The 42,186-nt window shown below is 39.5% G+C and carries 37 protein-coding genes and 1 pseudogene; 15 read left to right on the top strand and 23 right to left on the bottom strand.

The features are described 5' to 3' along the window. Positions 1-707: 707 nt before the first annotated feature. Entirely contained in the window at positions 708-1,565 is an 858-nt protein-coding gene (locus I6F10_RS07010) for a tetratricopeptide repeat protein (protein ID WP_165744058.1), read from the bottom strand. Positions 1,566-1,676: 111 nt separating this feature from the next. Here I6F10_RS07010 and I6F10_RS07005 point away from each other — a divergent pair. Beyond that, positions 1,677-2,987: pseudogene (locus I6F10_RS07005) on the top strand (M20 metallopeptidase family protein). A gap of 67 nt (positions 2,988-3,054) precedes the next feature. On the opposite strand, the gene I6F10_RS07000 reads toward I6F10_RS07005, so the two are convergent. From I6F10_RS07000 to pomA, 4 genes are all read right to left on the bottom strand, one after another. Further along, positions 3,055-4,995 (bottom strand): DNA topoisomerase III, encoded by a 1,941-nt coding sequence (locus tag I6F10_RS07000; protein ID WP_165744059.1) that lies wholly within the window; start codon positions 4,993-4,995, stop codon positions 3,055-3,057. Between the two features lie 42 nt (positions 4,996-5,037). After that, positions 5,038-5,553, bottom strand: a complete 516-nt coding sequence (locus tag I6F10_RS06995; protein WP_024603830.1) for a hypothetical protein — start codon at positions 5,551-5,553, stop codon at positions 5,038-5,040. A 204-nt stretch (positions 5,554-5,757) separates the two neighbouring features. Next, complete coding sequence (locus I6F10_RS06990; protein ID WP_165744060.1) at positions 5,758-6,678, bottom strand: flagellar motor protein MotB; 921 nt, start codon at positions 6,676-6,678, stop codon at positions 5,758-5,760. Positions 6,679-6,680: 2 nt separating this feature from the next. Further along, the gene (gene pomA, locus I6F10_RS06985) at positions 6,681-7,448 is read right to left on the bottom strand and encodes a flagellar motor protein PomA (RefSeq protein WP_024597197.1); all 768 of its coding nucleotides are present in this window, start codon (positions 7,446-7,448) and stop codon (positions 6,681-6,683) included. Between the two features lie 320 nt (positions 7,449-7,768). Here pomA and I6F10_RS06980 point away from each other — a divergent pair, with 320 nt between their 5' ends. The 3 genes from I6F10_RS06980 (at position 7,769) to dxs (ending at position 10,869) form a co-directional block, all read left to right on the top strand. After that, complete coding sequence (locus I6F10_RS06980; protein ID WP_002961738.1) at positions 7,769-8,011, top strand: exodeoxyribonuclease VII small subunit; 243 nt, start codon at positions 7,769-7,771, stop codon at positions 8,009-8,011. A 2-nt stretch (positions 8,012-8,013) separates the two neighbouring features. Beyond that, positions 8,014-8,901: a (2E,6E)-farnesyl diphosphate synthase gene (gene ispA, locus I6F10_RS06975; RefSeq protein WP_039490432.1), complete on the top strand. Its 888-nt coding sequence runs from the start codon at positions 8,014-8,016 to the stop codon at positions 8,899-8,901. Between the two features lie 105 nt (positions 8,902-9,006). Further along, positions 9,007-10,869 carry a 1-deoxy-D-xylulose-5-phosphate synthase gene (gene dxs / locus I6F10_RS06970; RefSeq protein ID WP_165744061.1) on the top strand — a complete coding sequence of 621 codons (1,863 nt, stop codon included), beginning with the start codon at positions 9,007-9,009 and terminating at the stop codon, positions 10,867-10,869. A gap of 73 nt (positions 10,870-10,942) precedes the next feature. Here the strand turns inward: dxs and I6F10_RS06965 are convergent, their stop codons facing one another. From I6F10_RS06965 to I6F10_RS06900, 14 genes are all read right to left on the bottom strand, one after another. After that, complete coding sequence (locus tag I6F10_RS06965) at positions 10,943-14,029, bottom strand: ligand-binding sensor domain-containing diguanylate cyclase (RefSeq protein WP_165744062.1); 3,087 nt, start codon at positions 14,027-14,029, stop codon at positions 10,943-10,945. A 43-nt stretch (positions 14,030-14,072) separates the two neighbouring features. Beyond that, positions 14,073-14,558 carry a phosphatidylglycerophosphatase A family protein gene (locus I6F10_RS06960; protein ID WP_165744063.1) on the bottom strand — a complete coding sequence of 162 codons (486 nt, stop codon included), beginning with the start codon at positions 14,556-14,558 and terminating at the stop codon, positions 14,073-14,075. Next, positions 14,555-15,529: a thiamine-phosphate kinase gene (thiL, locus tag I6F10_RS06955; protein WP_165744064.1), complete on the bottom strand. Its 975-nt coding sequence runs from the start codon at positions 15,527-15,529 to the stop codon at positions 14,555-14,557. The genes I6F10_RS06960 and thiL overlap by 4 nt, the downstream gene beginning before the upstream one ends. Positions 15,530-15,575: 46 nt before the next feature. Continuing rightward, a complete protein-coding gene (gene nusB / locus I6F10_RS06950) occupies positions 15,576-15,986 on the bottom strand; it encodes a transcription antitermination factor NusB (RefSeq protein ID WP_002961751.1) in 411 nt (136 codons plus the stop codon). Positions 15,987-16,001: 15 nt separating this feature from the next. Then, entirely contained in the window at positions 16,002-16,466 is a 465-nt protein-coding gene (gene ribH, locus I6F10_RS06945; protein ID WP_002961753.1) for a 6,7-dimethyl-8-ribityllumazine synthase, read from the bottom strand. A 100-nt stretch (positions 16,467-16,566) separates the two neighbouring features. After that, the gene (gene ribBA / locus I6F10_RS06940; RefSeq protein WP_024603846.1) at positions 16,567-17,679 is read right to left on the bottom strand and encodes a bifunctional 3,4-dihydroxy-2-butanone-4-phosphate synthase/GTP cyclohydrolase II; all 1,113 of its coding nucleotides are present in this window, start codon (positions 17,677-17,679) and stop codon (positions 16,567-16,569) included. A gap of 29 nt (positions 17,680-17,708) precedes the next feature. Then, positions 17,709-18,362 (bottom strand): riboflavin synthase, encoded by a 654-nt coding sequence (locus tag I6F10_RS06935; RefSeq protein ID WP_002961757.1) that lies wholly within the window; start codon positions 18,360-18,362, stop codon positions 17,709-17,711. Positions 18,363-18,378: 16 nt separating this feature from the next. Next, positions 18,379-19,512 carry a bifunctional diaminohydroxyphosphoribosylaminopyrimidine deaminase/5-amino-6-(5-phosphoribosylamino)uracil reductase RibD gene (gene ribD, locus I6F10_RS06930; protein ID WP_165744065.1) on the bottom strand — a complete coding sequence of 378 codons (1,134 nt, stop codon included), beginning with the start codon at positions 19,510-19,512 and terminating at the stop codon, positions 18,379-18,381. Positions 19,513-19,678: 166 nt separating this feature from the next. Beyond that, a complete protein-coding gene (gene nrdR / locus I6F10_RS06925; RefSeq protein ID WP_002961761.1) occupies positions 19,679-20,128 on the bottom strand; it encodes a transcriptional regulator NrdR in 450 nt (149 codons plus the stop codon). A 275-nt stretch (positions 20,129-20,403) separates the two neighbouring features. Then, entirely contained in the window at positions 20,404-21,660 is a 1,257-nt protein-coding gene (glyA, locus tag I6F10_RS06920) for a serine hydroxymethyltransferase (protein WP_002961763.1), read from the bottom strand. A 269-nt stretch (positions 21,661-21,929) separates the two neighbouring features. Then, positions 21,930-23,213, bottom strand: a complete 1,284-nt coding sequence (gene thrC / locus I6F10_RS06915; RefSeq protein ID WP_165744066.1) for a threonine synthase — start codon at positions 23,211-23,213, stop codon at positions 21,930-21,932. A gap of 11 nt (positions 23,214-23,224) precedes the next feature. Beyond that, on the bottom strand, positions 23,225-24,160 hold the full coding sequence (thrB, locus tag I6F10_RS06910; protein ID WP_165744067.1) for a homoserine kinase: 936 nt from the start codon (positions 24,158-24,160) through the stop codon (positions 23,225-23,227). Between the two features lie 9 nt (positions 24,161-24,169). Then, positions 24,170-26,587 carry a bifunctional aspartate kinase/homoserine dehydrogenase I gene (gene thrA / locus I6F10_RS06905; protein WP_165744068.1) on the bottom strand — a complete coding sequence of 806 codons (2,418 nt, stop codon included), beginning with the start codon at positions 26,585-26,587 and terminating at the stop codon, positions 24,170-24,172. A gap of 228 nt (positions 26,588-26,815) precedes the next feature. Then, positions 26,816-27,184: a response regulator gene (locus tag I6F10_RS06900; protein ID WP_165744069.1), complete on the bottom strand. Its 369-nt coding sequence runs from the start codon at positions 27,182-27,184 to the stop codon at positions 26,816-26,818. Positions 27,185-27,539: 355 nt separating this feature from the next. On the opposite strand from I6F10_RS06900, the gene I6F10_RS06895 reads away from it, so the two are divergent. Both I6F10_RS06895 and rdgC read left to right on the top strand, forming a co-directional pair. Beyond that, the gene (locus I6F10_RS06895; protein WP_197098666.1) at positions 27,540-29,309 is read left to right on the top strand and encodes a sensor histidine kinase; all 1,770 of its coding nucleotides are present in this window, start codon (positions 27,540-27,542) and stop codon (positions 29,307-29,309) included. A 463-nt stretch (positions 29,310-29,772) separates the two neighbouring features. Continuing rightward, positions 29,773-30,690, top strand: a complete 918-nt coding sequence (gene rdgC, locus I6F10_RS06890; protein ID WP_002962662.1) for a recombination-associated protein RdgC — start codon at positions 29,773-29,775, stop codon at positions 30,688-30,690. Positions 30,691-31,046: 356 nt separating this feature from the next. Here rdgC and I6F10_RS06885 read toward each other — a convergent pair whose 3' ends face one another. Further along, positions 31,047-31,283, bottom strand: a complete 237-nt coding sequence (locus tag I6F10_RS06885; protein ID WP_165744071.1) for a YgjV family protein — start codon at positions 31,281-31,283, stop codon at positions 31,047-31,049. 287 nt (positions 31,284-31,570) lie between these two features. On the opposite strand from I6F10_RS06885, the gene I6F10_RS06880 reads away from it, so the two are divergent. Continuing rightward, a complete protein-coding gene (locus I6F10_RS06880) occupies positions 31,571-32,227 on the top strand; it encodes a Crp/Fnr family transcriptional regulator (RefSeq protein ID WP_002962665.1) in 657 nt (218 codons plus the stop codon). 65 nt (positions 32,228-32,292) lie between these two features. Here I6F10_RS06880 and I6F10_RS06875 read toward each other — a convergent pair whose 3' ends face one another. Beyond that, on the bottom strand, positions 32,293-32,859 hold the full coding sequence (locus I6F10_RS06875) for a phosphoribosyltransferase (protein ID WP_002962666.1): 567 nt from the start codon (positions 32,857-32,859) through the stop codon (positions 32,293-32,295). A 183-nt stretch (positions 32,860-33,042) separates the two neighbouring features. Continuing rightward, positions 33,043-34,338 (bottom strand): aminopeptidase PepB, encoded by a 1,296-nt coding sequence (gene pepB, locus I6F10_RS06870; protein WP_002962668.1) that lies wholly within the window; start codon positions 34,336-34,338, stop codon positions 33,043-33,045. Between the two features lie 123 nt (positions 34,339-34,461). On the opposite strand from pepB, the gene sfsA reads away from it, so the two are divergent. From sfsA to I6F10_RS06830, 8 genes are all read left to right on the top strand, one after another. After that, the gene (gene sfsA, locus I6F10_RS06865; RefSeq protein WP_165744072.1) at positions 34,462-35,181 is read left to right on the top strand and encodes a DNA/RNA nuclease SfsA; all 720 of its coding nucleotides are present in this window, start codon (positions 34,462-34,464) and stop codon (positions 35,179-35,181) included. Between the two features lie 307 nt (positions 35,182-35,488). Further along, positions 35,489-35,932, top strand: a complete 444-nt coding sequence (gene dksA, locus I6F10_RS06860; RefSeq protein ID WP_002962671.1) for an RNA polymerase-binding protein DksA — start codon at positions 35,489-35,491, stop codon at positions 35,930-35,932. 20 nt (positions 35,933-35,952) lie between these two features. Further along, complete coding sequence (gene gluQRS / locus I6F10_RS06855; RefSeq protein ID WP_138489569.1) at positions 35,953-36,897, top strand: tRNA glutamyl-Q(34) synthetase GluQRS; 945 nt, start codon at positions 35,953-35,955, stop codon at positions 36,895-36,897. A gap of 78 nt (positions 36,898-36,975) precedes the next feature. Continuing rightward, on the top strand, positions 36,976-38,457 hold the full coding sequence (pcnB, locus tag I6F10_RS06850; RefSeq protein ID WP_206013271.1) for a polynucleotide adenylyltransferase PcnB: 1,482 nt from the start codon (positions 36,976-36,978) through the stop codon (positions 38,455-38,457). 4 nt (positions 38,458-38,461) lie between these two features. Continuing rightward, positions 38,462-38,947: a 2-amino-4-hydroxy-6-hydroxymethyldihydropteridine diphosphokinase gene (gene folK / locus I6F10_RS06845; protein ID WP_002962677.1), complete on the top strand. Its 486-nt coding sequence runs from the start codon at positions 38,462-38,464 to the stop codon at positions 38,945-38,947. Between the two features lie 30 nt (positions 38,948-38,977). Further along, the gene (panB, locus tag I6F10_RS06840) at positions 38,978-39,772 is read left to right on the top strand and encodes a 3-methyl-2-oxobutanoate hydroxymethyltransferase (protein WP_002962679.1); all 795 of its coding nucleotides are present in this window, start codon (positions 38,978-38,980) and stop codon (positions 39,770-39,772) included. Continuing rightward, entirely contained in the window at positions 39,772-40,620 is an 849-nt protein-coding gene (gene panC, locus I6F10_RS06835) for a pantoate--beta-alanine ligase (RefSeq protein ID WP_138489570.1), read from the top strand. Before panB ends, panC begins: the two co-directional genes overlap by 1 nt. A 33-nt stretch (positions 40,621-40,653) precedes the next feature. Beyond that, entirely contained in the window at positions 40,654-40,890 is a 237-nt protein-coding gene (locus I6F10_RS06830) for a hypothetical protein (protein ID WP_165744073.1), read from the top strand. Between the two features lie 233 nt (positions 40,891-41,123). Here the strand turns inward: I6F10_RS06830 and I6F10_RS06825 are convergent, their stop codons facing one another. Beyond that, positions 41,124-42,092 (bottom strand): PstS family phosphate ABC transporter substrate-binding protein, encoded by a 969-nt coding sequence (locus I6F10_RS06825; protein ID WP_039490403.1) that lies wholly within the window; start codon positions 42,090-42,092, stop codon positions 41,124-41,126. Positions 42,093-42,186: the final 94 nt, after the last annotated feature.

Raw genomic sequence — 42,186 nt, 5'->3', positions numbered from 1 at the left:
GCCCACACAGATGATTGCTTTATATTGTTAAAGAACGTTTTGAGTCGCTTTAGCGTCTCAAGGGATGCGAATAATACACCCTTTATTTTTCGAGTCAACACTTTGTTTTAAACTTTCTTTTGGAAGATTTAAAACCGAAGTTTTATTTAACTCTCTGAGCAGTTCGTGCCTCGCTATGCGTTGTCCGCTGCGCGTCGCCATATCCCGTCTCAGTGGGGTCGCATTATAGGGAGCGGCGGATTTTACGCAAGCGTTATTTGCATAAAATAGTAATTAAAATTAAGCCCCAAGCAAGCGCACACGATAAACACAAGTTACCCACAAAACCCTGTTGATAACTCTTGTTTTTACATAGATAAACCATACTAAAGCTATTAATTAAAACCTTAAAAATGCAAAAAGCACCTTATGTAGGTGCTTCTCAAAAGTAATAGTTATTAGAATCTAGGGTCTGTTTATCTTTCAAGGTTAAATTTGCAGCAGCCTGTTTGGTATTCAGGCAAGGCAGAGCCTATGTAGTGTGGTTACCCCATAAATAGGCGATAACGTAGCATTAATGCCAAACAGGCGCTGCCTAAAGGGTTCTTCCTAGGGGCTATTTACTCTTTGTTACTCGGTTTTTACTTAGCCCACTAGGTTACAAATCTCGCGCCGCGATTACCCCCCCCTAGTTTGAACAAATTTTAATCCGCAAAGAGCAACAGACCCTAGTATAAAATACTATATAACTTGCGGCGATACTTAGCTGCGAGTGCGTCGCCATCAGGTAAAGAGGCAATAATGGCTAAAAAGCTTGGTTTTGCTTCGTTGAAGTTCAGATCTTTTTGTAGAACTGTAAACAGTACATCCAATGCCTCTTCTTTTCTGCCTGCTTCATTAAGTAAAATACTGAGCTCTTCTTTTAGTTCTAAGTCATTTGGATACTTTTCTACTTGTTGTTGCTTTTCTTTAATCTCTGGTGAGTCTTTTGCTTCAAGCGCGGCTTCGCATTTTGCTTTAATATTATTAAAGTAAGCATCTTGCTCTTGTGCACCTATTGTATTTATAAGCGCTTGCGCTTCATCTACCTTGTGAATTTGAATACATATGTCTGCTAGCACTAACTTGATACGTGCATTACCGCTGTCTATTTCATAAGCTTGCTTTGCATAATTAAATGCAGCATTTAAATCTGACTTTAATAACGCTTGCTTTGCTTGTTCTAACAGTAAGTCTTGTTGCGCAGGTAAATGCTTTGCTAGGGCTTCGCGTATTTGTGCTTCGCTTTGAACACCTGCAAGTAAATCTACTGGTGCGGAGTCTTTTAATAATACAAGCGTAGGCAGTGTTTGCAGACCAACTTGTTGCGCAAGTTGAGAAGCGAGTGCTTGTTCTGCATCGCAATCTAGGTTTGCTACTACTATATAGCTTGCATATTCTGCTGCTACTTTATCTAAAATTGCAGCCTGTCCGATGCAGTCAGGACTTTGAGGAGAGAAAAAGTTAAGCAACACCAATTTTTGTTGTGATGTTTCACCGAGTACTTGTTGAAGGTTTTGCGCATTAATACTAACTATGTTGCTCATTGAATTGATTGCCATATTCGTCTATTTAGGTTTTTATATGGTGGTGAACATAATAATTACAAGTCATATACCTAAATCACTCGGTATACATATTCAACAATAAGGGAAAATATGAAATTAACTTACCTAAGTGCAATACTTTTATTAGCAAGCCCATTAGTACAAGCAAATGGACTCGATTTGAATTTAAGCAAAGCCATGCCAGCTATTGAAAAGTTTTACCTCGACTTACACCAATCCCCAGAGCTCTCTTATCACGAACAAAAAACAGGTAAAAAATTAGCAGATAGATTAACTCAGCTGGGTTTTAAAGTAACAAGTAATGTAGGTGGGTTTGGTGTTGTCGGCATTTACAAAAACGGAAACGGTCCAACCGTGATGATCCGCACTGATACTGATGGCTTACCTATTATTGAGTAAACAGGAAAATCCTATGCCTCAAAAGTCAAAGTAATAGACGAGCACGGTGCAAAAGTAGGTGTAATGCACGGCTGTGGCCACGATATCCACATGAGCTCTTTTATTGGAACTGCAGAGCAGTTAATTGCTCATAAAAAACAGTGGCAAGGTACATTAATGATGGTTGCACAGCCTGCAGAAGAAGTAGGTGGGGGTGCTAAAGCGATGTTAAGCGAAGGACTATTTAGTAAATATGCAAAACCTGATCATATAATTGCTTTACATGTAAGCGCTAGCGTCCCCGCTGGTAAGGTATCAATGAAAAATGAATACACGATGGCAAGTGTAGATTCTGTCGATATTACAATTAAAGGTAAAGGTGGTCATGGTGCTTATCCGCATACAACTATAGACCCAGTGGTTATAGCTGCACGCACTGTACTTGCTTTGCAAACAATCACAAGCCGAGAGCTTTCACCGCTTGAGCCTTCTGTTATTACTGTGGGGTCTATTCATGGTGGTTCAAAACATAATGTGATTTCGGATGAAGTAAAACTACAACTCACTCTTAGAAGCTATAACCCCGATGTAAGAAGCGCTCAAATAGCAGCAATAAAACGAATCACCGCAGGTATTGCACAAAGTGCTGGCTTAAATGAATCTAACTACCCTGTAATATATGTACATGAAGATGAATCTATTCCATCTACTTATAATAACCCTGCACAAACAGACATTGTTAGAAACCCTATTGCCAGCGCAATTGGCGATACTAATGTACTTGAAACACAGGCTGTAATGGCGGGTGAAGATTTTGGCCTATACGGACGCACCGATGAAAATATCCCTATTACCCTCTTTTGGCTAGAAGGCGTAAACCAAGCACAATATGCAGATTCAATAAAAACAGGTGAGGTACTCCCTTCTCTACACTCTAGTAAATTTGCACCAGATTATAAAGTTGCTATTCCTACTGGAATAAAAGCAATGAGTAACGCTGCTGTTGCCTTATTTAATAAGTAACCTGAGTTTAGGTTAAGTAATACCAATTCAACATTAAGCAATATGGTTTAATAAAATGGCTCTGTTGCTAACTAGCAACAGAGTTTTTTTTATAACTCGACTTTTTAAAGGTCGCTTTTCCACCTCGTTTAGCAAAACGTTTTTTAGGTGAGGTTTTTGGTAACTTCGCAAATGCATTACTATCGCAGTTTGCTGCTAATTGAACAAACCCATTTAGGTCAGCAAGTAAAGGCTGTAAAAATTGCTGATAACTCATTGCCTGCTGTGCAATATCACCTAAGCTCGACTCCCATTTTGCGGTTAAATCAGGACTCGCTAAACCTTGTGGTAATACGCTAATAAGAGCAAGTCCCGTTTCGGTCGCTCTAATTGACTTACCTTCACGTTTTAAAAAACGCCGCTTAAATAGCAACTCGATTATTCCCGCACGTGTTGCCTCCGTACCTAAACCATCAGTGTCTTTTAATACCTTTTTAATTTGTGGATCTTTAACATAACGGCTAATGCCCGTCATCGCAGCCAATAATGTGGCATCGGTAAAATAAGCAGGGGGTGATGTATGCTTTTCGACTACTTCGCCTTTATCGCAAAAAAGAGGCATACCTTTTGTTAAAGGAGGTAGCGAGGCTTCATCTTTTAATTCAGATTTACCCATTAACACCTTAAAACCCAAGCTTACATCTTGCTTTGCATTTGCCTTAAAAAGCCCACCAGCAATAATTACCTCAGCTTTAGTTTCGTTATATATATAGTCGGGATAAAACTGAATTAAGTAATGACGGCTTATTAATTGATATACCTTTGCTTCGTCACCGCTCAAACTCGCTGACTTTAACTGCTTAGCCGTAGGTACAATGGCATGATGGGCAGCTACTTTTGAATCGTTAAAACATTTACTACGCTTTTTTTCATCAGCCCCGTTTACTAATTCACTGCCTTGCCCCCCATTTGCACTTATTGCCTTTAAAATAGCAGATGCTTCTTGATGGTGATCTTTGGGTAAATAACGATTATCTGAGCGTGGGTAAGTAATTAGTTTATGACGTTCGTAAAGTATTTGGCAAATATCCAATACTTTTTGAGCTGGCATACCAAATGCTTTAGCGGCATCTATTTGCAGAGCAGATAAATTATAAGGTAATGGAGCACTTTGCTTTTTTTGTTTTTGGTCGAGTGAAGTAAGCTCAGCACTTTGCTTTGTAATGCGTGAAGCAACATTTTCTGCAAGAGCTTTGTTAAGTATTCGCCCTTCTTCATCTTGATGTGGCTCACATGCTTTGCTTGGAACCCACTTAGCTATGAATGGTTGATTATCTGGAGTAAGCAAATGCGCCAATACATCGTAAAAAGGCTTAGATACAAAGTTCGCTACTTCGTTATCTCTATTAACAACAAGACCTAAAATAGGGGTTTGTACTCGCCCTACCGAAAGCACATTACCAAACCCTGCTTTTTGCCCAGCTAGTGTGTATGCACGTGTTAAATTCATACCAAATAGCCAATCAGCACGAGAGCGCGCTAAAGCAGATACACTTAGCGGAATAAAATCTCGATTAGAACGCATTGTGCCCAATGATTTCTTTACCGCCGATAAGTTTAAATCACTAATGAGTAAACGTTGCGTACTTTGCTTTTTAGCCTGACTTATTTTAGCTTCTTCTATTACTTGGTCGACCAGAAGCTGGCCTTCACGGTCTGGATCGCCAGCGTGAATAAGTTGCGAGGCTTGTTTAATTAATTTTTTTAAAACAGTGAGCTGTTTGCGAGTTTTGGTTTTGGCTTTTAACTTCCACTGCTCAGGTATTATAGGCAAGTGATCAAACTGCCACTTTTTAAAGCGCTCATCGTAATCATCGGGCTCTGCTTGTTCTAGTAAATGCCCTATACACCACGAGACACAATCTCCGTTAGCGACTTCTATATAGCCATCGTGTTTTTTATGTGGTTTTGGTAACGCATCAGCAATAGCGCGTCCTAGTGAAGGTTTTTCTGCAATGTAGAGTTTCATAGCTTGCTCACCACTGTTCATATAAACAGTAGTTTAGCACAGCTATTTTAAAGGAGGGGCTTTTTTATGATTATTACCAGTTACTGTCTTATTATTTTTAATTACAATATAAATTAGCGGAAGATAACACACCACTACGGTGAGCGTATTAATTAAAGGTAAAAGCGTTTTATACATTAACGTGCTATAAGATAAATCCCAAAGGTGGCGATCAACAACGCGAAAAAGTTGTAAAATTGGTGCCATTATAACAACCAACTGACCTAACACACATTGCCATAAATAAACTTTATCTTTTATCCCAAGATAGGCAATTAAAGCCATCCAAGCTATGTCATTAAACGCCCAGACAAGATATCTATATATATAAATATCTTTATCAAACTCTTTTAAAGAATCGTATATAAGTGCACCAAATAAGAAAAATACACCTGTGACACATACAAATCGTAATGCTAAAAAATCTTTACGCAAATAGAAAACAACAATAGCTGGGATTAAAAATAAAACCCAGCTAAGTTCAAGAAATGTAATTACCTTATCAACCCATAAAGGCATTGTTATTCTTTCGTCTTATCGTCATCTCCGCCAGTACCATTTCCAGGCATATCGCTATACTTATATTTTTTATTCACGGGCATTCCATTACATATGTTAAGGAAATGTACTGTAAGCTAAAATGATGAAATTGCCAAGATGCTTAGGCAATTAAGTACCCTAAATTAAAACAAAAAGTAGTGAGATATAATACCAAGCAATAGCTTAACGTACATCAATAGGCGCTGACTCTTTTGCTTTACCTTGTAATATAGATATTTCTACTCGGCGATTCCTGCGGCGATCTTCATTTGAATCGTTTGGAACAAGTGGACGGGTATCAGCCCGACCCACTACCATCATGCGGTTTTTATCAAACCCTTGCACCGTTTGCAGCTCGCTTGCTACTGCTACAGCACGCTTTGACGATAAGTCCCAGTTGTTAATATATAACTCATTCGATACCTGAAAATCGTCGGTATGGCCAGATACAGTAATTTCGCCAGGTACATCTTTTAACAGCACACCAATACCTTGAATTATGGGTTTAAACTTAGGTTGTAAAAATGCACTACCCGAAGGAAATGAACCATTCTCTCTAATACGAATAATTATTTGCTGCCCTAAAGATTCAAGCTCAATTGCACCATCTATTATTTGCTTTTCAAGCTGCTGCGCGATTTTTTTAACGAGCTCGTTAGTTTGTTCCTGATCGGCCGCTGAAGTTGCTTGCTCTGACGATTGCTCTTGAGAAGTACTACGAGATTCGCCACCACGTTTGTCCCCGCGTTGTTCTTGTCTGCCGCCAGCTGAGCTTTCATCTCCAGCCTGAAACTCTAACATTTGTTGAGTCATTTCTACTGTTTGTTGTTGAATAGTTTCTATTGGAGTGGGTTCTGGTTTGCCTGGGGTAAACTCCATAGCAATAACAGAGGTACCTTTAGGGATATCTTTTACTTCAATTTTATTCTGCACACCAAAAGCAAACTTCATAGAGCCCGCAATTTGTTTAAACTTAAGTACATCCATTTCTGAAAACGCAAGCAAGAGTACAAAAAAGCACATTAAAAGTGACATTAAATCGGCAAACGTTCCCATCCATGCTGGTAGGCCTGGTGGTGGGCATTTGCACTCTTGATCAGACATAATTACTCCTCGGTATCTACTTTGCGTTTAGATTCAGCTAAGTAATTTTTCAAAATACCTTCGATTACTTTTGGATTTTGGCCATCTTGTATACCTAAAATAGCATCTAAAATTAAACGCTGATTCATAGCTTCTTCGTCTTTACGCAGTTCAAGTTTTACCTGAATAGGAATTGCCACAACATTGGCTAAAAACGCACCATATAAAGTTGTTAAAAGCGCTACCGCCATTGCCGGGCCAATTGCTTTTGGGTCATCCATGTTAGATAACATTGCAACTAAGCCAATTAGAGTACCAATCATTCCCATTGCTGGTGCAATATCGGCTAATGACTTAAATAAGCCTGCGCCCATTTCATGTCGAGTAGTGGTTAAAGAGATGTCTTTTTGAAGTGTGGCGCGAACAACATCTGCGTCATGGCCATCAACAAGCATGTCGACGCCTTTGCGCATAAATGGATTTGGGATTTCAGCTTCTTCGAGTGCTAAAAACCCCCCTTTACGAGCTGAATCAGCAAGTTCTACTGCTTTTTCAATAAGTTCTTCTGGCGTTTCAATTTTAAACATAAACGCTTTAGCAACAACTTTACCTATACCCAAAAACTGCGACATGGTGAAATTTGATAAAACAATGAAAAGTGAACCACCAAATACAATTACACTAGAAGGAGCATCGGCAAACATAGCCATTTCACCGCTACTACTCATAAACATAGACATGACAATTAAGCCAATTGCGCCTAGGATCCCGATTATGGTTGCTAAATCCACATTTCCTCCAGAAGTTTCATGCTTAATGGCCTTATCATAAACTTTTATTATTAACTGCTTATCGGCAACATATTGAATTGCTTAAGCCATTTTTATAAATAAACATAAAAAGCAGCCTTTAGCACTATTTTAGATCAAGTTATAAGGGCTACCTAATTATCAATTGATTTATTAAACTAACAGACCGCTATTAAGGCTTTATTAATACACTTGAAATATAATTTAACGTTATAAAGGTAAAAAACCAATATCATCCTTTGACCTAGTTTAGCATTCCCCCTAAAATTAACCCTAAATTTATTATGTAAGCTGAAATAAAGATGGCGACTAAAAAACCTGAAAACTTAAGTTTCGAACAAGCACTAGAAGAATTATCTACAATCGTTAGTGACATGGAACAAGGTGACTTATCGCTTGAGCAATCGTTAAAGCAATTTGAGCGTGGAATTGCATTAGCAAGTGCTTCATCAGGTAAATTACAGCAAGCAGAACAAAAAGTATCAATTTTGATGGGTAATGGCGAAAAGTCAGTTCTTACGAATTTTGATAATGATATGGAATAGCTGTGAGCATAAATAATTATATCGAACGTGCTCAAAAAGATGTAGTAGCGACCTTACAGCAGCATTTTAAACAGCCTCTCGATACTGAAGAAACGGTAAAGAACGCCACCCAGTATGGATTATTTAATGGCGGTAAAAGATTACGTCCATTTTTAGTTTATGCCACAGGTAAAATGCTCGGTGCAAACCAGCAAGACTTACATGTACTTGCTGCTGCAATTGAGTGTATCCATAGCTATTCGCTAGTTCATGATGATTTGCCTGCTATGGACGATGACGACTTACGCCGTGGCCGCCCTACTTGCCATATAGAATTTGGCGAGGCAAATGCAATTTTAGCTGGTGATGCCCTACAAACACTCGCCTTTGAGCTTATTGCGAATCACAAATTTACATGCTCGTCGCAAACACAAGTAAAAATGATTGCTACGCTTGCCCACGCATCAGGCCTTGAGGGCATGGTAGGCGGACAAGGTCTTGATATAGCAGCAACAGATAAAGTAATTACCGTACAAGAGCTTGAGCGAATACATAAGCTAAAAACCGGAGCTTTAATTAATTGTGCAATTACACTTGGTGCACTGTGCAGTGAAAAGGCAGATCAACAAACCTTAGAAAATTTAAGCATTTTTGGGTATGCTATAGGGCTGGCGTTTCAAGTACACGACGACATTTTAGATGTTGAAGGCGATACGGTTACTTTAGGTAAACCACAAGGCTCCGATATTGCCGCGAATAAAGCGACATATCCGGCGTTATTAGGTATGCTAGGCGCTAAAGAAAAGGCGCAAAATTTAATACAACAAGCCCATGAAGCGTTGGCAAATATAGATGCTGACACAACACTTCTTGCGTCGCTAGCAAATTACCTAATTGAGCGTGACCACTAATTTTTGCTCATACGTATTGCAATTAGCACTGACATTATTACTCAACATTAATTATTCGTAAAAGCTTTGAATGAATTAATGTTAGCGAAGGATATATATAAAACCATGACACTTGATAGTAGCAAGTATCCATTACTTAATTTGGTTGACGAGCCAGCCCAATTGCGTGACTTAGCGCAAGACAAACTCCCTGCATTTAGCAATGAGCTGCGCGATTATTTACTCAACTCAGTATCGCAAAGTAGCGGTCATCTAGCGTCTGGTTTAGGGACGGTTGAACTAACCGTTGCGCTACATTATGTTTATAACACTCCAGACGATCGCCTAGTTTGGGATGTGGGTCACCAAGCTTATCCACATAAAATCCTTACAGGTCGTCGCGACCAAATGCACACTATTCGCCAAAAAGACGGTTTGCACCCTTTTCCTTTTCGCGATGAAAGCCAATACGATACGTTTAGCGTAGGCCATTCAAGCACCTCTATTTCAGCTGCCTTAGGTATGTCTATTGCCGCCCAAAAAGAAGGCAAAGGTCGAAAATCTGTAGCCATTATTGGTGACGGAGCTATCACCGCAGGCATGGCATTTGAAGCGATGAATCATTTAGGTGATGTAAAATCAGACATGCTTATTATTTTAAATGATAACGAAATGTCGATTTCTGAAAATGTTGGCGCATTAACAAATCACTTTGCCCGAATTTTATCAGGTAGCTTTTATACTAACATTCGTGAAGGCAGTAAAAAGTTACTCTCAGGTGTGCCTCCGGTAAAACAACTTGCCAGTAAAATGGAAGAGCACATTAAGGGCATGATGATCCCGGGAACCTTCTTTGAAGAATTAGGCCTAAATTACATAGGCCCAATTGATGGTCACGATGTAAACATGCTTGTAGATACATTACGTAATATGCGTAATTTAAAAGGCCCACAGCTTTTACATATAAAAACGCAAAAAGGTAAGGGCTACAAACCGGCTGAAGCCGATCCTATTGGCTACCATGGTGTACCAAAATTCGATCCAAGCACAACTAGCCTGCCTAAATCTAAACCTAGCGCTGCTACTTTTTCAAAAGTTTTTGGCGATTGGTTATGCGACATGGCAAAGCAAGACAGCAAGTTAATGGCCATTACGCCAGCAATGCGTGAAGGCTCTGGCATGGTACGTTTTTCTAAGGAGTTTCCAGATCAATACTTTGATGTGGCCATTGCAGAGCAGCATGCTGTTACTTTAGCGGCTGGTTTTGCTTGTGAAGGTTTAAAACCTGTTGTTGCTATTTACTCGAGCTTTTTACAACGTGCGTATGACCAATTAATACATGATGTTGCACTGCAAAACTTACCTGTATTATTTGCCATTGACCGCGCTGGTATTGTTGGAGCCGATGGTGAAACTCACCAAGGTGCGTACGATTTAAGCTTTATGCGCTGTATTCCAAATATGGTAATTATGGCACCAAGCGACACCAACGAATGCCGCCAAATGCTATACACCGGTTATAAAGCAAACTGCCCTGTTGCAGTTCGTTACCCTCGAGGTAGCGCAGGTACTGCAGACATTGAAAGCACTATGCAACTGCTTGAAATAGGTAAGGCAGATACAATTAAGAAAGGCAGTAAAATTGCCATTTTATCGTTCGGTACATTACTTGAAAACGCCCAGCTTGCAGCTAACGAATTAGATGCAACGCTTGTTAATATGCGTTTTATTAAACCACTTGATACTGCACTTTTAAATGAGCTTGCTACTAGCCACGATGTAATTGTAACCCTTGAAGATAATGCTATTGCTGGCGGTGCCGGCTCTGCAGTTAATGAATACTTGGCAACGCAAAAGGCTGATATTAATATCCTTAACTTAGGTATTCCTGATGAGTTTATTAAACACGGCACGCAAGATGAAATGCACGATGAAATGGGATTAGGCGAGCAAGGAATATTAAACGCGATTAAAACGTTTATTAATTAACTTCTATACATTTAAATGCAGAGCACATTAAAAAAGGAGCCTAGGCTCCTTTTTTAATGTCAAATATTGCTCATCAACGCATCCACACTTTAATATCAGCTAGGCCATTACTTTGCAAAATACCTAACTGTTGATCAACATTAGAGTTTTGTTCAAACTCAAATGCATCGAGCTGATCATCAAACGTAATATTAGCCACACCATCACCACCGCGCTTTTTAACTTGATGCAGTGCTATATCGGCCAAGTTAATAGAGGTTTCCCAGCTAATTACCTGCCCGCCTAATAAAGGTAATGGATAAAATGACCAACCAATTGATGCCGTGATATTAGTTGTTTTTCCATTTGGTAATTGGAACGAATTAGCCGCTATTACTTTACAAAGTTCTGAAGCATAGCTGTCTATTTTATTGCATTTAAAGTCACGTAATAATAATAAAAACTCATCACCACTCCAACGTGCCACATAGTCAGAACCCTGCGTACGCGAATTTAACAATGCAGCCATTTGCTGTAAGCAGCTATCACCTGCAATTGGGCCATACGCATCGTTAATACGGCTGAAGTTATCAAAGTTAATAATTACCAGCACCAGTGACTTACCTTGTGCCTGCAGCGACTGTGAATTACGTTGAAAGTGCTCAATATCTTTAGGGAGTTGATCAAACAAAAAGCGGCGACTACGTAGCCCTGTTAGCTCATCTGAGTGACTCACTAATTTAAGCTGTGAATTCACTTGGCCTAATTTATCATTAGCTTGGCGAAGCTCTAAGGTACGCTCAGTGATTAAGCCCTCTAATGCTTCTTGTTTTCTGCGTTCTTGTGCTCTAAACACCCAAAAAATGAGATAAAAAAGCAAAATAAAACCACTGGTAATTAAAAGCCTAAAGTAAATTGTTTCGTCAAAGCGCTCAGGCACTAAAAAACCGTATTCTACATCTTGCGCTTTAGCCCAGTCTTCACCTTGGCGCTTAGCTTCTAATTGAAACAAAAACGAGCCAGGAGGCAAGTTAGTATAAATAGCTTCACGTCGCGTATTTGCATAGCGCCAGTCACTATCTAAGCCACTTAGTTTATATCTAAATTCAATGCTGTTTGGTGCATAGTAATCAATAGCTGTGTAAGTTAGCGTTATATCACGCTCGTCTGTTTCTAATGATGGTTTTTTACCAAGCGCAGCGGTAGTTAAATGACGAAGTGGCGTTGTTATTGTCTCTATTGTTGGCTTTAATGCAAGCACGCCAAATAGCTCTACATTTTTAGGTATTTCAACAACACCTTGTAAGCTTGGGTACCAAATAGAATTTCCGGTGTCTGCTACCGCATCATGCCCAAGTCCGCTACAACATTGATTCGCTTTACCATCGAGTTGACGGTCAAAAGATGAAATTACTTCTTCAACTTTTAGGCTTTTTATTTCTGTTTTAAATTGCTCTACAGGCATTCTGTAAACACCTTTCATGGTGCTTACCCAAACATGCTTTAACTTTTCATCATATTCTAGGCTAAATATAGAACCATACGGTAAACCATTAGCTGCATCGAGCTGACGCCATTGCCCTTGCGTACTTCTGTAAAAAAGCCCGTCGTTAAGAGAGCCGATTAAAATACCCACGCCATCTATATGTAGCACGCTAGTAACGTATGCGCTTTCAAGTGTTGTTTGGTCGCCAATTTTTTCAATGCCACGGTCTGTAAAGTAATATGCGCCCTTACTAGTACCAATCACACCAAAGTTTGTTTTATCTAATACGTAGGTAATAAACTTACTACCTAAAAAAGCGTTATAGGCAAAAGGCGTTAAACCAGCATAATTTAATCGATATAAACCGCGTCCGGTACCAATCCAAAAGCCGCCTTTACTAGAGCGACTTATTGCAAATACCGGATTATCGCGAAGTGCTCGACCAGGGACGGTGTAAAGTGTCTTGTTTTCAAAAACAAATAAGCCGCGCCCTGTGGCTATATATAATCGCTCACCATCAAATTGTAGATCATGTACTGACGCGTACCCATATTTACTACTTGGGACTAAATTAATAAAACTTTTATCTAAATCGAAATAACCAATGCCGCTTTTATTCGCAACCCACAGTTTACCATCGGGTGCTTGGCTAATAGCCATAACAGATTCGGTCATGTTTGAAACTGCTGAATGCCTTTCGACTCGTCCTTCATGAGCAAGCCACAAGCCTTCACTAAAGCTTGCTAACCAAACGTTATTTTTATCATCTCTAAAAATATCAGCAAACCATATACTTTGATCAAGTTGGCTAGGCTCTACCCATTGCCACTCACCGGTTTTATCTCTGAATAATAAGCGCCCATAGGTCGATACCCACAAGCCACCATCGGTATCACTCATAAACTTATAAACGGCTGAGTTATTTGCATTAGGTAAAGGAAAAGGTCTTAGCTCGTCATCTAAATCTAAAAAGTATGCACCTAGCTCAGAAGCTATATACAAATTACCATTTAAAAATGATAAATCGTGCACTATGGTTTGCGCTAAGCGCTCTGGTAGCGATATTTTTGCGGTAAGCTCTAAACGTAGTTTAGAAAAATCTGATGAGTTTTTTGTAAGGCGCAATAAATGACGATCATTAACCAGCCAAATGCCTTCAGGAGAGAGTGCCATTTGGCTAACAGAGCCAACTATTTGTGTGATCACAGTAGCATTAACAATAGGTAGAGGACCATTTACTTCAGTGCGTAAATCAACTTGCCCTCTATCTACATAGTATAAGCCGTTGGCCGCAATCCATATGCTACCTTTAGAGTCCTCAAGAATATCCCTTACTGGACCTTTAATATTAAATTCTTGTGCTGCAAATGTGGCTGGGTTAATAACTACCAAGCCACTTTTAGTGCCTACCCATAACAAACCACTAGAATCGACTAAAAGCTTATTAACACCATTACTAGGCAAGAATGGACTATTTTGCGTGTTGTAATTTGTAAATGTTGTACCATCAAAACGGCTTAAACCAAATTGCGTACCAAGCCACATATAGCCTTGCTGATCTTGCACAACACTTTTAAGTGATTGCGACGGTAGGCCATCTTTTATATTCCATTGCTTAACTACGTAATCAGTAATTGAAGCCCAACTTGGCGTCGCGCACAACATAAGTACACAAACCAGTAAAAATCGCATCATATTGCTGCCACCTAGTTAAACAAATCAAATATAAAAATTAAAATTAAAAGGACAGTAAACCCACTTTTATTAACGCTTGTAAACATATAAGCGAAAAAATACCCGCAAGTATATCATCGGCCATTATACCTAAACCGCCATGTACTCGTTTGTCTAGCATACGGATTGGGCCGGGTTTTGCTATATCAAAAAAGCGAAATAACAAAAAACCTACGAGTAATGTTTGCCAGCTAAGTGCTGCGCCAATCATAGTGATGTAATAACCCGCCACTTCATCCCATACAATAGCAGGATGATCGTGTACGCCTAAATCATCAGCCGTTTTACCGCACGCCCATATACCAAATATACTGATCACAACGGCAAATACAATTTGCAGCCATAACGGATAATACATGGTCATAAAAATGAATGGCAAGGCAGCAAACGTACCAAATGTACCGGGCGCTTTAGGGGCAAGCCCTGCCCCAAAGCCCAGACCAAAAAACTGATGTGGACGCTTTAAATTAAACTTGCGGTTATTGTTCAAACCAGCTCCTTTGCAAAGTGCTCAAAACCCTGCGGTTCAAAATCAAACTTTTCACCGTTGTGTAAAAGCTCAATTTGGCCATCGCCACTTTTAACTTGGCCAATGCATGTTGCATCTACACCATACTGGCGTAGCTTTATTTCTAACATACTTTTATTGCTATCAGGGACCGTAAAAATTAATTCGTAATCATCACCGTAACTGAGAATAAATGGCAGCTGCTGATTAAAATCAAGGCTTGCTTGCATCGCATCTGAAGTTGGAATACTTTCAATATTCACCACTGCATTTACTTGTGACATATCGAGTATATGACTTAAATCAGCGATTAAGCCGTCCGACACATCAATAGCCGATGATGCTAGGCCTCGTAATACCTGCCCTGCAGCAACACGTGGGGTTGGAAAGTCAAAGCGTTTATTTACGTACTTTAAATGCTCTGGCTCAATATTTATACCTTGCTTGCGAGACTCAATTGCAAGTCCAGCGTCACCTAGCGGACCCGTAACATAAATCCAATCACCCACTTTTGCGCCACTACGATGAAGTGCAGTACCTTCAGGTACAGTCCCTTTCGCACAAATAGTGATGGTTAATGGACCCTGAGTTGTATCGCCACCTATAATCTGCACATTAAAATATTCAGCAATTTCATGCATGCCATCAGTAAACTCTTCAATCCACTGTGGGTCAATACTTGGCAAAGTTAACGCAACTGAAACCCAAGTTGGCTCAGCGCCCATGGCCGCTAAATCACTTAAATTAACAGCAAGCGCTCTGTGACCTAATGCACGAGGGGAAATATCATCAAAAAAGTGTACGCCAGCAACAAGAGTGTCTGTTGTAACGGCAAGTTGGCAGTTTTGTGGAACGGTTACTAAAGCGCAATCATCCCCTATACCTAGGTTTACATCACGACGGGTGATACCGCGACCTTTAAAGTAGCGGTTAATTAATTCAAATTCCTTCATACACAAAAAAGCCGGCCTATGCCGGCTCCCCTCTTTAACGGTTTACTTACTTGCGTAAATGCTTAACAGCTTTATCAAGTACACCGTTTACAAATTTATGGCTGTCTTCAGCGCCAAAAATTTTGGCCAGTTCAATACCTTCGTTAATAGCAACTTTATAAGGTACGTCTTCACGGAACTTAAGCTCATAGCTGCTTAAACGTAAAATTGCACGCTCAACCATATCTAAGTCATCAAACGGACGTGTTAAATGTGGTGATACAGCTTCGTCTAGTTGCTTGTAATTTACAGCAACACCCGTCGCTAGATCTTTAAAGTATTCAACATCAATTTTAGTAACGTCTGTTTCGATCAACATTTGTTGTTCGATATCGGCAATTAAATTGCCACTTATTTGCCAAGAATAAACGGCTTGGAGTGCTAAGATACGTGCTTTACGTCTTGCTGCTGGTTTCACAAAAATTCCTTAAACTTAAATTTTATCTAACACATTAACCATTTCAAGCGCGCCTAAAGCAGCTTCGCCGCCTTTATTGCCCATTTTGGTGCCAGCACGCTCAATTGCTTGTTCAATGCTTTCTGTGGTTAATACGCCAAATGCAACCGGGATATCATACTCAAGTGATACTTGCGCAAGACCTTTGTTTGATTCGCCAGCAACTAGGTCAAAGTGTGGTGTACCACCTCTGATCACTACGCCTAATGCGATGATTGCATCATACTCTTTTTTTGCCGCAACGCGTTTAGCCGCTAAAGGTAATTCTACCGCGCCTGGCACATAAATAACGGTAATGTCGTCATCTGATACGCCACCTGTGCGTTTTAGCTCATCAACAGCACCTGCAAGGAGGCTGCTACCAATAAAGTCATTAAAACGAGAAATGACAATGGCAAATTTTTTGCCTGGAGCGTACTTATTACCTTCAATAATTTTCATTTGATAACCCTAAAAATAAGTTCAAGCGGTTGCGATTGCGCAAAAATTGCTGCGCATCATACCATAAAAATAAAATAATAGCCTAGTTTAAGCGTGATGCTTATTGTGGCTCAACGTAATCAACAACTTCTAAATGAAAGCCCGAAAGTGCATGGTACTTTTTGGGGCGACTCATTAATCGCATTTGTTTAATTCCAAGATCGGCAAGTATTTGCGAACCTACGCCAACAGTACGAGATGTACCTTTGAATTTGCGTGGCGTAACGCTTTCGCCAGCATCAGCTGCTGCAAATGCTTTCACAGTTGCCTCTAGCTCTTCAGTGCTTTCTTGCTTACCTAAAATAACTAAAGCACCTTCATTTTTAGCAATGTAGGCCATTGCTTCAGAAAGACCCCAGCTACGGTCAGCACTTCTGTCTGAAAGTAGAATATCGTTAAAGGTACTTTGCAAATGTACACGTACATTTGTCGGCTCTTGATCTTTTATATCGCCTTTGAGCAATACGTAATGTAATTGGCCATCAATTGTGTCTTTGTAAGTAACTAAATCAAATTCACCATGAACAGTTGGTAACTTACATTTTGCTACTTGCTCAATTGTTGTTTCGTTTAAGTTGCGGTATTCGATTAAATCAGCAATGGTGCCAATTTTAATATCGTGCTCTTTCGCAAAAACTTCTAAATCAGGGCGACGTGCCATAGTGCCGTCAGCATTAAGTATTTCAACAATAACAGATGATGCTTCAAGTCCAGCTAAACGCGCTAAATCACAGCCAGCTTCAGTGTGTCCTGCGCGAGTTAATACGCCACCAGGTTGCGCCATAATAGGAAAAATATGTCCCGGCTGAACAATATCACTTGGGACTGCGCCTTTAGCTATAGCCGCTTGCACTGTACGCGCTCTATCTGCTGCTGAAATACCGGTTGTAACACCTTTTGATGCTTCTATCGACATTGTAAAGTTAGTCGAAAATGCTGCACCATTGTTTTTAACCATTAACGGTAAATCAAGTTGCTCGCAACGCTCTTGCGTCATGGTTAAACAAATTAAACCACGGCCATGGGTAGCCATGAAATTAATCGCTTCTGCGCTAATGTGCTCAGCAGCTATTATTAAATCGCCTTCATTTTCTCTATCTTCATCATCCATTAAAATAACCATTTTACCGGCTTTAATATCGTCGATGATTTCTTGCGCACTGTGTAAATTCATAAATTTGCTCGTGTAAGTTGTCAGTTTCGTTATTTAATAAAACCCGCTTTAGCGAGTAAGCTCATCGAAATATCAGAGCCAGTTGGTTGCTCTGCACCCTTTATAAGGCGCTCTAAATAACGTGCAATTTGATCGACTTCTAAATTAACTTGGGTACCTACTTTAAAATGAGCAATTGTGGTTTGCTCACTCGTGTGTGGGACAATTGTTAATTTGAATTTATTGCCCTCTACAGCGTTTACTGTCAGGCTTATACCATCAATACATACCGAACCTTTGTACGGAATGTATTTCATTAAATTTTCGTCAGTTGTAAGCCAATATTCTGTTGCTCTGGCGTTTGCAGTAATACTTGTAATTGTTGCGATACCATCAACATGGCCAGATACTAAATGACCGCCTAAACGAGAAACAGGTTGCATGGCTTTTTCAAGATTCACCGTTTGTCCTAAAGCATAGTGAGCAAAACCGGTCAAACTAATCGTCTCATTAGATAAATCCGCACTAAAACCATCAATATGTTTATCAACTACAGTTAAGCAAACACCATTAGTTGCAATGCTGTCACCTAACTTTACGTCTGTCATATCAAGATCAGCACTTTGGATACGAATGGCTAAGTCGCCTTGTTTTTTTTGTAATAAAGCAATTTTTCCTGTGGCTTCTATTATCCCAGTAAACATAGCACTACTCTTTTTATTAAGTGATTTTAATGAGTTTTGACGCGGTGATACGTAAATCGTCACCAATGCGCGCACATTCATTAAATGTTAAATCAACGGTGTTTTGCATACTCGTCAATTCAGGAAAATTAACTAAACTTTTTGCATCATGGCCCATTAGTTTAGGCGCTAAATAAAAAACAAACTCGTCAACTAAATTAAGCTCTGTCATTTTACCAGCAAGTGTTGCGCCAGCTTCAAGCCAAACATTATTAAACTGTAGCTGCCCAAGTTTTTCTAAAACGGCTTGTAAATCAACTTTACCGTTACTTTCACTGACTTCAATATGCTTTACAAAATGCGGCCATTGCAATGATTTATCAACCTTAGTCGTAAATATTATTACATCACTTTGGATTTCAAATAAAGCAAGGTCCGGTGTTAAACGGTTTTGAGAGTCAATTATAACACGCACGGGCTGGCGAAGCGGCAAATCAGTAGGCAGTGTACAAGGCAGCTCACTTAGTCGCACATTAAGTTTAGCATCGTCTACTAACACTGTATCGGCACCGGTTAAAATAGCGCAGCTTTTCGCTCGGTGTAATTGTACGTCTTGTCGAGCAGCAGGACTTGTGATCCACTTACTTTGCCCATTTTTAAGTGCCGTTTTACCATCAATACTCGCTGCCATTTTGCAAATCACATAAGGTAAGCCTTGCTCCATACGCTTAAAAAAGCCAACGTTAAGTGCGCGAGCTTGTGATTCGAGTAACCCGTAAGCAACGTCAATACCCGCGTCGCTCAGTATTTTAAGGCCTTTGCCAGCAACTTGTGGATTTGTATCAACCATAGCAGCAATTACTTTTACCACACCGGCAGCTTTTAAGCCTTCGGCGCACGGTGGCGTACGGCCATAATGACTACACGGTTCAAGCGTTACATAAGCCGTTGCACCTTGTGCATTTTTTCCAGCGACAGCCAGTGCATTTACTTCAGCATGGCCTTGACCTGCTAATTGATGAAAACCCTCGCCAATTATTTGATTATTTTTAACTAAGACACAGCCAACATTAGGGTTAGGTGTGGTAGTAAACCGACCTTTTTTGGCAAGTTCTATGGCGCGTGCCATATACATTTCATCATGTTCAGTAAAAGTAATTTGGTTAAGCATTTATTATACCAATTGCGTTAAATAAGTGGTCCATTATAGCGCTAAGAAAATAGCGCAATAACAAGGCGAAAATTATGACATATAGTTGTTCTATATGAATAATTTTTAACGCAGTGAGTGCGCTATTTAATGCGATAGAATGATCATATTTTTAATAAAATTGGTATTACTCCCCTAAGCGGGCAATTTCTTCGCCAAATTCGCGTATATCTTCAAACGAGCGATAAACAGAGGCAAATCTTACATACGCTACTTTATCGAGCTTTTTGAGGGCTTCCATAATGCATTCACCAACCAAATGGCTTGAAATTTCTCGCTCGCCTGTAGCACGCAACTGCGATTTTATTATATTCACTACTTCGTCTACTTGCTCTGTGCTCACTGGGCGTTTTTCGAGTGCGCGATTTAAGCCATTTAATAATTTATCTTCGTTAAATGGTTCGCGGCTGCCGTCTTGTTTAATAACACGAGGCATAACCAGTTCAGCGCCTTCAAATGTAGTAAAGCGCTCATGGCAGTCGTTGCACTCACGGCGCCTGCGAACTTGATGGCCTCCACCAACAAGGCGTGAGTCAATAACTTTAGTATCTTTTGCGGTACAAAATGGACAATGCATAGCTCGCTACTTCCGTTTTAAAACAAAAAAGACCGCTAAATAGCGGTCTTTTATCTTAGCAAAAATTAAGGTCTGTTGCTCTTTCAGGATTTAAATTTGTTTTATCTAGAGCCAATTTAATTGCACTGTGCGATTTATAATCGAATAAACTGAGTCAAAACCCAGCCACAAAGCAAAAACTACTTTTAGAGCCACTTCAAAAACAGCGCAAATTTAATCTCAAAAGATAAACAGCTCCCTAACTGTTGTGCTGTTAATTACTGTTGCTTATGCAATTAAGCGTAAACAGGTAATTTTGCACAAATTGCTTTTACTTTTTCTTTAACTTGCGCCTGTACAGATTCATCAGTGATGTTATCTAGTACGTCACAAATCCAGCCAGCAAGCTCTTTTGATTCTTCTTCTTTGAAACCACGACGAGTGATTGCAGGAGAACCAATACGCAAACCAGATGTTACAAACGGAGAACGTGGATCGTTTGGCACTGAGTTTTTGTTAACTGTGATGTTAGCGTTACCAAGGGCTGCATCTGCATCTTTACCAGTGATATCTTTATCGATTAAATCGAGTAGGAATAAGTGGTTTTCAGTTTTGTCAGATACGATTTTGTAGCCGCGCTCTTGCATTACAGCAACCATTGCTTTTGCGTTTTTAACAACTTGTGTTTGGTATACTTTAAATTCTGGTTGAAGCGCTTCTTTAAATGCCACGGCTTTTGCTGCAATAACATGACATAAAGGACCACCTTGGCCACCAGGGAAAACTGCGCTGTTAAGCTTTTTATAGATTGCTTCGTCGCCACATGCAGAGATAATTAAACCACCACGAGGACCAGCAAGTGTTTTATGCGTAGTTGTAGTTACAACATGTGCATGAGGAACTGGGCTTGGGTAAACGCCTGCCGCAATTAAACCTGCAACGTGAGCCATATCAACAAACAGGTAAGCACCTACTTTGTCAGCAATTTCACGGAATTTAGCCCAATCAACAATACCTGAGTACGCTGAGAAACCACCAATAATCATTTTTGGTTTATGCTCAAGTGCTAGTGCTTCAACCTGTGCGTAATCAATTTCGCCCGTTGTTTCATCTAGTCCGTATTGAATTGCATTGTAAAGCTTACCAGAGAAGCTTACGTGTGATCCGTGAGTTAAGTGACCACCATGAGCTAAGCTCATACCAAGTACAGTGTCGCCTGCTTCTAATAGCGCTAGAAAAACAGCAGCATTAGCTTGCGAACCAGCATGTGGTTGTACGTTTGCGTAGTCAGAACCAAATAACTCGTTAGCACGGTCAATTGCTAATTGCTCAACAACATCAACGTGCTCACAACCGCCATAATAACGTTTGCCAGGGTAACCTTCTGCGTATTTATTTGTAAGCTGTGAACCCTGCGCTTCTAGTACGCGTGGGCTACAGTAGTTTTCTGAAGCGATTAGTTCAATGTGCTCTTCTTGGCGAGCAGTTTCTTTGTTTATCGCGTCAAATAACTCTGGATCAAAATCCGAAATATTCATGCTACGTTCTAACATTGGGGTCTCCTAGGGCAACGTGTATGGTGTTTTTTAGAGGCTTTATTGTACGCTTTAAACGACTCTTTGCCTACGCTCTTAAGTTGAGGATATTTAAACAGGGATTGAAACTATTTCACAGACTTTTTAAGATGATATTTTCTTATAAAACCATAACGATTTTAAATGAATGCTATTTCCTACATTTAATTAGTAAATGCAATTCACTAGATTTAATAGCCTAAAGTTATAAAAAAAGGCGGCTTAACCGCCTTTTTGAATTAATTAACTTAGCCAAGTTTAGCAAGTATTTCTGTACGTAATGCGTCGTAATCGGCCTTTATATCGCTTGCTAGGCATGGTTTTGCTAGTGCGTCGCTAAGTGGTTTTGGCATACCTAATTCAATATTTAAAATACCCTCTACGCTTTCTTTAAACTTAGCAGGATGAGCGGTTGCTAAAAAGATACCCGCAGCACCAGGCGCTCGATTTTCAACAAGACCTTGGTACGCAATAGCAGTGTGGGGCTCTGCAACATAACCCGTTTGTTGAATTTTTTTCATCACCAATTGCGTGTCTTCCTCGTTTACGCTAGTTGAATAAAAGTTATCGTAGCTAAACCAGTTATTATCTAACATTGTTTGCACACGCGGCCAGTTGTTTGGCTTACTTACATCCATTGCATTTGAAAGCGACTCAAGTGTTGCGTTTGGCGTCCAGGTTTTATCAAGCATAAAGCGCGGCACAGTATCATTTTGGTTGGTTGTTGCACTTAATTTACCTACAGGTAAGCCAATAACCGCACCAATCATTGCAGCACATACATTACCAAAGTTGCCACTTGGCACTGATATATGCGCTGTTGCGCGTTTTTCTTTTGGTAGTTGTGCAATGGCCTCAAAGTAATAACAAACCTGAGCAACTAAACGGCTAATATTAATTGAATTAGCAGAATTAAGCCCAAGTGTTGATTTAACTTCTTCATCTAAAAAGGCATTTTTAACCAACTCTTGGCAATCATCAAAACTGCCATCAACTGCGTAACAATGAATATTGTTACCTAACGTAGTAAATAGCTTTTGCTGAGCAAGTGAAATTTTGCCTTTAGGATATAAGATGACAACATCGATATTCGGCTTGTTATAAAAAGCATGTGCAACGGCTGCACCAGTATCGCCCGATGTTGCGGTTAAAATAGTTACTTTTTCATCTTTATTAAATTGCGCTAAACACTCAGCCATAAAGCGACCACCAAAGTCTTTAAACGCAAGCGTAGGACCATGAAACAACTCTAAGCAGTATGTATTCTCTTCAACTTCTACCAGCTTAACTGGAAAGTTAAATGCATTTTTAACCATTTGTGCCACAGTGTCGCTTGGCAGCTCATCACCAATTAGGTGAGATAATATTTTGCCACTGCGTGTAACAAAGTCCATATCAAGCAATGTATCAACATCAGACAGTGGGGCAAGGGATTCAGGGAAAAACACACCTTGATTACGACCTAAACCTGTTTTTACGGCTTCAACGAACGACACTTTTTGTGAGCTATCTTTTAAATTATGTAATTGCATGACTACCTATCCTATAAAACTGTTAATTGACGCGTGCCGTCGTTATCTAATTTACAAATGTGGCAAAAGCCTTGCTCGTTAATGTAATTTGCCTCTAACCACTGCGCGCATTGCTGTGCAGATTCCAGTGTTTTACACACAGTAAATAACGTTGGTCCTGCGCCCGAAATACTCACTATTTCAGCGCCCAACGCTGGTAAGCTTGCTTTGGCTTCACTAAAACCTTTAATAAGCGGTGCGCGGTAAGGTTCTGCTATTTCATCTTTCATTATGCTAAGTGCATCGTCAAAACGATTAGTCAACAGTAAGCTACTAAATGCCGATAAACGCTGTGCAAACTCAACACTTGCATGCATGCTCAACTCTTTTGGTAAAACCGAGCGCGCTTTTGCAGTGTTGAGTGAAAAACCAGGGAACGCAGCAACGTAGTACCAATTTTCATCAACAGGAAGTGCAATCGATTTATCAGGGATTAAATCACCTGTTAATTGCAAACCACCTAAATAGCATGGCGTGATGTTGTCGTAATGACGACCACCGCTCACTACAGCTTCAAAGTCAGCCATAAGCTCAATAAGCTCAACCTGACTTAAGTTAGTTTGTGCAAACTTATCAAGGGCAGCAAAGGTAGCCACGACCGAGCATGCACTAGAACCAAGTCCAGATCCAATTGGTAAATTCTTTTTAAGCTCGAGCTTTACGCTTGGCATATCAGGCGCAACATGCGCTCTAAAATGTACTAAACACTGGTACGCTAAGTTTTCATTCGCATCACTTGGTAACTTGTGAGCGTAGTCGCCAGTACAAATAAATTCGTCACTTGGTGCTGCACTTACAACGGCTACATCGCCTAATAAACTACCATCAATTGGCGCAAGCGCTGCGCCAAGTGCATCAAAACCTACTGCAAAATTACCAATAGACGCCGGAGCATATACTTCAATCATAACGAGCTCCTAGCGCGATAGTGTTTTTAAAATATCAGCAAATACACCCGCTGCTGTTACTTCAGAGCCTGCACCATAACCACGAATAACAAACGGACGTGGCTGGTAGTATTGACTTAAAATAGCAAGCGCGTTTTCGCCATCGCGAATTACATTAAGCGCATGTTTTTCATCAACAGCCTCAATACCTACTTTACAGTGACCTCCTTTAATTGTACCTACATAACGAAGTACCTTACCTTCGCTCGCAGCACTTTGAATGCGGTCATTAAAATCAGCATCTAGGCTTGGTAGTTTTGCCATAAACTCATCAACGCTATCACCTTGTGCAAAACCTTGTGGTAATACTGACTCAACTTCAATATCGCTTAGCTCCAATTTCATACCGGCTTCGCGAGCAATGATCAGTAACTTACGTGCTACATCGGTACCCGATAAATCATCACGAGGATCTGGCTCAGTAAAACCGCTTTCTTTGGCTTTAATAGTTGCCTCAGAAAGTGATAAACCATCTTGAAGTGCGCCAAACATATACGAAAGTGAGCCTGATAAAATACCGCTAAACTCTAGTAACTCATCACCGGCACCAAATAATGACTGCAAGTTATCGATTACTGGTAAGCCTGCACCAACGTTAGTTTCGTATAAAAATTTACGATTATTCTTTTGCGTAGCAGCTATTAAATCTTGGTAATACGTGTATGAGCTTGTTGTCGCTTTTTTATTAGCTGCAACCACATGAAAGCCTGCATTTAAAAAGTCTACATACTGCGCAGCAAGTGCATCTGAAGATGTACAATCTACTAATACCGGATTCACTAAGTGGTTTTGCTTAACAAATTGCTCTACTAATTTTAAATCAAATGCTTGCTCAGATAAGGCCAATTTTTGCTGCCAATCACTAAAAGCGATGCCTTCGTTATCAAGGTGTAATTGACGAGAGTTAGCAACACCATACAAGTTAAGTTTAATATTACGCTTTTCAAGCCAAGCTTGCTGACGTTCAAGCTGATTAATAAGCTCTTGCCCTACTAAGCCACAACCTAGTAAAAACACATCAATTGACGGCACATGCGTGAAAAAGTTTTCATGGCATATTTTTACAGCGTCATTACATAACTCACCATCAATTACCGCAGAAATAGCACTTTCTGTAGAATCCTGTGCAATTGCCACAATATTTACTTGCGCTTGTGCAAGCGATGCAAAAAACTTAGCCGCTAAGCCACGGTGTGCGCGCATGTTGTCGCCCACTAAAGTAACAATGGCTAAATTACGCTGTACTTGTACAGGCTCAATAAGTCCTGCTTGTAATTCAAGCTCAAATGCAGTTTGTAGCGCATCGAGTGCAAGTGCTAGGTCTGTTTCGTGCACACAAAAACTAATGCTAAATTCACATGATGATTGCGTGATCAATACAATTGATACGTTATCATGAGCAAGCGCGTTAAATACCTTAGACGCCATGCCTACTTTACCTTTCATGCCTGGGCCTGAAACAGTTAACATTGCAAGGTCTTGTAAGCTAGAAAGCGCTTTTACGGGCTCATCAGATGAATAATCGTTACCAATTAATGAGCCTTGTGCGTCTGGGTTATGCGTATTTTTAATTTCACATGGCACGCCTGCTTTAGCACACGGTAAAATTGTTTTTGGGTGAAGTACTTTTGCACCAAAGTAAGAAAGCTCCATCGCTTCTTTATAAGATAAAAAATCTACTTTAGTGGCTTTTTTAATATAACGAGGATCAGCACTGTATACGCCATCAACGTCTGTCCAAATTTGACAAATCTCAGCTTCTAAACATGCTGCTGCAATTGCTGCTGAGTAGTCTGAGCCATTACGACCAAGCGTTGTAAGCTCGCCCTTGTCATTACTCGCAGTAAAACCAGGCATGATATAAATAGTTGCAGGATTTTCTTTAAGCACAGCTTGAAAGCGCGCTTTACTTGTTACTAAATCAGCCTCGGCGTCGATATAACCACCAGTTGAGGCGATACAGCTTGTTGCTTCTAAGTATCTTGCATCGTGCGAGTTCAATAAAGCCTGCATTAAAGAAACGCTAACGCGCTCTCCAAAGCTAATTACAAATGCGCGAACTTGATCAGGGCAACACTGTATAAGCGACACGCCATCTAGTTTATTTTTAAGTTCCCTTAGATCTGGCCAGATTGTAACTACTACGCCACTTTTTTCAACGTCAGCTTTTAGGCCTTCACAGCGACTCGCTAATGCTTGCCATTGCTGCGAAAAATCTAAGCCTTGCTCTGCGGCACTTGCGAGTGCAACTAGCGAATCGGTCATTCCACCTGGAGCAGAAAGCACCAATAACATTTCATCTTTTAACTGTGCTTTAACTAACTGAGCTACCTGTTGTAAGCATGCATAATCGGCAAGTGAAGACCCACCAAATTTTAAAACTCGCATTGTTTATGTTCCTCATCCCATAAAACGAAAAAAGGCCTGTGTTCTAAGTGAACACAGGCCTTTAAATTTGTTGCACCGACCTATGCCACTATCCAGTAAGAATGATGGTTGTAATAATAATGGTCAGTACGCGATTAATTGTTTTCATATGTTAAGACTGCCTTAACAAAGGCTATGCTGTCAACCCTAAATTAAAAGATAAAACAGCCTTTTTTAACATGAAAAAACCTAATGAATGCCAAATTTATGCAATATTTTATTTAAGCTTGATTTGTTAATAGGTTTATCAATAAAATCAATTGCGCCAAGTTGGGCGACTCGTTGCTTCATTTTCTCCTGTATATCAGCAGAAATAACCAACACAAAGCACTCTATTTTTTCTATTTTTATAGTTTCAAGTACTTGTATACCATCAACCTCTGGCATGGTGAGGTCTAGGCACAGTAAATCAAAGTTTTGTGCTCTTAAAAGATCGAGGGCGTTTGCTCCATTTATAGCTTGTTGTATATCTGCATCTATACACTCATTTAAACACCGCACGACTTGTTTACGAGCAACAGCAGAATCATCACAGACTAATATCGAAAATTTCATCATGTTTACTACTACACAACCATCAAAGTTATTAAAAGACCATCTTCCTTTGCACTCAAGACACTTTAACACGCATCTAAATACTTAGCGCATTAATAATTCAATGCAATGATAAATATAGAATTAATTCATTTAAATATGATTAACGAAACTAAATTCTAATCAAACTTACAAAACTTAACGTCTAACAAATTTACTAATTCATAGCTGAATTTAATTACATTAATACTACATACCTATTTAATTAGATTTATCTTATTAAATTTTAACTTTTTTATTTATTTTTAGAGGTTTATTGACTAACTTTTAAATTACAATAGTAACGTTACAAAAATAACAAAGGATGAACAAGTCACTCATGTTACAAAAAAGCCTTTCTAAGAAGCTACTAACAAGCGTTTTATCCGTTTATTTTTTGCTTACCTTCGTAGTGACTTGCGGACAGGTGCTTGCTGAATATCTCAATACTAAAGACTATATACGTGATGAATTAAGTACATTACAAAAAACCTTTAGTCGTAGCTTAACACGTGCAATTTGGGAGCTTAATACCAAGCAAACAATTACAACAGCAGAAGGTTTACTCGCCATTCCCATGATTGAAGGGATTATTGTTCGAGATGACAGCGGCGAAATTATTTCACAGTTAGGGCGCTCGCTCGACATACATAAGCTATATAACCAACAGTTAGTACAAGAAGAAGCTATTTTAGAAGACGCGAAATCCGGTCTGTTTGGTTACACCTTTCCACTTATTTTTGAATTTTCTGGCCGTGCTACCCAAGTGGGCGACGTTACCTTGTTCTCTAGCCGAGAAGTTGTTTTCAGCCGAATTATGGTATCAATCTACTTTTTGATTGGTAATGCGATGATTAAAACCACCTTTTTAATCATTTTATTTTTAATGGCATTTAGAAAGCTTCTTACAGATCCCTTAGCTGAGCTTACTGAGCAACTAGAAAACCTAGAATTAGATGAGCTAGAAGGACAGCACATAGAAATAGAAACAGAGGAGCATAACGAACTAAAAGTAATGGAGCAGTCGTTTAACAAACTAATAGATAAAGTGGTTCAGTACAGAAAAGAGCTTGAGCACACCCAAAAAGAACTCATTATTAGTAACGAAAAGCTCGATCATCACAACATACAACTAGAGCAAGACGTAGCCCGTAAAACATCAAACTTAAGCCAAGCAATGATGGAATTACAACAGCAAAAATACGAACTTGAAAAGCAAAAAATTGTGCTCACTGAAGAAATAGATTTACGCCGCAGCACAGAGCAAGAGCTAATTACAAAACAAACTGAATCTCAGCGTTATATAGAAGAGTTAAGCCTTGCACAGGAACGTTTATTAGGCACAGAGAAGATGGCCGCACTAGGCGGACTTGTGGCGGGTATTACACATGATATAAACACCCCTATTGGTATAGGTGTAACGGCAATATCGTTTTTGCAAGAACGCTTAAGTAAACTCGAAATTGCTTACAGTGAAAAAACACTTTCACCAAAAGCACTAGAAGAATTTATTAACGAAGCAAAACAAAGTACAAGTTTGTTAACCACTAACTTAGATAGAGCCTCAGAGCTTATTGCTAGCTTTAAGCAAATAGCGGTCGATCAGGCCAGTGAAGCTGTAAGAACTATTAACTTTAAAGATTACACTAACGAAGTAATACGCTCACTGCATCCAAAACTAAAAAAGACATCCCATACAATAAAATTAGAATGCCCTGATGATTTAGTTTTAAATTTACCGGCAGGCGCCATCAGCCAAATTTTTACTAACTTAATTATGAATTCACTCATTCATGGCTTTGAAGGTAAAAGCAACGGTGTGATGGATATCAAAATAAGCGCAGATGACACTAACTTAACGATTGATTACAAAGATGACGGTAACGGAGTTACCAGTGAGCAATTGAAAAAATTGTTTGACCCATTCTTTACGACTAAACGCGATGAGGGCGGAAGCGGATTAGGTACCCATATAATGTTTAATTTAGTTAAACAAACCCTTAGTGGATCTATTGATGCAACGAGTGAACCAGGCAAAGGTCTGCGTTACTATATTCAATTTCCAAAGAACATGGCTAAGCCAATGCCTATTTTTGATAAATATGAATAAAAAAAAGTATATGCATTAAATTATTAGGGCGCGTTGATCTTTGGTGGTTGAATTTACAGCAACATGTTTGGTTTTTAGGCAAGGCAGAGCCTATGTAGTGTGGTTATTCCCCATAAATAGGCGATAACGCAGCATAAATACCAAACATGCGCAGCCCTTTGAGCTCGATCTAGGGACGATTAACTCTTTGTTGCCTACATGGATGTAGGTAAGGCGCGTGAGCAGGACGCGGAAGCTTTGCTCGGTTTTTACTTATTCTTATATGGATGTAAGCCAGTAGGGTAACGCAGGAGCAGTTACCGAGCCCGCTAGGTTACAAACCTCGCGCCGCGATTTAATCTTCCTTGGATTGAACAAATTTCAATCCATAAAGTTCAACACGCCCTAGTAACAAATCAGTCATTTCGAGATGCTGTTTTTATTGCTATGATTGGACAAATTTTTCAAATGGATCAATTCCCCTATGTGGTTTAGTAACCTTATTTGTTACCGCTTTAAGCAAGACGTTTCATACACCCAAGAAGATTTTGATAAAGCATTAGAGCAAGATTTATTTCGCCCATGTACTGGTCAAGAGCTTGCAACATTTGGTTGGACGAAAGCGTTTGGAAAGCATGGCGAAACACTATCGCATTTTTCTCAAAAAAGTATTTTAGTTTGCGCAAAACGTGAAGAAAAAGTACTCCCAGCTTCTGTTATCAACGAACTAGTTGCTGAGAAAATTGATCAGATAGAAGCCGAAGAAAACCGCCCTGTTAAAAAGAAAGAAAAAGACGAATTAAAAGAAAACATTCTTCATACTCTTCTACCCCAGGCATTTAAAAAGTCGAGCTTACAATTTGCCTTTATTGACCAAGAAAATGGCTGGGTGGTTGTAAATAGTGGCAGCTTTAATAAAGCTGAAGAGCTACTGGCACTACTTCGTAAATCGTTAGGAACGCTCCCAGTTGTACCTGCGTTTGCTAACTACGACCTAGATGTATTCTTAACTGATTGGTTAACTAACTTTAGTACACCAGAAGGTTTTGCTATTGGCTCTGACGCTGAGCTTGAAGAAGCTGACGACAGCGGTGCACAAGTAAAACTAAAAGGCCATGATCTGGCATGTGATGAGGTTAAATCGCACTTAGAAAGTGGTAAACGCGTAACTAAACTGGCACTTGATTGGCAAGAACGCCTCAAGTTTATGTTGCAAAACGATGGCTCTATCAAGCGTTTAAGCTACTCTGAAACTCTAAAAGAAGAGAACGCAGATATTCCTAAAGAAGATATGGCTTTAAAACTTGATGCTGACTTTATTTTAGCTTCTGAGGAAATAAAGCAATTACTTGAAGAACTAACTGCTGGCTTAGGTGACGTTGAAGATTTAGAAAAAGCGTAAATACCACAACCTACATAAATATTTAAGCGCTTTGAAGCATTAAATAGATTCATATATAAGTAGGTTGGTATAACAGATAAAAAAATCCGATAGCAGTTTACTGCTATCGGATTTTTTAATGGAATTTTTAGAAGCGCTTATTTATATATTTGTTATCCGCGAAAAGAATTTAGCTAACGTTCGGCGTATTAAAACCTAAGGTAATCATCTCTCAAGTAAGAGATTACAGCAAGGTTCAAAGGAAAGTTATGTAGAGTGATATGAGATTATCTATATGCGCTTCAAGCTGGACTGCACAAAAACTGAAGTTTTGATTTTAATTGAAATCATTAACTTATTTATGCAGATAACTTATTTTAGCTTTTAGCGTCTTCAACTTTAGGTTGGCGATATATTTTTATAATGTGGTATAAATTTACAAGCGACAATAAGCCGTTGGTAAAAATAACAGGTACTGCGCCAATGGCAACACCGTATGCAGTAAATACAATACAACCAAACATGTTGTACCAACGCAGTTTTACTACATCTGTCATTGTTAACGATGCAACCAATAAAGCTGTTGCAATATAGCCTAAATATTCCCAACTCAATTGTTCTCTCCTAGCCTTTAGGTTAGCATTACATGTACTGCTAACTTATGGCACTTATAAGTATTGCAAAGTTACAACAAAATAAAAAAGCTAACTTGCTTAAAAACCTGAAAAAGTTTGCCGGAAAACACCAGCAAATACTTAAATCATTACACGGGAAATGAAGGTAAAATAATATTATTAGCAAAGCTAATAATATTAGTAGCAAGTTAGCGTAAATTCTTAGTGTCTTAATGCTAACGTCATTAAGATGTAATAAATAGGACAAATGTCCGAAGAGCACATTGATGTTTCAATACCATTTTTCTAGTTACCTTGTTGATCAGCTTTTAACCTTTGCCGGTAGTAGCTATCAACAATCAAAAAAAGAAGTTCTGATCCATCAAGATCAGCCTTTAAGCAAGCTTGTGCTTGTACGCAGTGGCACTGTGTCGTTTAGTTACGACGTAGGTAATGGACGACGCCTGCTGTTAGGACAATTGGATTGTAACAACACCCTTATTGGTGAAATAGAAGCGCTAAATAATAATCCGTGTATTTATACGGTAACGTGCTTTAGCGATGTAACTTATAATCTTATTGAATTAAGACATTGGCGTGCTCTGCTGCTTGAAAAACCAGAACTGAGTTTATACACCGCACAAACTATTGCGGCTAAATTTCAGGAAAACCAAAAAATCAATTTAGATAAGCTACTACTACCATTGAGCTACAACATAGCCAAAGATTGCTTACTAAGGGCCGAGAACAACAACCCTACGCTACTTAGAGCCTATCCAACTGTAAATGCTGAAGCCGAACGCTTTGCTACCACTGAGCGAGCTTACAGACGTGTTGTTACAGAACTTGTCGAAAAAGGCTTGGTACTTAGAAGTAACGATGGCTTACAAGCAGTCGATATACCAAAGCTAAGTGAATACGTAGATAGCTTTGCTCAACTTTAAGTTATTTAAAATTTACCCATAAAAAAAGGCCTTAACGGCCTTTTTTTATTTATACAAATTACTGATTACTTCTCTAGCAAAATGTCATGAATTTTCACAAGATCAGATTTACCTGCAATAATTTCATCCGGTGTTAAACCCGATAGTTCATGCGGGAACACTAACCACTCTTCAGACTCATGAATATAATAATCTGGAACAGTGTCTACTTTTGAGTTTTTTGGCTTGTAGTACGGACATGCAATACGAATATCACGTGGCAAGTTTAAGCGCATAAGCTCTGAAAGCTTTTCTTTTAATGCAACAATACTACGACCAGAGTCAAATACATCATCAACAATTAATAATGAGTCGCCTGCATTTGCGTTCTCAACAATGTAATGCAAACCGTGGACTTTAATTTCTTTAGATTGTTTACCAATACCGTAATAAGACGATGTACGCACTGCAATGTGGTCAGTCTCAATGCCTTTATAATCGTAATATTCTTGAACAGCAATACCGATCGGTGCACCACCTCGCCAAATACCAATAATAAAATCAGGACGAAAGCCATCTTGGTATACTTGTGCCGCTACGCGGAACGAATCTTCAAGCAGCTGTTGAGCTGTGATGTAGCACTTATCTGACATAATTAGAAACCCCAGTGGTGGATATAAGATTTGAGCGCAGCTTAGAGTTAAGCAAAAATTAAACTCAAACAGGTATTGGCGACGGATTTTACCGCAAATGAAATAAAATTGCTTGCCTGTAAATTAAAAAATAGGCACCCAAAGGTGCCTATTTTTAGTGTAAAAAGCATAATTTAGTAAATATTATGCTTTTTCTTGTAGGGTACGAGCAACCGTACGCATACCTTGAGTTGTTGCGCCCGCTGCCCATTGGCTTGTACTGCCCATGTTAAAAGCAGCAGCTAAGTCTATGTGCACCCAGCCTTTGCCATCGTTTGGCACAAAGCGTGATAAAAAGCCTGCAGCATTCGATGCACCACCGTAACCGCCACCCTTTTGTGCACGGCTATTTGCTGTATCAGCATAAGGAGATGGGCAGTTTTGTTGATGCCATTTTTCAAGAGGAAGTGGCCAAGCAGCTTCCATTTCTTGAGATGCAAAACTTTCAACTTCACGTGCAAGTTCTTTATCAAGTGCAAATAATGCATTGTACTCTTGGCCAACAGCAACAAGCGCTGCTCCAGTTAGTGTTGCTGCATCAATGATAAGTGGAGCGCCAGTCTCTCCTGCTGCCATTAAGCCATCAGCAAGTACTAAGCGACCTTCAGCATCCGTGTTTACAATTTCAACTGTTGTGCCATTTTTGTAAGTAAGAATGTCACCTAATTTGTATGCATGACCCGAAATTAAGTTCTCAGCACAACATAAAAACAGCTTAATACGTTTTTCAATACCACGGTTAATAGCCAATGCTAAACCTGCTGTTACTGTTGCAGCGCCGCCCATGTCGCACTTCATACCAAGCATACCTTCGCTTGATTTAATTGAGTAACCACCTGAGTCAAACGTAATACCTTTACCAACAAGCGCAGCACTTACTGGTGCATTTTCGTCGCCTGTTGGGTTGTAATCAAGCTCAAGCAATACTGGTGGGCGAACACTACCGCGACCAACTGCATGAATACCAATCCACTGTTGTTCTAGTAACGCATCACCTTTAATAATTTGGTAACTTACGTGTTCAGGCGCTAATGATTGAATAAACTCAGCTGCTTTTTCAGCTAGGCTTTCTGGGTAAATGTCATCGGCAGTACCGTTAACCATTTCACGTGCCCAAATTGCTGACGTTTTTAAGTGAGCAAGTTCTTTAATATCTGATTGTGCGTTATCAACAAACTCAACACCGTTTAATGATTTTGGTGTTACAAAGCCTTGGTAAAAAGCCCACTGGCTTTCTGTACACCAAGTATCACCTGCTAATTCAACATTTTTAACGCCTTGGCTTGCAATAGTACGGCCTGCTTTTTGAACATTTTTTAATGTGTCTTGCTCTGATAAATGAACAGTTGCACCGCGCTCGTTAAAAGACAATGACGCATTATCGCCCCAATGACTCGCTGCTGCTTGTTCGCTTAGTTGAACAACAAATTTTTCACTCATGTTAGAATTCCCTTGCACTTAAATGTGCCACCGAGTTTACTATAGAGCGCTTAAGTTCCCAACAGCTTGAGATAAATAACATAAATCACACTGCTGAGCAGTGTTTACGCTTTGGAAGTTATTATGAAGTACACGCCAGCGCTGCAACCAGCCATATTATTAAAGCGCTACAAACGCTTTTTAGCTGATTTACAATTAAGTGATGGCAGCGAATTTACCGCACATTGTGCAAATACAGGTAAAATGACGGGATGCGCTGAGCCAGGCTTTACTGCTTTTTATTCAACAAGCGATAACGCAAAACGAAAATACCCGCATTCATTAGAGCTTACGCAAAATAACTTATCGCAGCTTATTTGTGTAAATACAGCGGTGGCTAATAAAGTAGTAGAAGAAGCAATAAACAATAATGTCATAAGCGAGCTACTCGACTACAGTCAATTGCAAAGCGAAGTTAAGTACGGCAGCGAAAACAGTCGTATCGACTTTTTACTCACAGACGAAAATAAGCCCAATTGCTATGTAGAAGTTAAGTCAGTCACATTATTAAGCGAAGATGCACCACAAAGCGGGCAAGGCTACTTTCCTGATGCGCAAACACTGCGTGGACAAAAACATATCCGCGAACTAATAGAAATGATCGAACAAGGCCACCGAGCAGTATTACTGTTCGCTGTTTTACATGAAGGAATAAATACCGTAAGTGCAGCTGCGCATATTGATAAAAAATACGCCACGTTATTAAACCAAGCAATAATAGCCGGTGTTGAAGTATTAGCATACAAAGCCAAAATTTCAGCTAATGGAGTCTTACTTCATAAAAGAATAGCATTTATAGAATAGTGTAATAAACCAAGGGATTGAACTAAGCGTAATTTACAAAGCACCCTAATTATAGAAAGTGGTAAAAAGTGAATTATAAAAATTAACTTGTTTTTAAAGCTTTTGCCCATATAACAAGGCAAGTTTTAGAAAGCGAATATGTGAATTAATTAAAAGTGTAAATAAACTATTAATACACTTTTTACTCAGTAAGCATGGTTGAAGCTAATTCGATTAATTAAAAATAAATTTGCCTAGGATATAAGATTCTGTTATTTATACCGCCGGCTAATGCTGAGGCATTAAATTAAGGATTTAGGAGAGAGTTATGCCAGACCAAAAGAAACATGGTTTATTGGCTCAAGCCGGTTTAGAACCATACCAAGAAAAACCAGGCGAAGAGTACATGAATGATGCACAACGTGCTCATTTTAGAGCAATTTTAGAGACTTGGCGTAACGATTTACGTAACGAAGTTGATCGTACTAAATCGCACATGCAAGACGAAGCTGCTAACTTTCCTGACCCAGTTGACCGCGCTGCACAAGAAGAAGAATTCTCTTTAGAACTTCGTACTCGTGACCGCGAACGTAAATTAATCAAAAAAATTGAAAAAACAATTAATTTGATTAAAGAAGATGATTTTGGCTTTTGTGAGTCTTGTGGCATCGAAATTGGCATACGTCGCTTAGAAGCACGTCCTACTGCCGATTTATGCGTAGACTGTAAAACACTTGCAGAAATCAAAGAAAAGCAATCTGGACGCGGCTAATTAAAACTTATTAGTTAGTTATGTCTCCTACAGCCGTTACTGCGCCTATGCGTAAATATCGCGGTCGTTTTGCACCGTCTCCTTCTGGGCCATTACATTTTGGCTCACTTGTAGCGGCTGTGGGTAGTTATCTAGATGCAAAAGCTAATCAAGGAAAATGGTTAGTTCGTATAGAAGACATTGACACTACGCGCGTGGTTAAAAACGCCGACTCCGATATTCTAAATACCTTACAAGCCTACGCCCTTTACTGGGATGAACCTGTTGTATATCAAACGCAGCGTCTGTCTTTATATCAAGATATTACCCACTCACTTTTAGAGCAAAACCTTGTTTATGGCTGCACCTGTACTCGCAAGCAAATAAAAGCTATTGGCGGTATTTATCAGGGGCATTGCAAAGCACTTAATCATCATACTCAATCCGGCGCACTTCGTTTAGTTCAGCAACATCCAACGACCCAATTTAGTGATTTAATTCAAGGTGATATATCTGTAAATAGTGCATTATCCCACGAAGATTACTTAATTAAACGCAGTGACGGTTTATTTGCATATCAACTTGTTGTGGTCGTCGATGATATCGATCAAAGGATAAATCGAATCGTAAGAGGCGCAGATTTAATTGAACCAACAGCTCGGCAAATTAGTTTGTTTAAACAACTCGACAGCCCCGTACCTGAATTTGCTCATTTACCTTTAGCGGTTGCCAAACCCGGTTTTAAACTATCTAAACAAAATTATGCCCCCGCCATTTGTAAACAAAATCCAAAGCCTGCTTTACTTAGCGCTTTTGAATTTTTAGGGCTACCTGTTATAGCTGATTTAAGCGACTTAAATATAGAACAATTAATCGATTGGGGAATTAAAAACTTTAGCTTAAAACAGGTCCCCCAAGTATCCGAAATACAAATTTCTCAACATCCACATAGCCAGAAAGTCCAATTTACACATTTAAGTAAATAAAATAGCTAAAAACGGCTTAATTTCAACACATCAACTTAATTTTTAAACCCTGCTGGTATATGATAGCCGCCTAAATATATGCTAATTACGTCAAACAGCTTGTACTGGGTTATAACCGCCCTATTTGCTGTAACTTTTGATTGCGATGCAGAGTCAATCACACCTTCTAGGAGACAGACTATTATTTCCAAGCTTTTTCAATTTTGTCGACAAATAATCGGCCCGAATACAAGTGCACAAAGCGCTTCTGTAAGCAGTGAACCTATTGTTGTCACTCGTGGTGAGCATGGTATTTCTCGCAAACAATTTAGCCCAAATGCAATCAAAGTATTATACCGCTTAAAAGACGGTGGCTACGATGCCTACCTTGTTGGTGGTTGTATTCGCGATATATTGTTAGGCCAACAGCCAAAAGATTTTGACGTAGTTACTAATGCAACTCCAGATCAGGTAAAAAAACTATTTAGAAACTGTCGCCTGATAGGTCGTCGCTTTCGTCTAGCACACATTGTATTTGGCCGTGAAATTATCGAAGTGGCAACAATGCGTGGCCACCACGAAGCGCAAGAAGACAAAAATCAAATAAGCCAATCAAGCAATGAAGGTCAACTACTACGTGATAACGTATTTGGCAGTATTGAAGAAGATGCAGAGCGCCGCGACTTTTCAATCAACGCACTTTATTACTCAATTAAAGATTTTAGTATTCACGATTACGCCAACGGCTTAGCGGCAATTAAAGCTAAACAAATCGAGCTTATTGGCGATCCTGAAACGCGTTACCGCGAAGACCCTGTTCGTATGTTACGTGCAGTACGTTTTGCCACTAAGCTTGATATGAGCATTGCGCCTAAAAGTGAAAAGCCAATTAGCGAGCTTGCAAGCTTGCTTGATAACATTCCGCCAGCTCGTTTATTTGAAGAAATTCTTAAACTGTTTTTAAACGGCAAGGCCGAAGCTAACTTTTTAATGCTGCGTAAATACGGCTTATTCCGCTCACTTTTTCCTGAACTTGATAAAATTTTAGATAAAAACCCAAGTGGCTTAGAGCACACGCTTATTCAGCAAATGTTTCAAAATACCGACAAGCGTATTAATGCCGATAAAAAAGTAACACCGGCGTTTATTTTTGCAGCCCTACTTTGGTTCCCACTGCTTGAGCGCACTAAAAAAATTCAAAGCCAAGAGCAATTATCTGAATACGATGCTTTCGCACAAGCAATGAATAAAGTACTAAGCGATAATTCACAGCATATAGCTGTTCCTAAGCGCTTTACTTTAGGTGCTCGCGATATTTGGCATATTCAGCACCGCTTAGATAAACGTGCTGGCCAACGTGCATACAGGCTAACGCAACAGCCTCGCTTTAAAGCCGCTTACGACTTTTTATTATTACGCGTAGATGCAGGCGAAACTCAGCATACAGAGCTTGCTCAGTGGTGGACACAATACTTAAGTAAAGATATAAACGGCCAAAAAGAGATGGTTAAAAGCTTAGGCCATCAAGGTGGTCCTAAGCCGCGAAAGCGCCGTCGTCCTACTAAAAAGCCAACTGAGTAATAACATGCATTGTGTTTATTTGGGTTTAGGTGCCAACCTAAACTCACCAAAAGAGCAGCTTGATAACGCGATAATTGCGCTTAAAAAGCTGCCTAATTGTGAATTTGTAAACGTATCGCATTACTATGCAAGTAAGCCTATGGGCCCACAAGATCAACCAGACTATATCAATGCCGTAGCCTGTATTAAAACGACCCTTGATCCAGAGCAATTACTTGATTTAACACAAAGTATTGAGCTTGAGCATGGTCGAGTAAGAAAAGCTGAGCGTTGGGGTCCACGCACACTTGATATCGATACCCTATTATTTGATGATCAAATTATAAATACGGCGCGCTTAACCGTGCCTCATTATGGTTTGAGTGATCGCGAGTTTGTGGTTTACCCACTATTAGAGCTTGCACCTGAACTTATTTTACCTAGCGGCATTGCATTAAAAACCATTGCAAATAACTTACCGCTCAACGACTTACAACAATTACCTCTGTAATTAACCTAGGCTTTTGCCTGCGAGGATATTATGTCTAAAATAACCGTTTCTACTTTAAATAAAATGAAAGCAGAAAATAACAAAATTACTGCATTAACAGCCTACGACGCTAGTTTTGCAAAGTTATTTCATGATAACGGCGTTGAAGTTATTTTAGTGGGCGACTCATTGGGCATGGTACTACAAGGCGGCGATGACACCCTTGGCGTAACAAATCAAGATATTGCATATCATACCCGCTGTGTACGCGCTGGTAGCCGCGAATTATTTGTAATTGCTGACTTACCTTTTATGACCTACTCAAGCGTTAGTGATACCTGTAAAAATGCAGCTGAGCTTATGCGCGCTGGCGCAAACATGATTAAACTTGAAGGCGGAGAGTGGCTTTACGAGAGCATTAAAGCACTCACTCAACAAGGTATCCCAGTTTGCGGGCATTTAGGCCTTACACCACAGTCAGTTCATGTATTTGGTGGCTTTAAAATACAAGGTCGCGAAGAAGATAAAGCACAAAAAATGATTGATGATGCGAAAGCACTTGAAGCTGCTGGCGCGCAATTATTAGTACTTGAGTGTATTCCAAGTGCCCTGGCAAAACGCATTACAGACGCTCTAAGTATCCCAACTATTGGTATTGGTGCTGGCAGCTTAACTGACGGCCAAATACTGGTAATGCATGACCTGGTTGGTATTTCGGCAGGTTACATTCCTAAATTTTCTAAAAACTTTTTGCTCGAAACAGGCAATATGCCTGCTGCCGTTCAAAAGTATTGTACAGATGTTAAAAGTGGCGCATTTCCAAGCGCTGAACATGAGTTTAAATAATGCAATCAATAACTGAAATCAGATCGTTACGTAGTCAAATTAAAGCATGGCGCCAAGCAGGTCTTAGCGTGGCGCTTGTGCCAACAATGGGCAACTTGCACCGTGGGCATTTTTCGCTAGTAGAAAAAGCAAAAAACTTGGCCGACAAAGTCGTTGTAAGTATTTTTGTAAACCCAATGCAATTTGGCGCTAACGAAGATTTAGATAACTATCCTCGTACGCTAAACGAAGACAAACAAGGCCTTGCTGAACTAGGCACTGATATTGTATTTACCCCAAGCGTAGAAACAATCTATCCTAACGGACTAGGTGCACAAAGCTTTGTAGATGTACCTGACATTTCATTAGGCTATTGCGGTGGCTCACGTCCAGGTCACTTTAGAGGCGTTGCAACAATCGTAACTAAGTTATTTAACTTAGTTCAACCAGATTACGCCTGCTTTGGTGAAAAAGATTTTCAGCAACTACAAGTAATTAAAACCATGGCACGCGACTTATCAATTCCGGTTGAAGTTATTGGTGTACCTACAATGCGAGAAGTTTCTGGCCTTGCTATGAGCTCACGTAATGGTTACTTATCTGATGATCAAAAAGCGACTGCAACCGTATTATTTAAAGCGCTTAATACGTGCGCTGAGCAACTTAAAAGTGGCGAAAAAGACTTCGTAAAACTTGAAAGCTTAGCTAAACAAAGTTTAGAGCAAGCAGGCCTAAAACCAGACTATTTTGAGATTGCTCAACGAGATACATTAAAAACTGCTACAATCGAAGATACTCAATTTGTTATTTTAGCCGCAGCCTATTTTGGTGGTGTTAGATTGATCGACAATATCCAAGTCGAAATTTAATATTATTGCGACTCCATTTTAAGGATAAGAAGCATGCACACTTTAATAAAAACAAGCGTAGTCGCCCTTACTTTTGCACTATTGGCAGGTTGTCAAAACCAAGTTGAAAACCCTGAAATGAATCAGTGTGCTCAACAAAACTACCAGTGTGAAACTAGTTGTGAACAGCAAACAACTGCTGAAGGCTTAAAGCAACAAGTATGCTCTGGAAAATGTGTTGAGAGCTATAATCAATGTAAAGCACAAGCCGAAAAATTAGGTAATATTTAATTCCTAAAAGTTTTTAGTTTTAGGCACAAAAAAACCGCTCAATGAGCGGTTTTTTATTGCTTATAGTTTATCATACCAATTTTATTAAAAACATGACCATCCTAGCGTATTAAATAACTCACTAACTACGTTAAAAATTATTTATATAGAACAACTATGTATCATAATTTTAGCCTTGTTATTGCGCTATTTTCTTATCGCTATAATAACTCACTAATTTAATGCAATTGGTATTAGTTCAAACCAAGCTTTTTAAGTTCTGTTTTTACTAGCTTTGCAGAAAGTGGTACATAACCATCTTTTTCTACAATTTGCTGACCATCTTTTGAAAGTACCATTTTTAAGAATTGCGCTTCCATTGGAGACAACGGCTTGTTTGGGTGCTTATTCACGTAAAGGTATAAAAAGCGAGATAATGGATATTTGCCTTGTGCAACGTTATCAAGTGTTGCATCAACAAAGTTATCGCCTTTTTTAGCTAGCGGTACTGTACGTACGCCTGATGTTTTATAACCTATACCTGAGTAACCAATTGCATTTAATGAAGATGAAATTGACTGTACTACTGATGCAGAACCCGGTTGCTCATTTACGTTATTACGGAAATCACCTTTACAAAGTGCTTTCTTTTTAAAGTAACCATACGTACCTGATACTGAGTTGCGTCCGTAAAGTTGCACATCTTTAGCTGCCCAATCACCTGTTAGACCAACATCGCTCCAACGGTTAACTTGCTCAGGTGCGCCACATTTACGAGTAGATGAAAATATAGCATCTACTTGGTCAATACGAAGACCTTCAATTGGGTTATCTTTATGTACAAATACAGCAAGTGCATCAATAGCTACGCGAACTTCTGTTGGCTTATAACCGTAACGTTTTTCGAACGCTTCGATTTCTTTAGATTTCATTTTACGGCTCATTGGACCCAGGTTAGCTGTACCTTCGGTAAGTGCCGGTGGAGCAGTAGAAGAACCTGCTGCTTGAATCTGAATATTTACATTTGGGTAAATACGTTTGTACTCTTCAGCCCAAAACGTCATCATGTTGGCTAAAGTGTCAGAACCTACTGATGAAAAGTTGCCTGAAACACCACTAATTTTTTGATACTCAGGAATATTTTGGTCTAGAGCAACTGCTTGTGCAGATACGAAAGTTGTAACAGCCACACCCATTGCGGCAACTAAGTTTTTAAATTTCATGTAGAGTTCTCCGGTTTGTTCGTTCCATTTTCTAACTGCTGCCCACTCTAAAGTGAGTACATGACAGTTACATTACTCTTAAATGACACTTTTA

Source organism: Pseudoalteromonas sp. SWYJZ98, from assembly GCF_015864495.1.
Taxonomy (GTDB): domain Bacteria; phylum Pseudomonadota; class Gammaproteobacteria; order Enterobacterales; family Alteromonadaceae; genus Pseudoalteromonas; species Pseudoalteromonas distincta.
The sequence above is the reverse complement of the archived record's forward strand: the minus strand, read 5'-3'. Positions and strand labels throughout refer to the sequence as shown.

Coding starts and splice junctions, on each gene's coding strand:
- I6F10_RS07010 (WP_165744058.1), bottom strand. CDS start 1,565: ATGAGCAACATAGTTAGTATTAATGCGCAAAACCTTCAACAAGTACTC.
- I6F10_RS07000 (WP_165744059.1), bottom strand. CDS start 4,995: ATGAAACTCTACATTGCAGAAAAACCTTCACTAGGACGCGCTATTGCT.
- I6F10_RS06995 (WP_024603830.1), bottom strand. CDS start 5,553: ATGCCTTTATGGGTTGATAAGGTAATTACATTTCTTGAACTTAGCTGG.
- I6F10_RS06990 (WP_165744060.1), bottom strand. CDS start 6,678: ATGTCTGATCAAGAGTGCAAATGCCCACCACCAGGCCTACCAGCATGG.
- I6F10_RS06980 (WP_002961738.1), top strand. CDS start 7,769: ATGGCGACTAAAAAACCTGAAAACTTAAGTTTCGAACAAGCACTAGAA.
- dxs (WP_165744061.1), top strand. CDS start 9,007: ATGACACTTGATAGTAGCAAGTATCCATTACTTAATTTGGTTGACGAG.
- I6F10_RS06965 (WP_165744062.1), bottom strand. CDS start 14,029: ATGATGCGATTTTTACTGGTTTGTGTACTTATGTTGTGCGCGACGCCA.
- thiL (WP_165744064.1), bottom strand. CDS start 15,529: ATGAAGGAATTTGAATTAATTAACCGCTACTTTAAAGGTCGCGGTATC.
- ribH (WP_002961753.1), bottom strand. CDS start 16,466: ATGAAAATTATTGAAGGTAATAAGTACGCTCCAGGCAAAAAATTTGCC.
- ribBA (WP_024603846.1), bottom strand. CDS start 17,679: ATGAATTTACACAGTGCGCAAGAAATCATCGACGATATTAAAGCCGGT.
- I6F10_RS06935 (WP_002961757.1), bottom strand. CDS start 18,362: ATGTTTACTGGGATAATAGAAGCCACAGGAAAAATTGCTTTATTACAA.
- ribD (WP_165744065.1), bottom strand. CDS start 19,512: ATGCTTAACCAAATTACTTTTACTGAACATGATGAAATGTATATGGCA.
- nrdR (WP_002961761.1), bottom strand. CDS start 20,128: ATGCATTGTCCATTTTGTACCGCAAAAGATACTAAAGTTATTGACTCA.
- glyA (WP_002961763.1), bottom strand. CDS start 21,660: ATGTTAGAACGTAGCATGAATATTTCGGATTTTGATCCAGAGTTATTT.
- thrC (WP_165744066.1), bottom strand. CDS start 23,213: ATGCAATTACATAATTTAAAAGATAGCTCACAAAAAGTGTCGTTCGTT.
- thrB (WP_165744067.1), bottom strand. CDS start 24,160: ATGATTGAAGTATATGCTCCGGCGTCTATTGGTAATTTTGCAGTAGGT.
- thrA (WP_165744068.1), bottom strand. CDS start 26,587: ATGCGAGTTTTAAAATTTGGTGGGTCTTCACTTGCCGATTATGCATGC.
- I6F10_RS06900 (WP_165744069.1), bottom strand. CDS start 27,184: ATGATGAAATTTTCGATATTAGTCTGTGATGATTCTGCTGTTGCTCGT.
- I6F10_RS06895 (WP_197098666.1), top strand. CDS start 27,540: ATGTTACAAAAAAGCCTTTCTAAGAAGCTACTAACAAGCGTTTTATCC.
- rdgC (WP_002962662.1), top strand. CDS start 29,773: ATGTGGTTTAGTAACCTTATTTGTTACCGCTTTAAGCAAGACGTTTCA.
- I6F10_RS06880 (WP_002962665.1), top strand. CDS start 31,571: ATGTTTCAATACCATTTTTCTAGTTACCTTGTTGATCAGCTTTTAACC.
- I6F10_RS06875 (WP_002962666.1), bottom strand. CDS start 32,859: ATGTCAGATAAGTGCTACATCACAGCTCAACAGCTGCTTGAAGATTCG.
- pepB (WP_002962668.1), bottom strand. CDS start 34,338: ATGAGTGAAAAATTTGTTGTTCAACTAAGCGAACAAGCAGCAGCGAGT.
- sfsA (WP_165744072.1), top strand. CDS start 34,462: ATGAAGTACACGCCAGCGCTGCAACCAGCCATATTATTAAAGCGCTAC.
- dksA (WP_002962671.1), top strand. CDS start 35,489: ATGCCAGACCAAAAGAAACATGGTTTATTGGCTCAAGCCGGTTTAGAA.
- gluQRS (WP_138489569.1), top strand. CDS start 35,953: ATGTCTCCTACAGCCGTTACTGCGCCTATGCGTAAATATCGCGGTCGT.
- pcnB (WP_206013271.1), top strand. CDS start 36,976: ATGCTAATTACGTCAAACAGCTTGTACTGGGTTATAACCGCCCTATTT.
- folK (WP_002962677.1), top strand. CDS start 38,462: ATGCATTGTGTTTATTTGGGTTTAGGTGCCAACCTAAACTCACCAAAA.
- panB (WP_002962679.1), top strand. CDS start 38,978: ATGTCTAAAATAACCGTTTCTACTTTAAATAAAATGAAAGCAGAAAAT.
- panC (WP_138489570.1), top strand. CDS start 39,772: ATGCAATCAATAACTGAAATCAGATCGTTACGTAGTCAAATTAAAGCA.
- I6F10_RS06830 (WP_165744073.1), top strand. CDS start 40,654: ATGCACACTTTAATAAAAACAAGCGTAGTCGCCCTTACTTTTGCACTA.
- I6F10_RS06825 (WP_039490403.1), bottom strand. CDS start 42,092: ATGAAATTTAAAAACTTAGTTGCCGCAATGGGTGTGGCTGTTACAACT.